General features: G+C 64.5%; 49 protein-coding genes and 2 pseudogenes (1 of these 51 running past the window's edge). 33 read left to right on the top strand and 18 right to left on the bottom strand.

Annotation, left to right across the window (positions count from 1 at the left end):
- Positions 1-166: 166 nt before the first annotated feature.
- Positions 167-434 (top strand): annotated as a pseudogene (locus AB6809_RS07090) (Arm DNA-binding domain-containing protein); the annotation flags it as partial.
- A 155-nt stretch (positions 435-589) separates the two neighbouring features.
- Here AB6809_RS07090 and AB6809_RS07095 read toward each other — a convergent pair.
- Complete coding sequence (locus AB6809_RS07095) at positions 590-967, bottom strand: FAD-dependent monooxygenase (protein WP_308810911.1); 378 nt, start codon at positions 965-967, stop codon at positions 590-592.
- Here AB6809_RS07095 and AB6809_RS07100 point away from each other — a divergent pair.
- The gene (locus tag AB6809_RS07100) at positions 870-1205 is read left to right on the top strand and encodes an AraC family transcriptional regulator (protein ID WP_053858234.1); all 336 of its coding nucleotides are present in this window, start codon (positions 870-872) and stop codon (positions 1203-1205) included. The two genes, AB6809_RS07095 and AB6809_RS07100, sit on opposite strands and share 98 nt — an antisense overlap.
- A gap of 18 nt (positions 1206-1223) precedes the next feature.
- Positions 1224-1334 (top strand): annotated as a pseudogene (locus AB6809_RS07105) (helix-turn-helix domain-containing protein); the annotation flags it as partial.
- Positions 1335-1519: 185 nt separating this feature from the next.
- On the opposite strand, the gene AB6809_RS07110 reads toward AB6809_RS07105, so the two are convergent.
- On the bottom strand, positions 1520-2431 hold the full coding sequence (locus tag AB6809_RS07110; RefSeq protein WP_371026174.1) for a LysR family transcriptional regulator: 912 nt from the start codon (positions 2429-2431) through the stop codon (positions 1520-1522).
- Between the two features lie 165 nt (positions 2432-2596).
- Here AB6809_RS07110 and AB6809_RS07115 point away from each other — a divergent pair, with 165 nt between their 5' ends.
- Genes AB6809_RS07115 through AB6809_RS07125 form a run of 3 tightly spaced genes read left to right on the top strand, consistent with a single transcriptional unit; the run spans position 2597 to position 8481 of the window.
- Complete coding sequence (locus tag AB6809_RS07115) at positions 2597-6043, top strand: molybdopterin-dependent oxidoreductase (protein WP_371026435.1); 3447 nt, start codon at positions 2597-2599, stop codon at positions 6041-6043.
- Positions 6044-6069: 26 nt separating this feature from the next.
- Positions 6070-7005 (top strand): ornithine cyclodeaminase family protein, encoded by a 936-nt coding sequence (locus tag AB6809_RS07120; RefSeq protein WP_371026176.1) that lies wholly within the window; start codon positions 6070-6072, stop codon positions 7003-7005.
- A gap of 24 nt (positions 7006-7029) precedes the next feature.
- Positions 7030-8481, top strand: a complete 1452-nt coding sequence (locus AB6809_RS07125) for a short-chain fatty acid transporter (protein ID WP_029971599.1) — start codon at positions 7030-7032, stop codon at positions 8479-8481.
- Between the two features lie 53 nt (positions 8482-8534).
- Here the strand turns inward: AB6809_RS07125 and AB6809_RS07130 are convergent, their stop codons facing one another.
- From AB6809_RS07130 to AB6809_RS07145, 4 genes are all read right to left on the bottom strand, one after another.
- Entirely contained in the window at positions 8535-10097 is a 1563-nt protein-coding gene (locus AB6809_RS07130; RefSeq protein ID WP_006050945.1) for a DHA2 family efflux MFS transporter permease subunit, read from the bottom strand.
- Positions 10098-10128: 31 nt separating this feature from the next.
- Positions 10129-11391: an EmrA/EmrK family multidrug efflux transporter periplasmic adaptor subunit gene (locus AB6809_RS07135; RefSeq protein WP_029971600.1), complete on the bottom strand. Its 1263-nt coding sequence runs from the start codon at positions 11389-11391 to the stop codon at positions 10129-10131.
- An 88-nt stretch (positions 11392-11479) separates the two neighbouring features.
- Positions 11480-13036 carry an efflux transporter outer membrane subunit gene (locus AB6809_RS07140; RefSeq protein WP_053858232.1) on the bottom strand — a complete coding sequence of 519 codons (1557 nt, stop codon included), beginning with the start codon at positions 13034-13036 and terminating at the stop codon, positions 11480-11482.
- 48 nt (positions 13037-13084) lie between these two features.
- Positions 13085-13600: a MarR family winged helix-turn-helix transcriptional regulator gene (locus AB6809_RS07145; RefSeq protein WP_006050942.1), complete on the bottom strand. Its 516-nt coding sequence runs from the start codon at positions 13598-13600 to the stop codon at positions 13085-13087.
- A 356-nt stretch (positions 13601-13956) separates the two neighbouring features.
- On the opposite strand from AB6809_RS07145, the gene typA reads away from it, so the two are divergent.
- The 6 genes from typA (at position 13957) to AB6809_RS07175 (ending at position 23895) form a co-directional block, all read left to right on the top strand.
- The gene (gene typA / locus AB6809_RS07150) at positions 13957-15783 is read left to right on the top strand and encodes a translational GTPase TypA (protein WP_053858231.1); all 1827 of its coding nucleotides are present in this window, start codon (positions 13957-13959) and stop codon (positions 15781-15783) included.
- Between the two features lie 391 nt (positions 15784-16174).
- Positions 16175-19036: a 2-oxoglutarate dehydrogenase E1 component gene (locus AB6809_RS07155; RefSeq protein ID WP_371026180.1), complete on the top strand. Its 2862-nt coding sequence runs from the start codon at positions 16175-16177 to the stop codon at positions 19034-19036.
- Positions 19037-19179: 143 nt separating this feature from the next.
- Complete coding sequence (gene odhB / locus AB6809_RS07160) at positions 19180-20463, top strand: 2-oxoglutarate dehydrogenase complex dihydrolipoyllysine-residue succinyltransferase (protein ID WP_029971603.1); 1284 nt, start codon at positions 19180-19182, stop codon at positions 20461-20463.
- Positions 20464-20627: 164 nt separating this feature from the next.
- Positions 20628-22058: a dihydrolipoyl dehydrogenase gene (gene lpdA, locus AB6809_RS07165; protein ID WP_371026183.1), complete on the top strand. Its 1431-nt coding sequence runs from the start codon at positions 20628-20630 to the stop codon at positions 22056-22058.
- A gap of 107 nt (positions 22059-22165) precedes the next feature.
- Entirely contained in the window at positions 22166-23263 is a 1098-nt protein-coding gene (gene zapE, locus AB6809_RS07170; RefSeq protein WP_006053265.1) for a cell division protein ZapE, read from the top strand.
- A 176-nt stretch (positions 23264-23439) separates the two neighbouring features.
- A complete protein-coding gene (locus tag AB6809_RS07175) occupies positions 23440-23895 on the top strand; it encodes a transposase (protein ID WP_006053264.1) in 456 nt (151 codons plus the stop codon).
- A gap of 99 nt (positions 23896-23994) precedes the next feature.
- Here the strand turns inward: AB6809_RS07175 and AB6809_RS07180 are convergent, their stop codons facing one another.
- The 3 genes from AB6809_RS07180 to AB6809_RS07190 form a co-directional block, all read right to left on the bottom strand.
- Positions 23995-24480, bottom strand: a complete 486-nt coding sequence (locus tag AB6809_RS07180; protein WP_029971605.1) for a DUF2147 domain-containing protein — start codon at positions 24478-24480, stop codon at positions 23995-23997.
- Between the two features lie 236 nt (positions 24481-24716).
- Positions 24717-26453 carry a ShlB/FhaC/HecB family hemolysin secretion/activation protein gene (locus AB6809_RS07185; RefSeq protein ID WP_371026186.1) on the bottom strand — a complete coding sequence of 579 codons (1737 nt, stop codon included), beginning with the start codon at positions 26451-26453 and terminating at the stop codon, positions 24717-24719.
- Positions 26454-26792: 339 nt separating this feature from the next.
- Entirely contained in the window at positions 26793-28196 is a 1404-nt protein-coding gene (locus tag AB6809_RS07190) for a collagen-like triple helix repeat-containing protein (RefSeq protein WP_371026188.1), read from the bottom strand.
- Between the two features lie 12 nt (positions 28197-28208).
- Here AB6809_RS07190 and AB6809_RS07195 point away from each other — a divergent pair, with 12 nt between their 5' ends.
- Positions 28209-28487 (top strand): hypothetical protein, encoded by a 279-nt coding sequence (locus AB6809_RS07195; RefSeq protein ID WP_307254010.1) that lies wholly within the window; start codon positions 28209-28211, stop codon positions 28485-28487.
- A 93-nt stretch (positions 28488-28580) separates the two neighbouring features.
- Here AB6809_RS07195 and AB6809_RS07200 read toward each other — a convergent pair whose 3' ends face one another.
- Positions 28581-30305: a collagen-like triple helix repeat-containing protein gene (locus tag AB6809_RS07200; RefSeq protein WP_371026190.1), complete on the bottom strand. Its 1725-nt coding sequence runs from the start codon at positions 30303-30305 to the stop codon at positions 28581-28583.
- A 654-nt stretch (positions 30306-30959) separates the two neighbouring features.
- Between AB6809_RS07200 and AB6809_RS07205 the strand changes: the two genes are divergently transcribed.
- From AB6809_RS07205 to AB6809_RS07270, 14 genes are all read left to right on the top strand, one after another.
- Positions 30960-31127, top strand: coding sequence for a Flp family type IVb pilin (locus tag AB6809_RS07205; protein WP_006053275.1), 168 nt, complete (start codon positions 30960-30962; stop codon positions 31125-31127).
- 151 nt (positions 31128-31278) lie between these two features.
- Positions 31279-31779 (top strand): prepilin peptidase, encoded by a 501-nt coding sequence (locus AB6809_RS07210; protein ID WP_371026191.1) that lies wholly within the window; start codon positions 31279-31281, stop codon positions 31777-31779.
- Positions 31776-32336: a TadE/TadG family type IV pilus assembly protein gene (locus tag AB6809_RS07215; protein WP_371026192.1), complete on the top strand. Its 561-nt coding sequence runs from the start codon at positions 31776-31778 to the stop codon at positions 32334-32336. The genes AB6809_RS07210 and AB6809_RS07215 overlap by 4 nt, the downstream gene beginning before the upstream one ends.
- A 91-nt stretch (positions 32337-32427) precedes the next feature.
- Positions 32428-33369, top strand: coding sequence for a Flp pilus assembly protein CpaB (gene cpaB, locus AB6809_RS07220; protein ID WP_371026193.1), 942 nt, complete (start codon positions 32428-32430; stop codon positions 33367-33369).
- 41 nt (positions 33370-33410) lie between these two features.
- Positions 33411-34850 carry a type II and III secretion system protein family protein gene (locus tag AB6809_RS07225; protein ID WP_371026195.1) on the top strand — a complete coding sequence of 480 codons (1440 nt, stop codon included), beginning with the start codon at positions 33411-33413 and terminating at the stop codon, positions 34848-34850.
- Positions 34851-34994: 144 nt separating this feature from the next.
- The gene (locus AB6809_RS07230; RefSeq protein WP_371026196.1) at positions 34995-36236 is read left to right on the top strand and encodes a fimbrial protein; all 1242 of its coding nucleotides are present in this window, start codon (positions 34995-34997) and stop codon (positions 36234-36236) included.
- Positions 36237-36239: 3 nt separating this feature from the next.
- The gene (locus AB6809_RS07235; protein ID WP_371026197.1) at positions 36240-37613 is read left to right on the top strand and encodes a CpaF family protein; all 1374 of its coding nucleotides are present in this window, start codon (positions 36240-36242) and stop codon (positions 37611-37613) included.
- Positions 37606-38730, top strand: coding sequence for a type II secretion system F family protein (locus tag AB6809_RS07240; RefSeq protein ID WP_371026199.1), 1125 nt, complete (start codon positions 37606-37608; stop codon positions 38728-38730). The genes AB6809_RS07235 and AB6809_RS07240 overlap by 8 nt, the downstream gene beginning before the upstream one ends.
- 2 nt (positions 38731-38732) lie before the next feature.
- Complete coding sequence (locus tag AB6809_RS07245) at positions 38733-39770, top strand: type II secretion system F family protein (protein WP_371026200.1); 1038 nt, start codon at positions 38733-38735, stop codon at positions 39768-39770.
- 10 nt (positions 39771-39780) lie between these two features.
- A complete protein-coding gene (locus AB6809_RS07250) occupies positions 39781-40647 on the top strand; it encodes a pilus assembly protein (RefSeq protein ID WP_371026201.1) in 867 nt (288 codons plus the stop codon).
- Between the two features lie 26 nt (positions 40648-40673).
- On the top strand, positions 40674-41045 hold the full coding sequence (locus tag AB6809_RS07255; protein WP_371026203.1) for a DUF3613 domain-containing protein: 372 nt from the start codon (positions 40674-40676) through the stop codon (positions 41043-41045).
- A gap of 1 nt (position 41046) precedes the next feature.
- Entirely contained in the window at positions 41047-42852 is a 1806-nt protein-coding gene (locus AB6809_RS07260) for a TadG family pilus assembly protein (RefSeq protein ID WP_371026205.1), read from the top strand.
- A gap of 10 nt (positions 42853-42862) precedes the next feature.
- On the top strand, positions 42863-44254 hold the full coding sequence (locus AB6809_RS07265; RefSeq protein WP_371026207.1) for a sigma 54-interacting transcriptional regulator: 1392 nt from the start codon (positions 42863-42865) through the stop codon (positions 44252-44254).
- Between the two features lie 49 nt (positions 44255-44303).
- Complete coding sequence (locus AB6809_RS07270; RefSeq protein ID WP_371026208.1) at positions 44304-45053, top strand: DUF2968 domain-containing protein; 750 nt, start codon at positions 44304-44306, stop codon at positions 45051-45053.
- Between the two features lie 254 nt (positions 45054-45307).
- Here AB6809_RS07270 and AB6809_RS07275 read toward each other — a convergent pair whose 3' ends face one another.
- Positions 45308-45526 carry a hypothetical protein gene (locus AB6809_RS07275; protein WP_006051814.1) on the bottom strand — a complete coding sequence of 73 codons (219 nt, stop codon included), beginning with the start codon at positions 45524-45526 and terminating at the stop codon, positions 45308-45310.
- Positions 45527-45825: 299 nt separating this feature from the next.
- On the opposite strand from AB6809_RS07275, the gene AB6809_RS07280 reads away from it, so the two are divergent.
- On the top strand, positions 45826-46050 hold the full coding sequence (locus AB6809_RS07280) for a hypothetical protein (protein WP_053858217.1): 225 nt from the start codon (positions 45826-45828) through the stop codon (positions 46048-46050).
- Between the two features lie 25 nt (positions 46051-46075).
- Here AB6809_RS07280 and hfq read toward each other — a convergent pair whose 3' ends face one another.
- Positions 46076-46579 (bottom strand): RNA chaperone Hfq, encoded by a 504-nt coding sequence (gene hfq, locus AB6809_RS07285; RefSeq protein WP_371026210.1) that lies wholly within the window; start codon positions 46577-46579, stop codon positions 46076-46078.
- Between the two features lie 358 nt (positions 46580-46937).
- Between hfq and AB6809_RS07290 the strand changes: the two genes are divergently transcribed.
- The 5 genes from AB6809_RS07290 to AB6809_RS07310 all read left to right on the top strand — a co-directional run bounded on the left by AB6809_RS07290 (position 46938) and on the right by AB6809_RS07310 (position 50611).
- Positions 46938-47081 (top strand): hypothetical protein, encoded by a 144-nt coding sequence (locus AB6809_RS07290; protein ID WP_165919791.1) that lies wholly within the window; start codon positions 46938-46940, stop codon positions 47079-47081.
- Positions 47082-47095: 14 nt separating this feature from the next.
- Complete coding sequence (locus AB6809_RS07295; RefSeq protein ID WP_053858215.1) at positions 47096-47626, top strand: sigma-70 family RNA polymerase sigma factor; 531 nt, start codon at positions 47096-47098, stop codon at positions 47624-47626.
- Positions 47623-48498 (top strand): anti-sigma factor, encoded by an 876-nt coding sequence (locus AB6809_RS07300; RefSeq protein ID WP_029971627.1) that lies wholly within the window; start codon positions 47623-47625, stop codon positions 48496-48498. The genes AB6809_RS07295 and AB6809_RS07300 overlap by 4 nt, the downstream gene beginning before the upstream one ends.
- A gap of 28 nt (positions 48499-48526) precedes the next feature.
- Positions 48527-50104 (top strand): FAD-binding oxidoreductase, encoded by a 1578-nt coding sequence (locus AB6809_RS07305; protein ID WP_371026211.1) that lies wholly within the window; start codon positions 48527-48529, stop codon positions 50102-50104.
- A gap of 90 nt (positions 50105-50194) precedes the next feature.
- A complete protein-coding gene (locus tag AB6809_RS07310) occupies positions 50195-50611 on the top strand; it encodes a hypothetical protein (protein WP_029971630.1) in 417 nt (138 codons plus the stop codon).
- Positions 50612-50629: 18 nt separating this feature from the next.
- Here the strand turns inward: AB6809_RS07310 and AB6809_RS07315 are convergent, their stop codons facing one another.
- From AB6809_RS07315 to AB6809_RS07340, 6 genes are all read right to left on the bottom strand, one after another.
- Positions 50630-51610: a DUF1571 domain-containing protein gene (locus AB6809_RS07315; RefSeq protein WP_371026436.1), complete on the bottom strand. Its 981-nt coding sequence runs from the start codon at positions 51608-51610 to the stop codon at positions 50630-50632.
- 92 nt (positions 51611-51702) lie between these two features.
- Positions 51703-53481: an AMP-binding protein gene (locus AB6809_RS07320; protein WP_371026212.1), complete on the bottom strand. Its 1779-nt coding sequence runs from the start codon at positions 53479-53481 to the stop codon at positions 51703-51705.
- A gap of 80 nt (positions 53482-53561) precedes the next feature.
- Complete coding sequence (locus AB6809_RS07325; RefSeq protein WP_371026213.1) at positions 53562-54863, bottom strand: acetyl-CoA C-acetyltransferase; 1302 nt, start codon at positions 54861-54863, stop codon at positions 53562-53564.
- 103 nt (positions 54864-54966) lie between these two features.
- Complete coding sequence (locus tag AB6809_RS07330; RefSeq protein WP_053858209.1) at positions 54967-55902, bottom strand: MaoC/PaaZ C-terminal domain-containing protein; 936 nt, start codon at positions 55900-55902, stop codon at positions 54967-54969.
- Positions 55903-55904: 2 nt separating this feature from the next.
- A complete protein-coding gene (locus tag AB6809_RS07335) occupies positions 55905-57347 on the bottom strand; it encodes a 3-oxoacyl-ACP reductase (RefSeq protein ID WP_371026215.1) in 1443 nt (480 codons plus the stop codon).
- A 116-nt stretch (positions 57348-57463) separates the two neighbouring features.
- Positions 57464-57671 carry the 3' portion of an acyl-CoA dehydrogenase gene (locus AB6809_RS07340; protein ID WP_371026216.1) on the bottom strand. The gene runs 2291 nt beyond the window's last position, so the window shows 208 of its 2499 coding nt (coding positions 2292-2499); its start codon lies beyond the right edge, outside the window; its stop codon occupies positions 57464-57466.

Below are 57671 nucleotides of genomic sequence, written 5' to 3' on the forward strand. Positions count from 1 at the left end.
TAACCGTATACGCAGGTGTATCAAATTCAAATTGCGTTTGCGTCCGAAGCTGTATCAACTTGAGATTGCGTTTGACACCCACAAGGGGCCGGCCATTAGGTTGACGATTGAGTGGGAATAAATCAGGATCCTCTGCAGTGGTCTGCAGAGGTCCATCAGCGCCTGGATTTCCCCGACGCTTACGGACCTCGGCTTGCGGGCGCTCAAGCGGACTAGCAGTATCTACAAGGTGGCCGACCACAGTGGCCGACCAACGTGGCCTCTATGTGGCCGTTACGTCGTCTGGGGTAGTTAGTTTCCGGTTCGACTATCGCCTGAATGGGCGTCGCGAGACGTTGGTCATAGGTCGCTACGATCCGCGGCTCCCTGCCCGCGAAACGCGTGATGCCGAGGAACTGAACCTCGGTGTGTCATTGAGTCTCGCAGAGGCGAGGCGTGGACCCAGCGCGCGCCATCCCTCTCGATCTGATAGACATTCGGGGGGGAGCCGTCTCGAGGAGACTGCTCTGCGAAGAAGCGTGCCCGGTGCGCACGAACTCTGCCGCCTGATGCCGCTTGTGCTCCCGGAAAGCAGTGTGTGCGAGCGCCACTACGCGTCGAACCATTCGCCGAAACCGCGCAAACATTCTTCAACGATAGGCGCCGCCCGATCAAGCATGACTTGCTCCTGTGCGCAAACCGCGTCTCGCCAGTTTGCCGCCGCGACGATTGCTTCAGCGAGTTCGGCAGCGTCAAGCATGGCCAGATTGACGCCTGCGCCCATTGGCGGCATTACGTGGGCGGCATCGCCTACGAGCGTCAGTCCCGACTTCGCGGGCCATGTCGTCCCAGCAGGAAGACTGCTACCGCAGGTCCTGGCGGTCGGACCTTTGCTCGGAGCGCTGATACAGCGCGTCGCACCGTGGAACCATCCCGTCGAGCGGACGCCTGAAGAGGCGCGGGTCGTCTCAGTGCTGATAGACGAAATGCGCGCGGCAGAGCATGAACCACTGCACCTTCCCATACCGGACGACAAGCGCCTGCTGAAGATGGTCAGCATCGTGCTGAAGGATTTGAGCCGGGAACACTCTCTGGAAGCACTGTCGTCAATGGCCGGCCTGTCGGCTAGAACCGCTCGGCGCCTGTTTTCCGTATCGCTCGGCATATCGTTGGCCGAGTGGCGACAGCAGGCGTTGCTGCTGCGTGCCGTGTATCTGCTCGCGTAGGGCGAGTGCGTCTCGGCGGTCGCAGACGTCTTGGGCTATGCCAGCCCAAGCAGTTTCATCGCGATGTTCCGCAAGGCTTTTGGCGAGACGCCGGGGAGATATGTCAGGGCTGCGGGGCAGGATGCCTGATATTGACGTTCTGGCGAAAGCGTTTAGTTTTGCCGGCTCGGCAAGTAGCGGCTTTGGCCTGTCGGCCCAGGAGTCTGCCGTTCGCCTTAACCTGGCTCGTAGGTGTGACGTTCGTGTGTCGGCTTCGGATGAATTCCCGGTCGCGCGCATACCGAACGTCCGCTATGTCCGTCAGGAAAGGCCGACTATTGGATTGTCTTCTTCCAGGACCGGAAGAGATCTAGCAGCACTTTCGCGGGCGTCGGCAGGATGCTCTTTCGGTGCCAGACGGCACCGACGTCCATGGTCGGGATCGGAATGCTCAGATCACGCCTCATAATCCGGCTCCCTTCGAGCGACCACGGACGATAGACGAGGTCCGAAAGAATCGTGACGCCCAACCCGAGCGCGACCATGCTTCGCACGGCTTCGATCGACTTGCTCTGGATACGCACGTGCGGTGCGAGGCCATATTTTCCCCAATACTTGCGAACAGTTCGGACATGCTCGTCCATGTCGAGTAAAAGGTAGTCCTCCTGCGCAATGTCCTGCAGCGTGACCTGTTGTGCATCTTGCAACGGGTGATCCGGATGGGTCCAAAGCCGGCGCATGGAGCGCAGAATCGTTTCGTATTTCAGCTCGTCCACGTTGGCCGTATTGGACACAAGCATCAGACCGATATCAAGCTGATTGTCGACGAGACGTTGCTCGATATCCTCGCGCGCGTCTTCGATCACCTCGACAGTGAGGTGCTCGAAGCGCTGCGAGACGGTAGCAAGCATTGACGGCATCAGGTAAGCCGAGACGGTTTCCGTGACGCCCACCCGAACGTGCCCCGAAATCTGTTCAGGTTCCTCCTGGGCCGCGACCACGGCGCGCCCGACGGACACATTCGCGTTCTGCACATGCCGAAGAAATCGCTCGCCTGCTCGGGTCAGGCGGACGCCCCTCGCGTGGCGCTGCAGCAGCGGCACGCCCACGGTGTCTTCGAGATTCTTCAGCGCCATCGTCATCGACGACTGCGAAACGGCGCAGAGATTGGCAGACCTGGAGATCTGCCCGGTATCAGCCACCGAGATGAAGTACTCGATCTGGCGAAGCGTAATGTGTGTGGCCACGTTGACGTACTCCGCTAGGTTGTGGCGCCGTGCAAACCGACGGCGCGAACCGACGACCGAACTGAGGTATTGAAAAATTATATATCGGGAGGCAAGAAATATGAATTAGGCAGGGCAATTTCGGCTGCATAGCATCCCATCATGAAAGGAAACAGTGGAACGATGATGGAGACGCAGGAGAAGAAGGGGTACTGCACGTTATGCCGGTCAAGATGCGGCACGATCAACACGGTCCGCGGCGACTTGTTGCTGAAGGTTCGTCCCGACAACACGCACCCGACCGGCAACGCGATGTGCATGAAAGGCAAGGCCGCACCGGAACTCGTACACAGCCCCAACCGGGTGTTGTATCCCATGCGCCGCACTGCCCCAAAAGGGGCGGCCGATCCGCGCTGGGAACGGATCAGCTGGGACGAGGCGCTTGACGAGATCGCGACCACGCTCGCGCACGTCAAGCGGGAAAACGGCGCTGAATCGGTGGTGTTCGGCGTGACCACCCCGAGCGGTACGCCGATGAGCGACAGCATCGACTGGGTGGAGCGATTCGTGTGGTCTTTCGGGAGTCCGAATATCTGCTACGCGACCGAGATCTGCAACTGGCACAAGGATTTCGCGCACGTGTTTACGTTCGGCTGCGGCATGCCAACGGCCGATTACCGGAATTCCGACGTCATCGTGCTTTGGGGTACGAATCCAGCCAACACGTGGCTGGCCCAGGCGGACAGTATCGCAGCGGGTCGGCGCAACGGTGCAAAGCTGATTGTCGTGGACCCAAGACCCACGGCGCTTGCGCGCGATGCGGATGTATGGCTGCGCGTGCAGCCAGGCACGGACGGCGCGCTTGCTATGGGAATTGCCCGGCAAATGATCGCGATGGGAAATATCGACGATACATTTGTCCGCGAATGGACGAATGGCGCGTTCCTGGTTCGTCGTGATAGCGGATATTTTCTGCGTGAGCGCGACATCGATCCGGAGTCGTCGAACAATCGATATGCGGTCTGGAATGGCGCGCTCAATCGACTCGAACTCGTCGGAGAAGAGGCGCGCACGTCGCCGTCCGATCTTTCGATTTCAGGCTCGTATCAGATTCGCGTATTCGACCTGACGGGCCGGGTGATAGAGGTCACGTGTACGCCCGCTTTCGAGTTGTACCGCGATGCGCTGTCTGATTACACGCCCGAACACGTGAGCAGAATCACCGGTGTCGACGCCTCGGCGATCGAAATCGTGGCGGCGATGCTCGGCCCACGCCAGCGTATTGCCTATCACGCGTGGTCTGGTGTGGGACAACACACGAACGCGACGCAAACGGAGCGGGCGATCGCTACGCTGTATGCACTGACAGGTGCATTCGATACGCAGGGTTCAAACCGCGAGTTGCTGAAGCAGCCAGCAAATCCTCTCAGTAACTACGCCATGCTGAGTCCTCAGCAGCGAACAAAGGCGCTCGGACTTGACGAGCGACCGCTCGGTCCGCCGTCCCAGGGATGGGTGACCGCGCGCGATGTTTATCGTGCGATTCTCGAGTCCAGGCCTTATCGGGTGCGCGCGCTTGTCGCGTTCGGCACCAACATGGTGATGTCGCAAGCCGACAGCGCATTGGCGCGGGACGCGCTGTGCGCACTCGATTTTCATGTCCATTGCGACCTGTTCGAAACGCCATCCGCCCGCTACGCGGATATCCTCCTTCCGGTCAATACGCCTTGGGAACGGGAAGGACTGCGTCTCGGCTTCGAGATCAATGAGCGGGCCGTCGAATTGGTCCAGTTGCGGCAGCGGATGGTGACGCCTCGCGGGGAGAGCCGGGCGGACTACAACATCGTGCTGGATCTGGCGGTCAGGCTCGGGATGGGGGATCAATTCTTCGGTGGCGACGTCGAAAAAGGATGGAACCATGTTCTCGAACCGTTGGGCCTGGACGTCGCGACGCTGCGTTCGCATCCCGAGGGCATTTACCGGCCGCTCGAGCAGCAGGAAAAGCAATACGCTTGCGCCACGCCGAATGGCCCGCGAGGCTTTGCGACCGAAACGCGGCGCGTCGAGTTCTATTCGGAGAAGCTGCATCGGTACGGTTATCCGGCCGTACCTCAGTATGTACCGCCGAGCCGCGGAGAAGGAGCACGCGCAGCTGAGCGTCGACGCTTTCCCTATACGCTCACTTCCTTCAAGAACGGCTACTACTGCCACAGCCAGCATCGTGGCCTGCCAAGCCTTCGTCGCCGTGCCCCTTATCCCGTCGCGGAACTGAGCGCCGATCTGGCGGCCGCGAAGGGCATTGTCGACGGCGACTGGATACGCGTCGCCAGTACCAACGGCACCGCGCGATTCCGTGCGCGGGTGGTCCCCGAGCTCGCGCCGGATGTCGTAGTCGCGGAGTATGGCTGGTGGCAGGCATGCGACGAAATCGGCATGGAATCGTCGGCGGCACTGGGAAGCGCAAACAGTAACTACAACAGCATCGTGTCCGGCGCCATTGTCGATCCGCTGAGCGGTTCATCGCCGCTTCGTGCCGTGCCATGCGACGTCACGCTCGACGCGTCGGTCGATCCCGCGCGACGGGCATGGCGAGGATTCCGGGACTTTGTCGTGTCGGCCGTACATGGAGAAGCCGAAGGCGTTCGCACGGTTACGTTCAGCGCAGCCGACGGTGGACCGCTCCCCGACTATCTGCCCGGACAGCATGTGACGATCCATATTCCGGAGTTGTGCGAAGGAGGAACGACGCGTGCCTATTCGCTCACTGGCCATGCGATTGAAAGCGATCGCCGGACATACTCGATCTCCGTGCGCCATCAGCGAGGCCGAAGTGCCGATGGTGAGCAGTTCGAGGGCGTCATGTCCTCGCATATTCATCGCGAGTTGGCAGTTGGACACAGGGTCTTGCTTCAAGCCCCCAGCGGCACCTTCGTCGTACCGCCGGCTTCGAAGCGACCGGTCGTCATATTCGCGGGTGGGATTGGAATAACGCCCTTCATTTCGTGGCTGGAAACGATCGGGGAACTGGGCACACAAGCGCCTGAATCGCAGCTGTTTTACGCGAATCTCAATAGCTCGACTCATGCGTTCCGGAAACGAATTGCGCAATCGCAGCGTGCTTTGCCAACGCTCAAGGTCGTGAATTGCTATAACCAGCCGCGCGACGAAGTACTCGGACGCGACTTCGAGATGCAGGGCTACCTCACTGCGGAGGTCGTGGACGACGCATTGATACAGCACCGCGCGCGATTTTATTTATGCGGCCCGGAGCCGATGATGAACGCCATCACGGCGGGCCTCGTCGAGCGCGGCGTACCGCCGTTCGATATCTTCAGCGAGGCCTTTCGGTCTCCGTCAAAGCCGGCCCTCGATCCATCACAGCGCTTCGCCGTCGAATTCCGGCGGTCGCGGATCAAGGCGGAATGGGCACCCGAACGGGGAAGCCTGCTCAGCTTCGGCGAGAGCCTCGGCATCAGCATGCCGAGCGGCTGCCGGGTCGGGCAATGCGAGAGCTGTGCCGTCAAGGTCCTGGCGGGCAAGGTGTCGCATATGACGGGGCATGGGCCGGATGAAGCCGATATGTGCCTCGCCTGCCAGGCGATCCCGGCCACTGATATTTCCATTGAAGCGTGAATGACCCACGAGGAGCCAAATCGAGCATGAAATTTTTCGACACGCCAGCGACACGCGAAGCGCTGGACTTCGCCACGCTGATTCCGTCGCTGAAGAAGGCGTTCATCAAGGGGTGTGAGGTTCCACTCCGGCACTCGCACACGATCAATAGCGGCGACGGCAATAGCGGCACCGTATTGATCATGCCGGCGTGGGAGGCGGACCGATATCTCGGCATCAAGACCGTGAACATTTTCCCCGGTAACCAGGGCCGCGGAATGCCCGGCTTGCACTCGACTTACGTGCTGTACGACGCCAGCACGGGTGAGCCACTCGCACAGATGGACGGCAATGAAATCACCTCACGCCGGACCGCCGCCGCCTCGGCACTCGCTGCAACCTTTCTGGCGCGCGACGACTCCTCGCACATGGTGCTGTTGGGCGCCGGACGCGTCGCAAGCCTGGTGCCGTCAGCGTATCGAAGCCAGCTGCCAATCACGCATGTCGAGGTCTGGGACATCTATCCGGAATCGGCCGCGCGACTCGTGCAGCAACTGCGAGGCGAAGGTTTCAATGCGGCCGTTGTCGCCAGTCTGCCGGACAGCGTGGCGCGCGCGGATGTCGTGAGCTGCGCGACGCTCGCCACCGAGTCGATCGTACGCGGCTCGTGGTTGAAGCCGGGAACGCATCTCGATCTTATCGGAAGCTTCACGCCGCAGATGCGCGAGGCTGACGACGATTGTTTCCGCCACGCACGCGTGTTTGTCGATACGGACGAGGCACCGCAGAAGTCCGGCGACCTGATTGGGCCGTTGTCGCGCAACGTGATTTCGCCGGCGGACCTGAACGGTACGCTCGCCGCCCTGTGCCGGGGCGACGTCGGTGGGCGATTCGACGGCAGCGAGCGGACGGTATTCAAAGCGGTGGGGACCGCACTCGAAGACCTGGCTGCGGCAGTGCAGGTTTATGAACAGCATGTTTAATCACTCGAAGCGTCGGAGACCATGATGAAGGAATTGAACCGTCAGCAAGACCTGGCAGCCTCGACAGCCGACGATGCAGTCGGACTCGAGCGTATGGCCGCAGCAGTGACCCGTTGGTCGGAAAAGTGGTTTCCCGACGCATACATATTCGCGGCGATCGCGGTTGTCGTCGTCGCCGTCGGCGCGCTGGCGACGGGCGCACCTGCACAACGTGTGGGCATTGCCTTCGGAGACGGATTCTGGAGCCTGATTCCCTTTACGATGCAGATGGCGATCGTGGCCATTTCAGGCTACGTGGTCGCGGTATCTCCGCCTGCCGCCAAATTGATCGCATGGCTTGCCCGCTTGCCGTCGAACGGCAAGTCTGCGGTGGCATTCGTCGCGCTGGTCAGCATTTCGGCGTCGCTTTTCAACTGGGCGATCAGCCTGATCTTCAGTGGCCTGCTGGTTCGTGCGCTCGCTCGTCGCACCGGGCTCCGTATGGACTATCGAGCGGCGGGTGCCGCCGCCTATCTCGGCATGGGCGCGACCTGGGCGCTGGGATTGAGTTCGTCGGCATCGCAATTGCAGGCGAATCCGGACAGTTTGCCGAAAGCGCTGCTGGCGATCACCGGTGTCATTCCGTTCTCCGAAACGATTTTTCTTCCGCAGTCGTTGCTGATAGTCGCCGCTCTGACCGTCGTATCGCTTTTGATCGCGTATCTCTCTGCGCCGGGCGCCGAACGCGCCAAAACCGCGCAGCATCTGGGCATCTCGCTGAACGAGGCGGAACTCGAAGTAGCAGCGCCTTCACGCCCCGGCGACTGGCTCGAGTACAGCCCGTTGATCACAATCCTGATCGTCGCACTCGGCTCTGTTTGGGCATGGCACGAATTCACCGCGAAAAATCCGGTGCTGGCGATCTCGAATCTCAATACCTACAACTTCGTGTTCCTGTTGGCCGGGATGCTGTTGAACTGGCGCCCCCGCCGCTTCCTGAACGCCGTGGCGAAATCGGTGCCGTCCGTGGCTGGCGTGTTGATCCAGTTTCCTCTCTACGGAGGCATTGCGTACATGCTGACGAAAGCCTCCGCGCCGTCGGGACTACCGTTGGCCGATCATCTTTCGCATTTCTTCGTTGCCGTGTCGTCGCATGCGTCGTTTCCGGCGCTGATGGGCATCTACTCTGCCGTCCTTGGATTCTTCGTGCCGTCCGGTGGCGGGAAATGGATCATCGAGGCACCGTACGTGATCGCGGCAGCCAGGGAACTGCAGGTTCATCTGGGCTGGGCGGTAACCGTCTACAACGCGGCGGAGGCGTTGCCGAATTTGATCAACCCTTTCTGGATGCTACCGTTGCTAGGCGTGCTGGGATTGCGGGCTCGCGACGTGGTGGGCTTCACGTTTACCCAGTTCATCGTGCATCTTCCGCTCGTGATCTTCATGCTGTGGATTCTTGCGGGGACGTTGACCTTCCATCCCCCCGTCATGCCCTGATCAGTCTGTGGCGCCAGCCCGGTGCAGCAGGTTGTCAGTCTGGTCTGCTCGTCTCAATGCGCCGCCGCAGCAGCCGCGCCCGCATCGCCACCGGCTCTTTCCGGCTTCGTGATCCAGATCAGCGCAATCAGCGCGACGAAGATGCCGGCCGAAACGAAGAACAGGTCGTTCACGCCCAATTGCGCGGCCTGTTGCGTCGCCATCGAATTGAAGAGCCCATACGCTTGCGGTTGACTGAAACCGGCCGCGCCCATTTGCCGGATCGACTGATCGAAGACCGGGTTGTAGGCGTTGGCGCGCTCGGTCAGTTGCGCATGATGCATGATCGAGCGATGGTCCCACGCCGTCTGAAAGATCGACGTGCCGATGCCGCCGCACATGATCCGCACGAAGTTCGACAAGCCCGAGGCCGCCGGAATCCGGTTGCCCGGCAAGCCCGACAGCGTGATCGACACGAGCGGAATGAAGAACCCGGCCATGCCGATGCCCTGAATCAGCGTGGGCAGCAAGAGCGAGTACGTATCGACGCCGGTCGTGTAGCGCGAGCGCATCCAGAAGCACAGCGCGAACACGAGGAACGACAGGGTCGCGATGTAGCGCGGATCGGTGCGTGGCAATACCTTGCCCGTGATCGGCGACAGCAGCACGGCAAACAGTCCGACGGGCGCCATCACGAGACCGGCGTCGGTCGCCGTGTAGCCGATGTCGGTTTGCAGCCACAGCGGCAATAGCACGAGATTGCCGAAGTAAAGGCCGTAGCCGATCGACAGCGCGACCGTGCCGCCCGTGAAATTGCGCTTGCTAAAGAGTGAGAGGTCGACCACCGGATGCTCGGCCGTCAATTCCCACACGATAAAAAACGCGAGCGCGATCACGGCGACGAGCGCCAGCACGACGATCGTGGTCGACGAAAACCAGTCGAGGTCCTTGCCCTTGTCGAGCATGACCTGCAACGAGCCGACCCACAAGATCAGCAAGCCGAGGCCGACACCGTCGATCGGCGCCTTTTTCACGACGGAATCGCGGTTGCGGAAGATCATCCACGTCGCAGCCGCGGCGACGGCGCCGACGGGAATGTTGACGTAGAAAATCCACGGCCACGAAATGTTGTCCGAGATCCAGCCGCCGAGAATCGGGCCGGCGACCGGCGCGATCAACGTGGTCATCGCCCACATCGACAGCGCCATCGGCGCCTTCGCGCGCGGATAGCTCGCGAGCAGCAGCGTTTGCGACAGCGGAATCATCGGGCCGGCCACCGCGCCTTGCAGCACGCGCGAGGCGAGCAGGAAGGGCAGCGTCGGCGCGAGGCCGCACATCCATGACGAGATCACGAACAGCACGATCGACGCCATGAAAAGCCGCACTTGCCCGATGCGGTCGGTGAGCCAGCCGGTCAGCGGCACCGAGATCGCGTTGGCGACCGCGAACGACGTGATCACCCACGTGCCCTGATCGGCCGACACGCCGAGGTCGCCGGAAATGGACGGGATGGAGACGTTCGCGATCGACGTATCGAGCACGTTCATGAAAACGGCGAGCGACACCGCGATGGTGCCGATCACCAGTTGCGCCCCCTCGAGCGGCGGATGAGGGGCTTGCGCCTGAGCCTGAGCCATTCAAAAAGCCTTGTAGGAGTCGCCGCGCGGCTTACATCAGTTTTGCGGCCGCAGCCGCGGGCTTGCCGGTTCCCGACTGCGCGGCTTTCTGCGCGCCAGCGTTCGGACCTGCATTTTCCGCGATGATGCGGGCGATTTCGGCGTCGGCTTCGTCGCCGTATTTCGCGAACACGTTCGTCTGATAGACGGTGTTTTGCGCGTTGCCGAGCTGGCCGCCGTTCTCGTCCTTGATGCTGACGTCGGCTTGCATCGACAGGCCGATACGCAGCGGATGCTTTTCAAGCTCCTGCGGATCGAGCGCGATACGCACCGGCAGGCGCTGCACCACCTTGATCCAGTTGCCCGTCGCGTTCTGCGCGGGCAGCAGCGAAAACGCCGAACCCGTGCCCGCCGAGAAGCCGACCACCTTGCCGTGATAGACGACCGACGAACCGTACACGTCGGCGGTCAGTTCGACCGGCTGGCCGATGCGCATGTGCTTGAGCTGCACTTCCTTGAAGTTGGCGTCGACCCAGACGGCGCCGAGCGGCACGATCGCCATGAGCGGCGTGCCCGGCGAGACGCGCTGTCCGACCTGCACCGAGCGTTTCGCGACATAGCCGGTGACCGGTGCCGGCAGCGTGTTGCGCGCATTGTTCAGATACGCGTCGCGGACCTTCGCGGCAGAAGCCTGCACGTTCGGGTGATTCGCGATCGTCGTGTTCGCGGTCAGCGCGCGGTTCGACGCGAGTTGTTGCTGCGCGGCCTCGACGGCGGCCTGGGCGCTCTTCACGGCGTCGCGTGCGTGGGAAATTTCTTCCTGCGACACCGCGCCGGTTTGAGCCACGGTCATGCGGCGCTTCAGGTCGTCCTGAGCACGCGACAGGTCGGACTGGCGCTGGGCGACCTGAGCCTGGTACTGGTTGTCGTCGGCGAAGAGGCCGCGCACCTGGCGCACCGTCTGCGCGAGATTCGCTTCGGCCTGTTCGAGCGCGACGCGGGCGTCGGCCGGATCGAGCACGACGAGCGGGTCGCCGGCCTTGACCGTTTGCGTGTCGTCGGCGTTGACCGCGACGACCGTGCCGGTGACCTGCGGCGTGATCTGCACGACGTTGCCGTTCACGTAGGCGTCGTCGGTGTCTTCGTGAAAGCGCGCCACGAGGAAGTAGTACAGGCCGTAGGCGATGGCGGCGATCAGGATCACGATGACGAGCAGCGTCATCATGCGCTTGCGTTTGCCGTTGTTCGCGGATTGCGCCGGCTTGTTCGGCTGTGCCGGCTGGTTGTTAGCCGCGGGCTGCTGGGGGGTGCTCATTGATGTGCTCCGGGTTCTCTCTAACGTCGTCGTTTATTCGGATGTTCGTGTGTGGTCTGTTGCTGTCGATCCGTTGCGGTCCGCGCTGTTACTTCGCTGCCGCAGCCGTGGTCGTGGCGGTGGCCGCGGTGCCGCTGGCGCCTGTCGCGGCGGCCGGCGCGGCTGCTTGCTGGGGTCCGTCGCCAGGCACCACGAGCCCGGTTTGCGTCGCGTCGAAACCGCCGCCGAGCGCCTTGACGAGACCGATCTGCAGATCGCGGCGGCGCATCTTCAACGTCGTCACGGTCTGTTCGGCGGCGAGGCGGTTCTGGTCCGCGGTCAGCACCTGCAATTGCGGCGACAACCCGGCCTTGTAGCGGATCACGGCAAGCTGATACGCCTTCGTGGATGCGTCGAGCGCGCGCTGTGCGTCACCCGATTGCTGGTCGATCGAACGGATCGACGAGACTTGCGTGGCCACATCCGACAAAGCATTGATCAGCGTCTGGTTGTAATTCGCGACGTCCAGGTCGAAGTCGGCGTAACGGCCCTTCAATTGCGAGCGCAGCGCGCCGGCGTCGAAGATCGGCAGATGAACCGCCGGGCCGAACTGTATCTGCCGGCTGCCGGCCTTCAGGAAGCGGCCCCAGCCGAACGCGTCGAAGCCGAAAGCGGCGGCGAGATTCACATCGGGGAAAAACTCGGCCTTCGCTTCCTTCACGTCGTGCATCGCCGCTTCGACCTGCCAGCGTGCGGCCACGATGTCCGCGCGGCGCGCGACCAGGTCGGCCGGCAGATTGTCGGGCAGGGTCACCGCATTGCCGGCGCCGAGCACCGGTTGGGCGATCTGCAGGCCGCGGTCCGGCCCCTTGCCGAGCAGCGCGCCCAACTGATAGCGCACCACGGTGATCTGGCCGTCGAGGTCGGTCAGGTTCGACTGGCTCGTCGCGATATTGCCGGTCGCGGTCTGACGTTCGACGTTGGTGTCGAGGCCCGCGGCGACGCGGCCATTCGTGATCCGGCCGATTTCCTGGCGGTTCTCGATCTCGCGCGCGGCGATGTCGCGCAGCGCGTAGAGCTGCGCAAGCTGGTTATAGGTGCTCGCCACGGAGGCCGCGAGCGTCACGCGCGCCTGCTGCATGTCCGCCTGAGCCGCCTTTTCCTGCGACACCGCCTGGCCGAGCCGCTGACGGTTCTTGCCCCACAGGTCGAGATCCCACGAGGCGCTCGCCAGCACGTTGTTCTCGCTATACCAGGTGCCACCGTACGGAGGCGGGTAGAGCGCGTTGCCGGAGAAGAGTTCGCGCGTCCACGAATAGCTGCCGTTGACCTTCGGATAGAGCGCCGAGCGCGAACTTTCGATATACGACGACGCCTTCGCGAGACGCGCCTGCGCCTGCGCGATCGACGGATTGCCTTCCAGCGCTTCGTCAATCAGCTTCGGCAACTGGGGATCGCCAAACTGGTTCGCCCACTCGAGCGACGGCCACTGGCCGCCCTGGCCCGTCAGACTCTGCGTGGACTCGTACTGCTCCGGCGACGAGATCTGCTTGTCGCTTTTGACACCGAAGTAGTTCGCGCACCCCGCGAGGGCGAGCGCTGCCACCGCGGCGGCGACAGCGGCCCGGCGCGGAAACGCGGGCGCGGACAGGGAAAGGGATTTCATCGCTCGACTCTTTGAGTGGAATGTAATGATGGACGCTGCAAGTAATTTTTAAGTCTTGTTGCCGGAGCTGCTTGCCGCATCGCGAGCAAATGCCGTGCATTCGCCGGAATTGATCAGGGCTCGCCGCAGCATGCTCTTTAAGAAGCCCACTTCTTCCGGGGTGAAACCGGAGAGCAGACTATCCAGCACGCTGGTGAAAATCTTCGGCATCTTCGCGGCGATTGCGTGGCCTTCGGGCGTCAGCGCGAGCCGCACGGCGCGCCGGTCTTCGCTGCTGCGCACCCGCGTCAGCAGGCCGCGCTTTTCCAGCCGGTCGATCAGCCGCGTGACGGCGCTTGCGTCGATGCCGTATTCGCGGGCCAGTTCGGCCGCCAGCACGCATTTGCCGCTCGCCACCATGAACAGGATGCTGCCCTGCTGACTGGTGATGCCCAGTTCGGCCATGCTGCGCTGGGTGACCATGTTCGACATGGTCGACTTCACTCGCGCGAGCAGGTAGCCGACGCTTTCGCCGAGCTGATACTCGCTGATCTCCGGCGCGGGTGTTGAGGACGGCTCCGTCATGATTCTCGTGCGGATGCAATGGTTGACTATGCACGATTATAGGAGCCGGATGATTGACGCGGCAAGGGTTATTACAGCTTAGGCAAGGAATTTTCCGCACTCAAGAAGGAATCGGCGCGTTTTTGCGTAGGCGCAAATGAGGTGGTCTGTCAGTGTTGCGGGCTGCAAATGGCACGCCGCGGCGTCCGCTATCGGGGAATACCAGAAAGCGTCACCATCGCGTGCTATAATGTTGGGTTCCCAAAAGTGCGCTTTGGGCTTGTCGTAATTTTGTCCTCGTATTGCTCTGATAGAAGGGTAAGCGGCAGGGGTAAGCGGCATGAGCAAGCGGCGCACTCAACTGTCTCCAGGTTCCTATGACCCGCGCCCTACGCAACATCGCCATCATTGCCCACGTCGACCACGGCAAGACCACGCTCGTCGACCAGCTCCTCCGTCAGACCGCCACGTTCCGCGACAACCAGCAGGTTGCCGAGCGCGTGATGGACTCGAACGACATCGAAAAAGAACGTGGCATCACGATTCTTTCCAAGAACTGCGCCGTCGAATACGAAGGCACGCACATCAACATCGTCGACACGCCGGGACACGCCGACTTCGGCGGTGAAGTGGAGCGCGTGCTGTCGATGGTCGACTCCGTGCTGCTGCTCGTCGACGCCGTCGAAGGCCCGATGCCGCAAACGCGCTTCGTGACCAAGAAGGCGCTGGCGCTCGGCCTGAAGCCGATCGTCGTGATCAACAAGGTTGACCGTCCGGGCGCACGCATCGACTGGGTGATCAACCAGACGTTCGACCTGTTCGACAAGCTCGGCGCGACCGACGAGCAGCTCGATTTCCCGATCGTCTACGCGTCGGGCCTGAACGGCTATGCCGGCCTCACGCCGGACGTGCGCGAAGGGGACATGCGCCCGCTGTTCGAAGCCGTGCTCAAGCACGTGCCGGTGCGCGCAGCCGACCCGGAAGGCCCGCTGCAATTGCAGATCACGTCGCTCGACTATTCGTCGTACGTCGGCCGTATCGGCGTGGGCCGCATCACGCGTGGCCGCATCAAGCCGGGCATGGCCGTCGCCGTGCGTTCGGGTCCGGACGGCGCGATTCTGAACCGCAAGATCAACCAGGTGCTGTCGTTCAAGGGTCTGGAGCGCGTGCAGGTCGAGTCGGCGGAAGCGGGCGACATCGTGCTGATCAACGGTATCGAGGAAATCGGCATCGGCGTGACCATCTGCTCGCCGGAACAGCCCGAAGCGCTGCCCATGATCACCGTCGACGAACCGACGCTGACCATGAACTTCCTCGTCAATTCGTCGCCGCTGGCTGGCCGTGAAGGAAAGTTCGTCACGAGCCGTCAGATTCGCGACCGCCTGATGAAGGAACTGAACCACAACGTCGCGCTGCGCGTGAAAGAAACCGGCGACGAAACCACGTTCGAAGTGGCGGGCCGCGGCGAGCTGCACCTGACCATTCTCGTGGAAAACATGCGTCGCGAAGGCTATGAGCTGGCCGTGTCGCGTCCGCGCGTGGTGATGCAGGAAATCGACGGCGTGAAGCACGAGCCGTACGAAAACCTGACCGTCGACATGGAAGACGCCCACCAGGGCGGCGTGATGGAAGAGTTGGGCCGCCGCAAGGGCGAAATGCTCGACATGGCGTCGGACGGCCGTGGCCGCACGCGTCTCGAGTATCGTATTTCGGCGCGTGGCCTGATCGGCTTCCAGTCGGAATTCCTGACGCTCACGCGCGGTACGGGCCTGATGAGCCACACGTTCGACTCGTATCAGCCGGTCAAGGAAGGCGCGGTCGGCGAGCGCCGCAACGGCGTGCTGATTTCGCAGGACGACGGCGCGGCAGTCGCTTACGCGCTGTGGAAGCTGCAGGACCGCGGCCGTATGTTCGTGTCGCCGGGCGAGCCGCTGTATGAAGGCATGATCATCGGCATTCATAGCCGTGACAACGACCTGGTCGTGAACCCGATCAAGGGCAAGCAGCTCACCAACGTGCGTTCGTCGGGTACGGACGAAGCCGTGCGCCTCGTGCCGCCGATTCAGATGTCGCTGGAATACGCGGTCGAGTTTATCGACGACGACGAACTGGTCGAGGTCACGCCGCAATCCATCCGTCTGCGCAAGCGCTACCTGAAGGAACACGAGCGCCGCAGCGCAAGCCGTAAGGGCGCGGTGGACTAAGAGCAGCGCGCGCCGGTTACGGCGCCTTCGCTCTGACTGCTGTTCAAAAGCCACCCGAAGCCGTCTTCGGGTGGCTTTTGTTTTTGCCGCGCCGATAGCGTTATCAGCACTTATCGCCGGTTCGCACTTCGTTTATGCGCGTTTGTCTCCGTTAATCGCAGAAGACTGTTGCGTGCCGCGAAAATCGCCGCGAAGGCCCGTCGTTGCGGGCCCGGGCGGCAATCCGTCTGCTATCTGGACTATCGGTTCTGTGATATGCTCCCCGGGTGCAAGTTTTAGGTCCTTCCAAGCAAGACTTGATTCGCGCAATCCGCTAAACGGTCAGGCCGTGTCGCGGAAGGTTCTGTAACCCGCTATTTCTCGAGAAACTCGAAGAAAGGTGAGCGTAAAAATGATGAAGCAATTCCAGTCGAACTCTTATCTGTTCGGCGGCAATGCTCCGTACGTAGAAGAAATGTACGAAGCATATCTCGACAATCCGGCGTCAGTGCCCGAGAACTGGCGCAGCTATTTCGACGCGTTGCAGAATGTTCCTGCATCGGACGGCAGCAATGCCAACGACGTGGCCCACGGCCCGATCGTCGAATCGTTTGCGCAACGGGCCAAGGCCAATGCCTTCATCCCGCGCACCGCACCCGGCGGCGAAGACCTCGCTACCGCGCGAAAGCAAGTCTATGTGCAGTCCCTCATCGGCGCATATCGCTTCCTCGGCTCGCAATGGGCCAATCTCGATCCCCTGAAGCGCCGCGAACGTCCCGCAATCCCCGAACTCGAACCCGCGTTCTACGACTTCACCGAAGCCGACATGGACCAGGAGTTCAGCGCCACGAATCTGTATTTCGGATTCGAGCGCGCGTCGCTGCGTGAGATCGTCAAGGCACTGCGCGACACGTATTGCGGCACGATCGGCGCCGAGTACATGTACATCAGCGATCCGGAACAGAAGCGCTGGTGGAAGGAAAAGCTCGAGTCGATCCGCTCCACGCCGAACTTCTCGAACGAGAAGAAGAAGCACATCCTGAATCGCCTGACGGCCGCTGAAGGCCTCGAGCGCTTCCTGCACACCAAATACGTCGGCCAGAAGCGCTTTTCGCTGGAGGGCGGCGAGAGCTTCATCGCGTCGATGGACGAAGTCGTGCGTCACGGCGGTGCCCGCGGCGTGCAGGAAATCGTCATCGGCATGGCTCACCGTGGCCGTCTGAACGTGCTGGTCAATACGCTCGGCAAGATGCCGGCTGACCTGTTCGCCGAATTCGAAGGCAAGCACGTCGACGACCTGCCGGCCGGCGACGTCAAGTACCACAAGGGTTTCTCGTCGGACGTCTCGACCGAAGGCGGTCCGGTTCACCTGTCGCTCGCGTTCAACCCGTCGCACCTCGAAATCGTCAACCCGGTGGTCGAAGGTTCGGCGAAGGCGCGTATGGACCGTCGCGGCGACGACAGCGGCCTGCAAGTGCTGCCGGTGCAGATCCACGGCGACGCGGCTTTTGCCGGCCAGGGCGTCGTGATGGAAACGCTGAACCTCGCGCAAACGCGCGGTTACGGCACGCACGGCACGCTGCACATCGTCATTAACAACCAGATCGGTTTCACGACGTCGGACCCGCGCGATTCGCGCTCCACGTTGTACTGCTCGGACGTCGTCAAGATGATCGAGGCGCCGGTGCTGCACGTGAACGGCGACGATCCCGAAGCGGTCGTTCTGGCCACGCAACTGGCTATCGACTTCCGCATGCAGTTCCACAAGGATGTCGTGGTCGACATCGTGTGCTTCCGCAAGCTGGGTCACAACGAGCAGGACACGCCGGCTGTCACGCAGCCGCTGATGTACAAGACCATCGCCAAGCATCCGGGCACCCGCGCGCTGTACGCGGAAAAGCTCGTGCAGCAAGGCGTGATCACGGCAGAAGAAGGCGAGGAATTCGTCAAGGCGTACCGCAAGGCGATGGACGAAGGCCATCACACGGTCGATCCGGTGCTCTCGAACTACAAGAGCAAGTACGCGGTCGACTGGGTGCCGTTCCTGAACCGCAAGTGGACCGACGCAGCCGACACGGCCGTGCCGCTCGCGGAACTGAAGCGCCTCGCCGAGCGCATCACCACGATTCCGGAAAACTTCAAGGTTCACCCGCTGGTCGAGCGCGTCATCAACGACCGTCGCGCGATGGGCCGTGGCGAAGCGAGGCTCGACTGGGGCATGGGCGAGCATCTCGCGTTCGCGTCGCTGGTCGCATCGGGCTACGCTGTGCGTCTGACGGGTCAGGATTCGGGCCGCGGCACGTTCACGCACCGTCACGCGGTGCTGCACGACCAGAACCGCGAGCGCTGGAACGACGGCACGTACGTGCCGCTGCAGAACATCGCCGAAGGTCAGGCGAAGTTCACGGTGATCGACTCCGTGCTGTCGGAAGAAGCGGTGCTCGGCTTCGAATACGGTTACTCGACCGCTGAACCGAACACGTTCGTCGCGTGGGAAGCGCAGTTCGGCGACTTCGTGAACGGCGCGCAAGTCGTGATCGACCAGTTCATCTCGTCGGGCGAAGTGAAGTGGGGCCGCGTGTCGGGTCTCACCATGCTGCTGCCGCACGGCTACGAAGGCCAGGGTCCGGAGCACTCGTCGGCGCGTATCGAGCGTTTCCTGCAACTGTGCGCAGACCACAACATGCAGGTCGTTCAGCCGACCACGCCGGCGCAGATTTTCCACCTGCTGCGCCGTCAGATGATCCGCCTGTTCCGCAAGCCGCTGATCGTCGCCACGCCGAAATCGCTGCTGCGTCACAAGGAAGCGGTGTCGGACCTGTCGGAACTCGCGAAGGGTTCGTTCCAGCCGGTTATCGGCGAAGTGGACGACACCATCGACGCGAAGAAGGTCAAGCGCGTGCTGGCGTGCTCGGGCCGCGTGTACTACGACCTCGTGGCGCATCGCCGCGAAGCGAAGGCGAACGACGTCGCGATCATCCGTATCGAACAGCTCTATCCGTTCGCGCACAAGCAGTTCGAAACGGAAATGAAGAAGTACGACAACGCGACGGAAGTGGTGTGGGTCCAGGACGAGCCGCAGAATCAGGGCCCGTGGTTCTACATCGAGCATCACCTGAAGGAAGGCATGAAGGAAGGACAGAAGCTGGCATACAGCGGCCGTCCGGCTTCGGCTTCGCCGGCAGTGGGCTACTACGCGAAGCACTACGAGCAGCAGAAGGCGCTGGTCGAAGGCGCTTTCGGCCGCCTCAAGAGCGCGTCGATCGCTAAATAAAGAGAACAGACGAACCGGGAAAGCGCAGCGCGCTTTCCCGTGCCGCGTTCTGCAACCCATCAAGGTTGAAGCGCGGCACGCAGGGTTCGCAGGCGGTCGTCGTTCACCGCGCCGTCACCCGATACGTATTCAGGATATTCATAATGGCTATTGTTGAAGTCAAGGTTCCCCAGCTGTCCGAGTCGGTCTCGGAAGCCACCATGCTGCAGTGGAAGAAGAAGCCCGGCGAGGCTGTGGCGCAAGACGAAATTCTCATCGAAATCGAGACCGACAAGGTCGTGCTCGAAGTGCCGGCACCCTCGGCCGGCGTGCTCGCGCAAGTCATCGCGAACGACGGCGACACCGTCACGGCCGATCAGGTCATCGCCAAGATCGACACCGAAGGCAAGGCTGGCGCCGCTGCCGTCGAAGCCGAAGTGAAGCCGGCTCCCGAAGCATCGCCGGCTCCGGCTCCTGCTGCCGCACCGGCCGCGCAAGCCGCATCCGCAACGGGTGCGAACACCGCTGCTTCGCCGGCTGCCGGCAAGCTGATGGCGGAAAAGGGCCTGTCGTCGGGCGACGTCGCCGGCACGGGCCGCGACGGCCGCATCACCAAGGGCGACGTGCTGACGGCCGGCGCACCCGCCGCCAAGGCCGCTGCACCGGCTCCGGCTGCCGCACCGAAGGCTGCCAAGCCGTCGCTGCCGGACGTGAAGGCGCCGGCATCGGCTGATCAATGGCTGAAGGACCGCCCGGAACAACGCGTGCCAATGTCGCGTCTGCGCGCGCGTATCGCCGAGCGTCTGCTCGAGTCGCAGCAAACCAACGCGATCCTGACCACGTTCAACGAAGTGAACATGGCGCCGGTGATGGATCTGCGCAACAAGTACAAGGACAAGTTCGAGAAGGAACATGGCGTGAAGCTCGGCTTCATGTCGTTCTTCGTGAAGGCGGCTGTTCACGCGCTGAAGAAGTTCCCGCTGGTGAACGCGTCCATCGACGGTAACGACATCGTCTATCACGGCTACTTCGACATCGGTATCGCGGTCGGTTCGCCGCGCGGTCTGGTCGTGCCGATCCTGCGCAATGCAGATCAGCTGAGCCTCGCCGACATCGAGAAGAAGATCGCCGAGTTCGGTCAGAAGGCGAAAGACGGCAAGCTGTCCATCGACGAAATGACGGGCGGTACGTTCTCCATCTCGAACGGCGGCGTGTTCGGCTCGATGCTGTCGACGCCGATCATCAACCCGCCGCAGTCCGCGATTCTCGGCGTGCACGCCACGAAGGAACGCGCCGTGGTCGAGAACGGCCAGATCGTGATCCGCCCGATGAACTATCTGGCGCTGTCGTACGACCACCGGATCATCGACGGCCGCGAAGCGGTGCTGTCGCTGGTTGCCATGAAGGACGCGCTCGAAGATCCGGCGCGTCTGCTGCTCGACCTGTAAGCAACGGTCCGACCGGAGCCGGCTTGTAAAACACGCAAGCCGGCTCCAGATGAGCAATACGTCTTTCGCATTCCGCAGTACTGGAACGAGCCGCGCCACCAAGTGTGGCCAATAAGCTTGGCCAATAAGCGTGGCCGCGCCGTTCCGTCATCAAAAGGATTGTCATGTCCAAAGAATTTGACGTCGTCGTGATCGGCGCCGGCCCTGGCGGTTATATCGCCGCGATCCGCGCAGCGCAGCTCGGCAAGACCGTCGCATGTATCGAAAAATGGAAGAACCCGGCCGGCGCGCTGAAGCTCGGCGGCACCTGCCTGAACGTGGGCTGCATTCCATCGAAGGCGCTGCTCGCGTCGTCGGAAGAATTTGAAAACGCCTCGCATCACCTCGCGGACCACGGCATTTCCGTGGAAAACGTGAAGGTCGACATCTCGAAGATGATGGCCCGCAAAGACGGCATCGTCGACAAGATGACGAAGGGCATCGAATTCCTGTTCCGCAAGAACAAGATCACGTGGCTCAAGGGCCACGGCAAGTTCACCGGCAAGACGGACGCCGGCGTGCAGATCGAAGTGAGCGGCGAAGGCGAAACCGAAGTGGTCACGGCGAAGAACGTGATCATTGCGACGGGTTCGAAGGCGCGCCATCTGCCGAACATTCCGGTCGACAACAAGATCGTCGCCGACAACGAAGGCGCGCTCGCTTTCGACTCGGCTCCGAAGAAGCTCGCCGTGATCGGCGCAGGCGTGATCGGCCTGGAACTCGGCTCGGTGTGGCGTCGTCTGGGCGCGGAAGTGACCGTGCTCGAAGCGCTGCCGGAATTCCTCGGCGCGGCTGACCAGGCTTTGGCGAAAGAAGCGGCCAAGCAGTTCAAGAAGCAGGGCCTCGACATTCACGTCGGCGTGAAGGTCGGCGAAGTCACGACCACTGAGAACAGCGTCACGATCAACTACATGGACAAGGACGGCAACGCGCAGAAGCTCGAAGCGGACCGCCTGATCGTGTCGATCGGCCGCGTGCCGAATACGGACAACCTCGGTCTCGAAGCAATCGGTCTGAAGGCGAACGAGCGCGGCTTTATCGACGTGGACGATCATTGCGCGACGGCCGTGCCGAACGTGTACGCGATCGGCGACGTGGTGCGCGGCCCGATGCTCGCGCACAAGGCTGAGGACGAAGGCGTGCTGGTGGCCGAGATCATCGACGGTCAGAAGCCGCATATCGACTACAACTGCATCCCGTGGGTGATCTACACCGAGCCGGAAATCGCGTGGGTCGGCAAGACCGAGCAGCAACTGAAGGCGGAAGGCCGCGAGATCAAGACCGGCCAGTTCCCGTTCATGGCGAACGGCCGCGCGCTCGGCATCAACAAGGCGGATGGCTTCGTCAAGATGATCGCCGACGCAAAGACCGACGAACTGCTCGGCGTGCACATCATCTCGGCGAACGCATCGGATCTGATCGCAGAAGCCGTGGTGGCGATGGAGTTCAAGGCGGCGTCGGAAGACATCGGCCGCATTTGCCATCCGCACCCGTCGCTGTCGGAAGTCATGCGCGAAGCGGCGCTCGCCGTGGACAAGCGCGCGCTGAACATGTAAACGCGCGCGCCTGACTGAACGCAACTTCGGCATTTCTGGCATCACAAGGCGGGCGGGTTCAATCCCTCCCGCCTTTCTTTTTGCAGCAACACTTTTGCAGCAACACAATGAACGTCACCGAATACTACGAGAAAGAACTGCAGACGCGGGGTTATCAATCCGATCCGGCGCAACGCGCGGCGGTGGACCGTCTGCAGCGGTGCTACGAAGAGTGGGTCGAGTACAAGTCGCGCCGCTCGAATGCGTTCAAGAAGCTGATCAATCATCCGGAGCAGCCGCGCGGCGTGTACATGTGGGGCGGCGTAGGGCGCGGCAAGAGCTTTCTGATGGACAGCTTCTACATGATCGTGCCGGTGCAGCGCAAAACGCGGCTGCATTTTCACGAGTTCATGCGCGAGGTGCATCGCGAGCTCGAAGAACTGAAAGGGCAGGCCGACCCGCTCGATGAACTCGCGCGGCGCGTCTCGAAGCGTTATCGGCTGATCTGTTTCGACGAGTTTCATGTGTCCGACATTGCCGACGCGATGATTCTTTATCGCCTGCTCGACAAGCTGTTCGAGAACGGCGTGCAGTTCGTGATGACGTCCAACTACGATCCCGACACGCTGTACCCGGACGGCCTGCATCGCGACCGCATGTTGCCGGCGATTGAGTTAATCAAGCAGAAGCTCGACGTGATCAACGTCGACGCGGGCATCGACTATCGGCAACGCACGCTGGCGCAGGTCGAGGTGTATCACACGCCGCTCGGCGCGGCCGCCGACAAGTCGCTGCGCGACGCGTTCGCGCGCCTCGCCGCGGTGCCCGACGAAAGCCCGATCCTGCACATCGAAAAGCGCGAGTTGAAGGCGCTGCGCAAGGCGGACGGCGTCGTCTGGTTCGACTTCGCGACGTTGTGCGGCGGTCCGCGCTCGCAGAACGACTACCTGGAACTGGCGAGCCGTTTTCACGCGGTGATTCTGTCCGCGGTCCCGCAGATGTCGGCGCGCATGGCGTCCGAAGCGCGCCGCTTTACGTGGCTCATCGACGTGTTCTACGACCACAAGGTGAAGCTGCTGATGTCGGCCGCGGTGCCGCCCGAGCAGCTTTACGTGGATGGCCCGATGGCCAACGAATTCACACGCACGGTGTCGCGCATCGTCGAGATGCAGAGCAAGGAGTATCTCGATGCGCCGCGGCGGATCGTCGATACGTCGCTGACTTGAAGCACCGCGCCGCGGCGAGCGCGTTCGCAAGCTGCCGGGTGTGCTTTTGCGATAGGTCACATCGCCTGCGCCTAGCGGCCTAGGCCTAACGGCGTATTTTCAAGATTCGGATTGCTCCGATGTTTTGCCTTCGGGTGACTGGCTATCTTTGTCGGGTATCTGACAAAGGAGAAACCATGAATCCCTATCGCGACATCAACGACGAAGAATGGCAGCGCATCGCGCCGTTGCTGCCCGAACTGCGTCCGCGCTCCGAATTGCGCGGCCGCCCGCTGGCCAACACCCGGTCGGTGCTCAACGGCGTGCTGTGGGTGATGTACAGCGGTGCTACCTGGTCGGCCATGCCGCGCAAGTACCCGTCGTATCAAACCTGTCATCGCCGCTTCAAGGCGTGGTATCAGTCTGGCGTGCTCAAGCGCGTCATGGAACAGTTGTTCGGCGCCGCCAGCGAAGAACTGTGCGCAATGATGGAAGCACGCATGCGCACGCATCTGAGCGCGGAAAAGAAAAACGTCGCTGCAGCGCAGAAAGCGCCGGCTCCGGTGGCCCCTGCGGTATATACCCCGCCGCCGGTCAATCCGTTGCCGTCGTCTCCATTTGCTTTCACGTCGCCCTTCAAACACGCTGCATGACGATTCAAATCACGCGACATCACGTAGAAAAAACGGCCGAACGATCATCTCGTCGGCCGTTTTCTTTTTTCGCTCGCGCGCCGGGTTAGCGCGTCTTCGCTACTGCTGACGAACCCACGTTTGCGAGCGCCCGAGCAGCGACACGCCGATATACCCGCGCACCACCAGCTTGTTCCCGCCGTCTTCCAGGTGCATCTTGCACTTGTAGAGCTTGCCGTTTTCCGGGTCGAGAATCTGCCCGTGATCCCAGGCATCGCCGTCTTTTTTCATGTCGTCGATGATCGTCATGCCGAGAATCGGCTGATCCTTGCGCGCATCGGTGCAGGCGGTACAACGGCGATCGGGTTGGTCGTTCGGACCGAGTCCTTTAATCACTTTGCCGCTCAGCGTGCCGTTGCCGCTGTCGACGATCTGCACGAGCGCCTTCGGTTGGCCGGTGTGATCGTCGATGGTCTGCCAGGTGCCCACAGGCGTGTCGGCTTGCGCCATCGCGGTGACGGCGCTCGCGAGCAGCACGCCGGCGAGCGCAGCCTGTTTCGCTGTACGAAGCGCGATCGCGCGGGCACGTTGAGTGAACTGCATCATTGTCTTCCTCCTTGATAAAAGACGGCGCGATCGTGGTCGCGCAGCGTTATTGGCATGGCGTGAGGCGCGAGCCGCGTGATGCCCTTCAGGTCTCCCGACGCGCGCCGCACACGGGGTTCGGCTGGCGGCTCTGGGGCGGCCGCTTGATGCGATCGATGCAGAATACGTGATGTGCGCGCGAAAGTGCGCGCACGGTTTGATAGTGGAACCTCTAATCGGAGCAGGGCACTCGCCGCTCAATTGAGCTGATACGAGAACGTCGCATTGATGCGCGGACTGCGCGACGCGCTTTCGACTGGAGCATCGCCGACCGCCTTCGCCACGGAAAGATCGAGGCTGTAATACTTCGCGTCGCTGATGCGAAAGCCGAACGCAATCGACGCAAGCCGCGACGGCGACGGCGTGCCCGCGTGCAGATAGACGCGCGCCATGTCGAACGAAACGTAGGGCGTGAACGTGCGCAGATAAGTGAAGCCCGGCGTGAACGCACGGTTGATCTCGAACATGGCGCCCCAACCCGAATCGCCCGACGCTTCGCCCGGCTGATAGCCCTGCGCAAAACGCTGCGCGCCGAAGGCGATCTGCTCGGACGTGGGCAGCGACACCGCACTGTACTGCCCCGTCAGCGAAATCGCCGTGCCGATCTTGAGCGGCCACTCGTTGGTTTGCGAAAAGCTCGCACCTGTGCGCACGAAATTGATCGAAGCCGGATTGTTGATGCTGGTGCCGGGCACGTTCGAATCGCCGGACTTAGACGCGCCGAGAATGTCGAACGCCTTCGCCACGTTGATGCTCGCGCGGCGCACCTGACCGGTTTCGACGCTCGCGTAATCGGCTTGCATCTGCATTACGCGCACTTGCGAGCGCAGGCCGATCTGCGCGCCGTTCACCTGATTGTGATAGCGGTCCTCGTTGCGCGACGCGTAGACGGAAGCCGTGCCGATCACGCTTTGCGTATTGCTCAGCAGAAGCGGATACGCGAGCGAGCCGCCGATCTTGTCGTTGATGACCGTGCGCTCCACATACGACGGCAAACCCGGATTGTTGACCGGATTGCCGCGATAGTGCGACGCGTCGAGCTTCGAAATAAGGCCGTTGCTGCCGATCGGCACGGTGGCATGCGCGGCCAGATAGGTGACGTTGTCGCGGCCTTTCGGCAGCAGCGCCGACACGCTCAGTTGCTCGCCGAGCGCGGTGAGACCATTCTCGGTCGCGGTCAGCAGACCTTGCACGCCGGGATGATTGAAGTCGATGCCCGTACTGACGTCGAAAGGCTTGCGCTCCACGTTGAGCTCGAGCGTGGTCGCGCCGTCGGTGTTTTGCGGCGGCGGCACGTTGGCGGCGACCTTCACGCCGGGCAACAGTCCGAGCACGTTGATGTAGCGCTCGAAGGTCGCGCGCCGCAGCGGCCGGTCGGCGGTGATGTGATCGGCGATCGCGCGAATCCGGTCTTCCACGGCGCCGGCCTTGCCGGTCACCTTGACCGCGGACACGTAGCCTTCCACGACGGTCACGCGCACGATGCCGTCGTCGAATGTCTGCGCGGGGATGAATGCGAACGAGAGCGCGAAGCCGCGGTCCTGGTAGAGCTTCGTCACGCCATTGGCCACCTGGATCAGATCGCCGATGGTCGTGTCCTTGCCGACGAGCGGCGTGAAGCGCAGCGCGACGTCGTCGAACGGAATGGACTTGACGCCTTCGACCTGCACGCGCGTCGGCGTGAGATGGCGCGCGAGCAGTTCCTGGAGTTGAGGCGCCTGGGGCGCGACCTGCACGGTCACGTTCGGGCCTTTGTCGGGCGCCTTGATCTGGGGTAGGGAGTCGAGCGGATTGCCGCCCAGCGTGCTACCGCCCAGCGTGCTACCGCCTGCCGCCGGTGCCGGGCGAGATTGCGCGTGCGCCGGTGCTTGCCATGCACTCGCGGCGAGCGCCGCGAGCACGAAGGTCCAGGTGCTGCCGTACCCGAGTTTCATCGGATTGTCCTCGTATGCCATCTTGTTTTACGGGCGCCTATCGATGCGCGGCATGGCCTTGCCGCCTGACGGCGCCCGCTTATGTATGGCCGGACGAACTTTGCCGTCCCACCACGTATTACGTCATGCAGTGCGCGAAGCTTGAATGCAGCGCCCGTCGCGCGGAGTGTCGCGGGCATCGACGGCGAGCCTCGCAGCCGTGAAATCGAAGCGTGTTCGTTCCAGCAGGTATCGCGCGATGAGTCTCACTGTCTTTGCGAGCGGCATCGACGGGGACCGTGAAGTGTCCCAGCCGATGCCACGCGCGCCGCATCCGCGCACCAGCACCGCTTATGCGGACTACTTACGATTAACCGGCAGGAGACCGCCGACCAGCGTCGTCAGCCCGCTCGCCGGATTGCCCGACGCGCCGGCGGAACCGCCGGAAGCCGTCGAGCCCGCCGCGCCGCTCAACGTGCCGGTCAGTTGCCCGGCGAGAGCCGTCACGGGCCCGAGCGCCTGAGCGCCGCCGCCGGAACCGCTTGCCGTACCGCCCGCAACGCCGGACAGCGCGCCGCCCAGCGACGACAGCGACGACAGCGAGGACAGCGAGGACAGCGGGCTCGCTGCGCTGCCCGTGCCGCCGAGCGTCGATGTCAGCGAGCCGAGCGGTGCGCCGCTTAGGCCGGAGCCGAGACCGGCGAGAGGCGTGCCGCCGAGCAGCGTTGACACGGAGCCTAGCGGATTGCCGCCCAGCCCGAGACTGGCCAGCACGTTTTGCAGCGGGCTCAACGGGCTGCTGTTCGACGGCGGTCCGTTGGCCACGCTCAGATTCGTGCTGCCGACGAGGCTCGTAATCAGGCCGGGAATCGGCAGTACGCCGTTCGGGCCGTTCGGATTGACGAGGCCGCCGGCGTTCGTCACCGTGTTGCCGAGCGAGGCGACCAGCGCGCCCGCATCCGCGCCGACCGGATTGCCGCTCGCCGCGCCGACCTGCGAGCCGGCGGAGCTGAGCGCGCCGCCCACCTGAGCCAGCAGACCGCCGACCGGCGCGCCCAGGCCCGTCTGCGTGCCGACCGCCTGGGTGACGAGACCCGCAGTCGTGACGATCGGCGTGATCGCGGTGCTGAGCGGCTGCGTGACCTGCTGGACGGGCACGGAGCCAAGCGTATTGCCGAGCGTCGCGCCGCCTGCGTTGAGCGCCGTTGCGGTGGTCGAGAGCGCGCCGGCCAGCGGCGTCGTCACCGGCGACAGCGGCGCGAGATTACCGCTGCCGAGGCCGTCGACGGCGGTGCTCAGTCCTTGCACGACACCGCTCGTCGAGCTCACCACGGAGCCGAGGCCCGCGACGGTCGTGCCGACCGGGTTCGGCGTCGCGCCGATCTGGCCGACGCCGCTCGTCACCGCATTGGCAAGCGAGTTCAGCGTGGTGCTGGTGCCCGAGACGGCGTTGCCGAGGCCTTGCGTGACTTGCGGGCTGAGGCCGGGAATCGTCTGCGCCGCGATCAACGCGCCCAGGTCGTTGGTCGTCTTGGCCGCGCCGGTAACGGCGCCGGAAGTCCCGGTCGTGGTCGTCGTGGTGCCTCCGCCGCCCGTCGATCCGGAGCCGCCGCCGGTGCCGGTGCTCGCTGTCGGCGGCGAGTTGACGGTGCTGCCGCCGCACGCGGCGAGCAGGCCGGCGACGGCCACCGCGATCAACGGAGTGCGCAGCGACAGAAAGGCGCTCGCGGCGGGGCGGCGGTTAAACAGGCGGTGCGTGGACATGTGTGCTCCTCAATGCCTTTTCTGGCGATCGTGTTTGCTGCTGGAACGTGCCGTTTGTGTGGTGGGTGGCGGCGCGTGGTGTTTAATGCCGGGTTCGAAGCCGGGTTGGAAGCCGGGTTGGAAGCTGCATTCGAAGCCGTGTGTCGAGCCCCGTTGGAAGCCGTGCTCAAAGCCATATCTGAAGCCGTGTTCGACGCTGTGCCCAAATCCGTGGAACTGCATTCAAAGCAGGCGCGAAGGCTGCCGTTGAACGGCGCTGTCCGTGCCGCAGGCGAGCTTGTGCGGATGTGAGTCGATTGCAGGTTCATCTCGTGCGTGTCGCCGCCCGGCGCGTGCCGCGCCAGCCGCACTGAGCGCGCGGCGACGCGCGAGCGGTTGCGCTTCTTACTTCTTCGACAATCCGCCGAGCAGACCGCCCACCAGCGACGTCACGGGCGCGAGCGGATTGTTCGTGGCCGCATTACCCGAGGTCGCCGTGAGCGACACGCTCGCGGGCGCGGCGCCCGGCGCGCTCGACGTTGCCGCTGCAGGCGCAGTGGCGCTGCCGATGGCGCCGGTCACGGTCGACAGCAAGCCGGTGACGGGTGCAAGCGGGCTGCTGGTGGCGCCGCCGCCGGCAGCGCCGCTGAGTCCGCCCGTCACACTGGAGAGAATGCCGGTCACGGGCGCAAGCGCGTTGGTGCCGCCCGATGCGCCGCCGACCGCGCCCGTCAGGCCGCCGACCAGGCCGGCAACAGGAGCGAGCGGCCCGCTGCCAGTGCCGCCCGTCAGGCCGCCGAGCACACCGGTAACTGGCGCAAGCGGCCCGCTACCCGTTCCGCCCGTCAGGCCGCCGAGTACGCCGGCAACTGGCGCAAGCGGCCCGCTGCCAGCGCCGCCCGTCAAGCCGCCGAGAACACCGGTAACCGGAGCCAGCGGCCCACTAGCCGTTCCGCCAGTAAGTCCACCAAGTGCACTCGTCAGCGGCGCAAGCGGCCCGCTACCCGTTCCCCCCGTCAAGCCACCCAGCCCACCCAGCGCCCCCGTCAGCGGCGCGAGCGGGTTGCCGCCCGTTCCGCCCGTCAGGAGACCGCCAACCGACGCGACCGTCGCGCCCGTATCCGTCACCGTGCGTCCGAGCGCGGTCGTCACGGGATTGCCGCCGCTCGCGCCGAGCAATACGCCGGCGTGTCCGAGCCCGCCGCCCAGCGTCGACAGCAGTGTGTTGACGGGCGCGCCGAGACAGGTCGTGTTGCCGACGGTCTGTGTCGTCGATGCCACCATCGACGTGATCGGCGTAATCGCCGTGCTCAGCGTCTGCGTGACCTGCTGCACCGGACCGGTCGACAGCGCGGTGCCGAGCACGCTGCCGCCGTTCGTGACCGCGCCGCCCAGCGTGCCGACCGCGCCGCCCAGCGGCGTCGTGAGTGCCGACAACGGAGCGAGCGGGCCGCTGCCGAGGCTCGTCACGAGCTTGCCGGTTTCCGTCACCGCGCCGCCGGCATGTCCGACGACGCCGCCAAGGCTCGACACCGTGGTCCCGACCGCGTTGCCGCCTGTGCCGAGCTGGCCGAGCCCCTGCGTGACGCCGCCGCCGAGCGTGGAGACGGCAGCGCCGACTTCGTTGACGATGCCGCCTGCGGCCTGGGTGGTCTGCGGGCTCACGCCCGGCAGCGTCTGTGAGCCGATTACCGTGCCGACGCCCGAGACCGTCGAGCCGACGTCGCCGATCACGCCGCCCGAGTTGCCGACCACGGTGCCGATCGCATTCGCGACCGGCGTCGTGCTCGGGTCGGTGCCGGGATCGGTGTGCGTGTTCGGATCGGTATTCGTATTCGTGCTGGTGTTCGTATTGGATTGGCCGCCCGAACCGCCGCTACCCGAACCGGCCGAGCCCATCGAGCCGCTGCCGCTCCCGGTCGACAGCGTGCCGCCTGCCGAACCGCTGCCGTTGCTGCCGGTGCCCGAGCTGAGGCTTCCCGAGCCTCCGCACGCGCCGAGCGAAAGCAGCGCCGCCACGCCGGCCGCGATCAGCGTGGTGCGCAACGTGACGACGTTCGCCGCCTTCGTGATCCGGATTGTTCCGTTGAGGTTGGTCGTGTGGTTCGTGCCGATTGTTTGAATGTTCATGTCGCCCTCGCATCGCATGTGTTGTGTGTGGTCCTGCTGCGGGCTCTCTCTGCACGACCCATGCCATTTCGACTGACCAATAGCGAAGATTTTCGAATGGGCGTCGCAATGCCTTATCGAATAAGGCGTTGCCGAATTCGATGGAGCAAGCGCTAAATCAGAAAATGCATGGGAAAAAGGCGCCGCGGCGCATTGGCGATAGCGACGTAACGTAACGGGCCGGGGACGCCGTTACGGAATTCGCCGTAACGCGAGCGCATATCGCGGCGTGTGCCGCTTGAAACATCCTTTCAAATAGTTAATTAGTGCACCGATTCAAAATTATGGTTAATACTATGTGCTGCAACGCACGAACAGCCGTTAACCTATGTGTACGGGAAGAACCAACGGGCAATCATCCGTGCGGGCACACGAGAATTGCTTAAAAAAGATTGTTCAGCTATAAAGCCCAAAAGCCGGACGGATTCACGAGGGAGGTGGGTTATCGAACGGACAGCTCATGCACATCCGTTTTATTGGGGGCGGCCGCAACGCTCAGATGCTGCACGGTAACAACGCGCACCGGAACGAGAGACCAACGGTGCAGTGCGTGCAGGAACTGACTGCAACACGCGGCACACAGAATGACGAATAAATCGAAAATCGAGGGTAACAATGAAAAAGTTCACCGCAAGCTTCCTGAGAGATAACCGGGGCGTAACAGCGCTGGAATATGGCCTGATCGCAGGTCTGATCGTCGTCGTTATCGGTTCGACAGTGCAGGGTCTGGGCACGCAGCTCAATACGGCATTCCAGACGATCGCCGGGCTTTTGCCTCATTAGCAAATAAAGCAATGGGGTCTCGGCAAGCACGGCGTAAGGCATTATTAATTTAACGTTTTACGCTCTTATTTCCTGCCGGGATCTTGCCTGATAGGCGCACCCGGATTGCGATTGCAATCCGGGTGAATTGATGCGTCTGTCGAGTTCTAATATGCAAGTATCCTTCGCGCTTCTCGTATTCATGCTCTGGTGTGCGTGCGTCGCCATTTGCGATTACCGCAGCCGGCATATTTCCAATGTGCTTGTCGTTGTCGGTTTAATAACGGCGGTTTTGTGCGCTCTGTTTAACATTTCTCCGTTCGGTATTTCCGCCGCTCAGGCCGCGGCCGGCGCCGCCGTCGGCCTCATCGCCCTGTTGCCGTTTTTCGCGCTCGGCGTGATGGGCGCCGCGGACGTCAAGGTGTTCGCGGTGCTTGGCGCGTGGTGCGGCGTTCATGCGCTGCTCGGGCTGTGGGCGGTGGCGAGCGTCGCCGCCGGGCTGCATGCGCTGTGGGTGCTCGTCGCGACGCGCACGCGCGTGGCCGCGCTGCTGCAACGCCGGGCGCCTACCTTCGAGCTGGCCGGTCGCCGCTCGACGCCATTTGCCACATGCCTCACCGTGCCGTTGATGGTATGGCTCGCCGCGCAACTCGTTGTAGGAGGCGCCCGATGATCGCCCGCCCGCAACGCGGCAGGCAGGCCGATTCGAGACCCGCCTCGAGACCCGTCAACGGTATCGACGCCGCGCCGCGCGTCCCCGCACGCAACGCACACGCACGCAACACACACCCCCGCCGTTCCCAGCGCGGCGCCACCGCGATCGAATTCGCGCTCGTGTTCCCGCTCTTCTTCTGCGTGTTCTATGCGATCGTGACCTTCAGTCTGATCTTCGTCGCGCAGCAGAGTCTCACGCTGGCAAGCGAGGAGGGCGCGCGCGCCGCGCTGAACTATCAGAAAGCGAACGACGTCCCCGCCGCCATCAACCTGCGCGCCGCGGCCGCGTGCGCGACCGCCACAAACATGGTCGCGCAGATGATCAGCACCGCCGCATGCCAGACCGTGCCCGCCGCATGCAGCTACCAGCCGGCCATGACCTGCATTGCCGTGACCCTGACCTACAACTACGCGGCGCATCCGCTCGTGCCGAACCTGCCTCTGCTCGGGCTCATGCTGCCCGACAACCTGACCAGTACCGCCACGGTGCAACTCAATCCGGTGAACATACTTTGACTGACGCACACGCTCCGATTCCGTCGACTCCGGCTCGCTCGTCCGCGCATGACGGCCACACAGCCTCGCGCGATTCATGGCGCACCCAGCCATGCTGAAGCTGACCCGCATCGTTGCCGGCGCGCTGATTGCCGTCGCGCTGTTGCTCGGCGTATTCGCCGTGATGTTGCTGCGCCGGCCCGCGCCGGCGCCGGTCGCGTCCGTCAAGCAAACGGTGTTTCCGGTGGTGGTGGCGACGCGCGTGCTGCCCGCGGGCAAGCCGATCGGCGCCGATGCGCTGCGTGTTCAGCCGTTGCCGATTAACCCCAACGGCGCGTTCGCCGATCCTTCGCTGGTCGCGGGGCGCGTGCCCGCCGCCGACATCGGCGCGGACTCGCCGGTGCTCGAGGAGCAACTGTCGTCCGGTCTCGCCGAGCGGATCGAGCCGGGCGAGCGCGCGGTCGCGGTGCGCGTCGAGGAATCGAATGCGGTCGGCAACCGCTTGCGGCCCGGCAATTTCGTCGACGTGTTCTTCACGCTCAAGCGCGACGGCAATATGGGGAGCGGCGGCGAAATCGAGCGTACCCAGGCGCGTCTGTTGATGTCGAAGGTGCGCGTGCTCGCGTTCGGCAACGCGACGGCGGCGGGCGACACGTCCGGCGATCCGAACGGCATGGTTAGGACAGCCGTGCTCGCGGTGCCGGTAGCCGACGTGGACCGTCTGACGCTCGCCGAAAGTTCGGGGCGGCTCGTGTTCGCGCTGCGCAATCCGAAGGATGCCGAAGTAATCGACGCCGCCGCCTTCGCGCCGCTGCCCGCGGTGCTGAAGACATCGACGCGAGCGGGCGACGCCGCGCCGTCCGGCGATTCGACGCGCGCGGCCGCCGGCGTCTCGCTCGACGCGCTGTCGGGCGGCGCGGGCAATGCCGCGCCACGCACGCCCGCCGCGCCGCATGCTGCGCCGCCCGTCACGCGCGTCGTGAATCATGCGGGAAGCGCGGGCGGCGTCATCGAAGTGATACGGGGTGGGCGCGCCGAAACGGTCGCCCGATAGCGGTTTCAGGGAGCCGCGCGGCCACGCGCGTCCATAAAAAAATGAACAAACGCATTTTCGGGTACGGATTAACGGCGCTGCTGTGCGGCTCGTCGATGGCGATGTCGTCCGCGAGTTTTGCGGCGGGCGGCGCGGAGCAGCTCGACATCGCCGTCGGCTCGCAGCAGTCGCTTGCGGGCGGCCATACGCTGCGGCGCGTCGCCATCGGCGATCCGAGCGTCGCGGACGTGCTCATCATCAAGGGCGACAAAACGGGCGGCGTGCTGCTGATCGGCAAATCGCCGGGCACGACGAACGTCATGTTGTGGGAGCAGGGCAAGGACGCGCCGTTGTCGTATGTCGTGAACGTGAGCTCGCCGGCCGCGAAAAGCTTGCTCGGGCCCGGCACGCCGTCCGTGAAGGTGCTCGGCGACACCGCGCTGATCACGGGCGCCGCGCCGACGATGGAAGCGCATCACCGCGCCGCCGCCGCCGCCGAGATCGAGGCACATCAGCGCGCGGCGCTGGGCGGCGCGGGCGGCATCGGCACTGCCAATGGAGCAAAAAGCGGTGCAAACGGCGGACCAAACGGCAGCGCAAACAGCGCCGCAAACAGCGCACAAATCTACGACACCTCGACAATCGCGACCCGCTCGGTCGTCCAGGTCGACGTGCGCGTGGTGGAGTTCAGCCGCACGGTCCTCAAGCAGGTCGGCCTGAACATTCTCAAGCAGAACAACGGCTTCACGTTCGGCTCCTTCGCGCCGTCGGCGCTGACCTCGGCGACCTACGGCTCCACGCCGTCGTTCAGTTCGGTCGCGCCGATTTCGTCGGCGTTCAATCTCGTGTTCAACTCGGCCACGCACGGCCTGTTCGCCGACCTGAGCCTGATGGAAAGCAACAACCTCGCGCGGATTCTGGCCGAGCCGACGCTCGTCGCGCTGTCCGGTCAGAGCGCGAGCTTTCTTGCCGGCGGCGAAATTCCGGTGCCGATTCCGCAAGGTCTCGGCACGACGTCGATCGAATATAAGCCGTACGGCGTCGGTCTCACCCTCACGCCGACCGTGTTGAGCCCGCAGCGCATCGCGCTCAAGGTCGCGCCAGAAGCGAGCCAGCTCGACTTCGCGAACGCGGTCACGATCAGCGGCGTATCGGTGCCCGCGATCACCACGCGCCGCACCGACACCACGGTCGAACTCGGCGACGGCGAGAGCTTCGTGATCGGCGGGCTGATCGATCGCGAAACGATTTCGAACGTGGCCAAGGTGCCGCTGCTTGGCGACCTGCCCGTGATCGGCGCGTTCTTCAAGCAGCTCAACTATCAGCAGAACGACAAGGAACTGGTGATCATCGTCACGCCGCATCTGGTGTCGCCGCTCGCGAAAGGCGCGACCTTGCCGGCCACGCCGGGCGAGCAGTCGGAGCAGCGCAACGCGCCGGTGTGGCGCTCGCTGATCGGCGGCGTGGCGGCGCGCGACGCGGCGCCGGGATTTTCGAAATGAACGCGCGCGGCCAGGCGGCAGTTCGCGGCGCGCGCACGGCTTGCCGCTGCAAGATCGGCGCGCGTCTGCCGCAGTTAGGCTGCGGCGGGCAACGAAAGGCAAAGGCACGCGTCGTTGCGCCGATGCCGCAAGAGGATGGGCACGATGAACGCAAGAACGCACTCGTTGACTGACCGGGCCGTCACCGACTATTTCATGTTTGCGTCGCTCGCCGACGAACATGTGCACTGGCTCTCGGAGACCTTGCTTGCCGCGGGCGCGGTCGAGGCGGTCACGCTCGATCCGTCGATCCTCACGCAGCGCATCGCGACGCTCAACCCGTCGCTCATATTCGTCGACTTTTCGGGCGGACGCGGCGCGGCGGCGAGCGCGGCGACGAGCGCGGTGCGCGCGCAGTATCCGGGGCTGCAGATCGTCGCGATCGGTTCGCTCGCGGAACCGGAAAGCGCGCTCGCTGCGTTGCGCGCGGGCGTGCGCGACTTCATCGATCTGACGGCGCCCGCCGCCGACGCGCTGCGCATCACGCAGCAGGTGCTCGACAACCTGGTCGAACCGGTGAGCCGGCATGGCCGCGTGACCGCGCTGCTGGGCGCGCGCGTCGGCATGGGCGTGAGCACGCTCGCGACCAATCTCGCGGTCATGCTGCAACGGCGCGACGCGCAGCAGGGCAGGCAGGCGGCGTTGCTCGATCTCGGCTTGCCCGCCGGCGACGGCCTGCTGATGCTCAACACCCGCAGCGACTTTCATTTCGTCGAAGCCGTGCGCAATCTGCGGCGCTTCGATCAGACCTTCGTGCACACGGCGCTCTCGCATCACACGAGCGGCCTCGCGTTCACCACGCTGCCGCCGAATCTCGCCGACATGCGCGAGATTTCCTATTCGTCGTCGATCAGTCTCCTGAACCGGCTGCGCGCGTTTTTCGACCAGCAGATCATCGACCTCGGCGGCTTCTCGAACATCGAATTCATCGCGCACGTGGTGCGTGCTTCCGACGAAGCGTGGCTCGTCTGCGATCAGGGCGTGGCGTCGATTGTGTCGGCGGTCGGCGTGCTGGAGGCATTGCGCGATGCGGGCACGGACACGACCAACGTCAGGCTGATCGTGAACAAGTTCGACCCGGATCTCGGGCTCGCCGCCGCGCAGATCGCGGAGCGTCTCGAGATTCCGCTCGTCGCGAGCTTGCCCGATCGCCGCGTGGCGCTCGGGCAGACGGCGAACCAGGGCTTGCTGCTCGCCGATGCCGCCGCGCGCGACCCGTACGTGCGCGCGCTCGAACCGCTGATCGAGCGGCTCGCGGGCCCGGCACACACGAGCGCGCCGGCGCGCGGCAAGTCCGCGTTGGGCGCGCTCAAACGCTTCATCCCAACTTCTTCCAGACGGTCATAGACGATGGCAAAAGAAATCGAATTCGCCGACAACGCGCCGTCGTTTGCGCAAAGCCAGCAGTTCCAGGACATCAAGAACGCCGCGCACGAACATCTGCTCACGCGTATCGAGGAACTCGGCTCGGAGTTCGGCCGCTGGTCGCGCAACGCGATCAATCAGTTCGTCGATCTGGAAATGGACAGCTTCGTGCGGCTGCGGCGCGTGCCGATCAACGAGGCCGAGGTGCGCGCGATTGCCGACGCGCTGACCAAGGAGCTCGCGGGTTTCGGACCGATCGAGGATCTGCTCAACGATCCGGCCGTCGAAGACATTCTGATCAACGGTTATAACGACGTGTACGTGTCGCGTCACGGCATCCTCACGAAGATACCGGTGCGCTTCGCCGACAACGCGCATTTGCTGCGCATCGTGCGGCGCATTCTCGCGCCGATCGGCCGGCGTCTGGACGAATCGAATCCGATGGTCGATGCGCGCCTGCCGAACGGCGGACGCGTCAACGTGGTGATCGAGCCGCTGTCGATCGACGGGCCGATCGTGTCGATCCGCAAATTCCGCAAGGACCCGCTGCGTCCCGACGATCTGCTCGGCAACGGCACCTATAGCCCCGAAATCGGCGCGCTGCTCGAAGCCGCGGTCATGGCGCGCTGCAATGTGCTGGTGTCGGGCGGAACGAGTTCGGGCAAGACGTCGCTGCTCAACGCGCTGGCCTTTCACATCCCCGAGCCGGAGCGTGTCGTGACGATCGAGGACACGGCCGAGCTGTCGCTGAACCATCCACATGTGGTGCGGCTCGAAAGCCGTCCGGGCGGCTTCGACGGCGCGGGCGTCGTGACGATCCGCGACCTGCTGCGCAATACGCTGCGCATGCGCCCGGACCGCATCATCGTCGGCGAAGTGCGGGGCGGCGAAGTGCTCGAAATGCTCCAGGCGATGAACACGGGCCACGACGGCTCGATGGGCACCGTTCACGCAAGCTCGCCGCGCGAGTGTCTGTACCGGCTCGAAATGCTGGCGGGCTTCGCGGGCTTCCAGGGCACCGAGTCGAGCCTGCGCCGTCAGATCGCCAACGCGATCGACTTCATCGTGCAGATCGGGCGGCTTTCGAACGGCCGCCGCCGCATTCTGTCGATCACCGAAGTCACGGGCCTGTCGGACAACATCATCGCGACGCAGGAGTTGTACCGCTACGAGCCGGTGCTGTCCGCGGACGGCGAAGAGCTCGATCAATGGGTGTCGCTCGGCATTCATCCGCATTCGCCGAAGCTCGCGCGCTTCCGTCAGCCGCTGGGGGGTGTGGGCTTCGACGGTAGCGGTAGCGGCGGCGGTGGTTTTGGTGGCGGCGGTGGTGGCGGTTTCGGCGGCGGCTTCAATGTCTAGCGCCGCATTGATCTTTGCCGCGCTCGCGCTGCTGTGCGCGGCGCTTGCGCTGCTCGTCCTGCAGCGCGGCGCGCAACGCAAGGAGCAGGCGAGCGCGGAGCGCTTTATCGACAGCCGGATGAGCGTCGCGTCGACTGCCGCGATAAGCGGCGCGGCGATGGCATCGGGCGCAGCGGGTGCAAGCGGTGCTGCAAGCGCGCCGCGTGGCGCATCGTCTTCGGGCGGCGCTTCGTCTTCGTCTTCGTCTTCGTCTTCGGGCGCGGCCGCGGGATCGGCGTCCGCTTCCGCACGCCGCGCCGCGCCCGGCGTCGCGTTCGCGCCGCAAGCGCCGGCCGCCGACGCGGGCTGGGACGCGCATCTGCGTTATCTGGGCGCACGCATGCGCTATGCAATCGGCGCGAGGCTCAACCGCGCCGGACTGCGCAACGCGCGCGCGTCGCTCGCCGCGGTTGCAGCCGTCATCGTGACCTTGTGTCTCGTGGCCGGCAGCCAGGGCGGCCCGCTCGCCGCCGGCGTCACGCTGCTGGGCTGCGCGGTGTTCTTCTACTTCGTGATGTCGATGCGCGCAAGCCGGCGCCGTCAGGCGATCGTGCGGCAACTGCCGTCGTTTCTCGACGGCATCGTGCGTCTGATCACGCTCGGCAACAGCGTGCCCGCCGCGTTCCAGGCCTCGCTACAAACCACCGAGGCGCCGCTGCGCGAATGCCTCGACCATGTTTCGCGGATGCTCAGATCCGGCGTCGAGATCGACCGCGCGCTGTCTCACGTCGCGGTCCTGTACGGCGCGCGCGAACTCGAACTGGTGGGCGCGGTGCTGCGGCTCTCCGTTAAATACGGCGGCCGCGCCGACGTGATGCTCGACCGCATGTCGTCGTTCATGCGCGATCTCGAGCAGGCCGAACGCGAACTCGTCGCGATGTCGTCGGAAACGCGGCTGTCGTCGTGGGTGCTCGGCATGTTGCCCGTCGGCATCGGCGGCTTTCTGATTCTGACGAACCCGCGCTATTTCGGCTCGATGTGGTTCGATCCGGGCGGCCGCCAGATTCTCTATCTCGCGTTCGCGCTGCAATTGACGGGCGCGTATCTGCTGTACCGGCTCGCCCGATTGAGGGCCTGACGATGCAGCCGAACGAACTCTTCGCTCTCGCGCTTGCGTTCGCCGCCGCGGGCTTGCTGCTGCTTGCCGGCTTGCTGGTCGCGCGTCTTGCCGCGGCACGCCGCAGTGCTCGCACGCTCGCGCACGCACTCGACGGACGCGCGCTGCAAAGCGCGGCGGCCGCGGGCGCTCGTGGCGCGCAGGCGGGCAATGCGGCGAATGCCGCGCACGCGCTGAATACATCGTCCTCGCGCGGCACTTCGGCCAACGTCAAGCGCGCACGCGGCATGAAAGGCCTGCTCGAACGATGCGCCGACGCCGGCACGCGCTGGCTCGACACATCGGTTGGCCGGCAGGTCGTCGCGCAGGAGGACCGGCGGCTTCTCGAACAGTGCGGTTTCGTCGATGCCCGCGCGCGCGGACTGTTCCTGATGGCGCGGATCGCGGGCGCGATTGTGCTGCCGCTCGTCGCCGGCCCGATCGCGCACGCGCATGTCGACGGTCCGCGTTATGTGCTCGTCGTGATCGTCGCGTTCATGTGCGGCGTGATGGCGCCGAAGCTGGTGTTGCGCCGGCGCGCGGCGGCGCGTCGCGGCGCGGTCGTCGACGAATTGCCGATGCTCGTCGATCTCTTGCGGCTCTTGCAGGGCGTCGGCCTCTCGCTCGATCAAAGCCTTCAGGTGATGGTCAACGATTTTCGCGGCGTCTTGCCCGTGCTCGCGAGCGAACTCGAAATCGCGCAAGGTCAGTTCGCCGCGGGCCGCACGCGCGAGCAGTCGCTGTCGCGACTTGCGTCCAGCTTCGACAACGAAGACCTGCGCGCCGTGGTGCGCCTGCTGATTCAGGTGGACCGCCACGGCGGCGCAGTGCAGGAACCGCTCAAGCAGTTCGGCGACCGCCTGCGCGAAACGCGCCGCGCGATGCTGCGCGAACGGATCGGCCGAATGGCGGTGAAGATGACCGGCGTGATGATCCTGACACTGCTTCCCGCGCTGATGATCGTCACCGCGGGGCCGGGTGTGATGTCCGTGTCCCATTCGCTGAAGTCGATGCATCGGTAAGGAAACAGCAATGCAATTGATCAAGATACCGAACTATTCCGCGCGTGCGATGCGCTGCGCTTGCAGTGCGTTGGCGCTCGCGTTGCTCGGCGCGTGCGCGTCGCAGCAGTCCGGCTACGGCATCGGTCCGCAGGCCGAGCGGCAGGCCATGCTGCAGCGGACCAATCGCGATCCGGCGCCGGACACGCCGGGCATGTACCTGGGTCTGATCGACCGGATGCAGTCGCAAGGGCTTTACTTCGCGTCGCTCGCGCATATCGACGCGTTCGAGAAGCAGTACGGCGTCACGCCGGATTCGATCCTGTTGCGCGCGGACGCATTGCGCATGACCGATCAGCCCGAGGCGAGCGCGGCCGCTTATGGGCAGTTGCTACAGACGCCGCTGGCGGCGCGCGGGCATCGCGGGCTCGGTTTGATCGCGGGCGGACAGGGCGACTTCGGCCGCGCGGCGAGCGAGTTGCAACAGGCGGCGCAGCTCGCGCCGACCGATGCGACGGTGCTGTCCGACCTCGGTTATGCGCGCCTGCGTGCGGGCGACGTCGCTGGCGCGCGCGTGCCGTTGATGAAGGCGGCGGAACTCGATTCGACGAACCCGAAGGTCGTCAGCAATATCGCGCTTTTTCTGCTGGCGAACGGGCAGGCGGCCTCCGCGCAGGCGCTGATGAACCAGCAGAAGCTCGGGCTCGACGTGCGCGCGGCGATCCGCAGCGACGCGGCGAAAGTCGCCGCCGCGAGCCGCGACGGTGCGCATGCGGGCGCTGCCGCCGCCGGCTTGGCGGTTGCGTCGAGTGCGCGAAACGCGCCGGCGGGCACGGTCGCGAGCATGCAGAACACGATGGAACCGGCGCCGCGTCTCTTGCAACGGTTCGCACAATAACAGGCGGCGCGGCCGCGGAGGGTAGCGTGAAAAATAACGAAAGAAACCGGATGCGGTGGCGCGCGTGGCGCTGGTGGTGCGTTACAGTGCGCGCGTCGGTGTTCGTGCTGGCGGCCGGCGCAGCCGTGCACGCGAGCGCTCAGTCGGCGGCAGCGGGTGAGCCCGCCGTCGTAAGCAGCGAAGTCGGGCATTCGACTTCAGCATGGCTCGAGCTTCAGCGCAGCAACGCGCAAGCCGCAGCCCCTCAGCCGATGCTCGGCGAAGAGGCGGGGCTCGCGTACCGGCGCTACATGCAGTCGTTCAAATCTCGCATTCCCGATCTGTACGGTTCGGCGCTCAACCAGGGCAGCGGCGGCGGGCAGGGCGGCGGGCTCACGGGCCAGTTGCCGCAGAACTGATATGCGATCAGCCGATTCCGTCCACCGCCGTTTGCGATCGCTGCGCACGCATCGTCGCGCAGGCGCTGCCCTTGCGCTCACCCCGCGTCGGCAGCGCGGCGCGATTGCGCTGCTGGCGGCGGTGTTCGTGAGCGTCGCGGTGATCGCGCTCGGCGCCGTGGACATCGGCCACTTCTATTACGCGCGCCGCGATTTGCAGCGAACCGCCGATCTCGCCGCGGCGGCCGGCGCTCAGGTGATCGGCAGCGCGGGCGGCTGCGCCGCGGCCGCCAGCATGGCGCGGCTGAACGCAACCGCAAACGGTCTGCCGGCCGACGGCACGGTCCAGGTCACTTGCGGACGATGGGACCCGTCGGCCAATGCGGGCCAGTCGTACTTCGTTGCGTCGGGCACGCCGCTCAATGCGGTGCAAGTGGTGGCGAGCCGGCCCGTGCCGTTTCTGTTTCTGATCGGCCAGGCGCGCGACCTGAGCGCGAGCGCCGTCGCGCAGGCGACCAACATCAGCTCGTTCTCGCTGAGCACGTCGGTGGCGAGCCTTTCCGGCGGTCTGCTCAACGGATTGCTGAACGGCTTGCTCGGCACCAGCCTGAATCTCGACGTCGGCTCTTATCAGGGGCTCGCCACCGCGCAGGTGAAGCTGGCGGATCTGGCGGCCGCGTTGGGCGTCGCGTCGATGTCGCAGTTGCTGCAAACGCAGGTGACGGTGAGCCAGCTCGCCACCGCGATGGCGACCGTGCTCGGTCAGAGCAACGTGGCGAGCGCGAGCGCGACCAGCGCGCTAGGCGCGATTGCGAGCGCATCGACGGGATCGACGGCGATCCGGCTCGGCGACACGACGAGCGCAAACGGCTTGCTCGCGATCGGTCTGGCGAACCCGGAGGCGGCCGCGTCCGCCACCATCAACGCGCTCGACGCGCTGATGATCGCCGCCGAGATCGCGCACGGCAGCTCGGCGGTGAGCCTGGGCACCGCGCTCAATCTGAGCCCGGTCGCGAACGTCACGGCGCAAGCGCGGGTTCTGAAGCCGCCCGTGATCGCGGTGGGCGAGGCCGGCACCTATCCGGACGGCCGCTATCGGACGAGCGCGCATTCGGCGTCGGTGCAGCTTTATCTGAACGTGCAACTGGTCAACGCCAACCTCGGGCTGGGGGCGGGATTTCCTTCGCTTGTCAACGTGAGCCTTCTCAATCTGCCGATTTACCTCGAAGTCGCGCCCGGCACCGCCGGCTTGCAAAGCACGCAGTGTTCGACGCAGAAGTCGACGAGCTATAGCGGGATCGACGTCAGGCCAGGCGTGCTGTCGATGTGCGTGGGCGGCGACGCGTCCAGCAACCTGACCAATAGCAGCGTGCCGACCACGTGCTCGACGCCCGCGTCGTTGACTTCGGTGAGCGTGCCGCTGCTGAGCCTCGGCGTGATCGACGTGACGGTCGGCACCAGTTCGCCGGCGAACGGCTTCAACCTCCATATACAGCCGCAGTCGAGCGTGCTGCGCTTTAACAACGTGGCCGGCGATGCCGACGACTTTCAGCGCACCAACACCAACGCGCTCGGCTCGGCCACGAGCGGTCTCGTGGGCCAGCTCGCGTCCGGCCTCGCGGGCTCGATGCACGCGAGCGCGCTCGGCCTCGACATCACCGTTCTTGCCGCGCCGCTCGTTGGCGCGCTCGCCGGGCTGCTCACGCCCGTACTGAATTCGCTCGACCTGCTGCTCGTTCCGCTTCTGCAACTCCTCGGCGTGCAGGTCGGCGTCAGCACGGTTCACAGCCTCGGACTTGCCTGCGGTCAGGCACAACTGGTTTATTGATTCGGCGACCATGAGAACCACCACCAAAATCGAGGAACTCGATATTTACGTCTGGGAGGGCAAGGCCGACATCGTCGACCGGGTCGCGCGCTGCATGGCGAGCTTCGACGTCGAAGTGATCCGTGCGGATGACATCGCGATCTCGCCCGAGCGGACCGCGCAGCGGCCGTCGCTCGCGATCATCAGCGTCTCGGTGATCGACAGCGGCGCGCTGATCGTGCGCGACTGGCAGGCCGCTCACGGCATTCCGGTCGTGTGGGTCGGCGCGGCGCCGCGCGACCACGATCCGTCGATGTATCCCGCCGAGTATTCGCACATTCTGCCGCTCGACTTCACGTGCGCCGAGTTGCGCGGCATGGTGACGAAGCTCGTGCTGCAAATGCGCGCACACAGCGCGAAGACGCACGAGTCGGACGCGATCATCGCCAACTCCGAATGCATGCAGGCGCTGCTGCACGAAGTCGATACCTTCGCCGACTGCGACACGAGCGTGCTGGTGCACGGCGAGACCGGCGTCGGCAAGGAGCGCATCGCGCAACTGCTGCACGAAAAACATAGCCGCTACGGCAAGGGCCCGTTCGTCGCGGTGAATTGCGGCGCGATTCCGGATGGCCTGTTCGAGTCGCTGTTTTTCGGGCACTCGAAGGGCTCGTTCACGGGCGCCGTGGTCGCGCACAAAGGCTACTTCGAGCAGGCCGACGGCGGCACGCTGTTTCTCGACGAGATCGGCGATTTGCCGCTTTATCAGCAGGTCAAGCTGTTGCGCGTGCTCGAAGACAGCGCCGTCACGCGCATTGGGTCCGCGACGCCCGTCAAGCTCGACTTCCGGCTCGTCGCGGCGACCAACAAGCATCTGCCGCAGCTCGTGAAGGACGGCACTTTTCGCGCAGACCTGTATTACCGGCTGGCCGTGATCGAGCTGAAGATCCCGTCGCTGGAAGAGCGGGGCGCCGTCGACAAGATCGCGATCTTCAAGGCGTTTATCGCCGAGGTGGTGGGCGCCGAGCGTCTCGCCGGCTTGCCGGATTTGCCGTACTGGCTCGCGGACGCCGTCGCCGATACGTATTTTCCCGGCAACGTGCGCGAACTGCGCAATCTCGCCGAACGGATCGGCGTGACGGTGCGGCAGATCGGCGCATGGGACGCCGCGCGCCTGCAGCGTCTGCTCGCGCTTGCTCGCAGCAGTCAGCCGGTGCCGGCCGAGAGCGCGGCCGAAGTGCTGGTGGACCGCAGCAAATGGGACATGGCGGAGCGCAACCGCGTGATCGCCGCACTCGACGCCAACAGTTGGCGGCGTCAGGACACGGCGCTCTATCTGGGCATCAGCCGCAAGGTGCTGTGGGAGAAAATGCGCAAGTACCAAATTTTCGACGAAGAGCCCGAAACCCGCGAAAGTGAGTAATAATGAGACGATTGGGAACTAAAACAAAAACTGTCGAAGCAGGAATTACATGGACCAAAAGTCGAAACTACGACAGATCGCCGTTGCCGCGATCATGGCGTTGGGGGTAGCACACGGCGCATGCGCACAGGCTCAGTCTTTGCCTCAGTCTCAGTCTCAGTCTCAGTCTGACAACAATGGCGCATCCGGCGTCGTTTCCCAACCGGGTGCGACAGTCGCGCTGCCATCGACGCAGCCTGCGCAGCCTCAGGTTCGGACTTCCGCGCTCACGCCGGACGAAGCGAAGCAATCGGCCGCGGGCAACGTCGCCGAATTGCAGCAGATGATCAAGGGCTCGGACCTCAGCGAACTGCGCACCACGTACAACGGCAGTTACGGCGCGAGCTTGCTGTTCCACGGCAAGGAGATGACGTACTACGTCGCGCTCTTCCAGCAAAAGAACTTCTGGCGTGTCATCAAGACGCAGGACGCGGCGCGCGCTGAAATGATCTACCGCGATTTCGCGCGCCAGACGCTGCAACTGTCGGACGTGGAAATTCGCCGCACGCAACTCGAGGCGCAAAAGGCGTTCACCGAACGCATGATCGCGCTGTCGCAGAACCGTGCGAATCGCCTGCAGGCCGACCTCGATGTTGCGCGCCAGCAGCAGACGATCGTGGCCAACCAGCAGCAACAGACCCGCGCCGAAGCCGTGGCGCTCGCCCAGCAAAAGGCTGCCGCGCAGGAGCAACTGCGTGCGGCGCAGCGTCAGGTGCGCGAACTGCAGCGGCAGCTTGAAAGCGGCTTGCCGGTGCATTGAGGCGGAAGCGGCTGACCGTCTGACGGTCTGATCGCACCAGATAAGCCGGGTGGGCGATGCATCAACGATGCTCAATACGCTCGCTCGGCTTGCTTTCATACGAGGCGTTACTCGACCGGCTTTGTCCTTGGCATAAATCAGCGTATCTGTCGGCTGGCGTCATCACGGCGCGCGTGCCGAAGGCGCTTGCGAATTGCGCACTGTGCCTGTGCGCGCGATGCGTTCGCGGCGCGCGACTGCGTTGCCGTTGCGCGCTAGCGCCGCTTCTTCTCTTCCCCTGGCTTTTGCCCTTGCCCCGGCGAGTGCGGTTGTGCCTCCGACGCACGAGGCGCGTGATTCTCGTGGACGGCAATCGGATCGCTCGCGGGGAAGCTTTCTTCCAGTGCCTCGTCGAGGCGGCTTTCGGTTGAGTCGAGCACCCGCTCCGGCTGGTTTCCGGTGGACGGCGGCGCAGTGTGCTTCTTGCTCGTCATGACGGGCTCCCTTAGACGTAATCGACGATCCAGCATAGCGCAAACACTGCGCCGGCGACATTAGCCGGATGGCATAGGACCGCGATGCGCAACGCCAACGGCGCCCCATCTAGTAAAGAAAAACTTCAAACGTAGGTTCGCCGGCTCGTTTTCCGTGTGTCGCAGGAATGCGGTGCGGAAAACAACCATCATCGGACGGTCGCGTGGACCGGCCCGTCGCACCGCATGCGGCGCAACGACACTGTCCAGCTTCGGGAGGGGCGCAAACTCAAACGACCAACAACAAGGCAGCGAACACCATGAACACGAAACACGTGCGCACAAGGCGTTTCAACGCTTCGCACGTGGTGGAAGCAGAACTGGATCATCTGGATTGGGCAACGAAACAGCCGACGCAACGGATGCTGGACGCCGGCTACTGGCGGCGTCGTCTGTTGGCGGTCAAATGCAGGTTCGAGCTGTCAGAACAACAGGTGGCGAGGGTGGAGAAAATTCTGCAGCGGCTCGGCCCTCTGCAGAAGTAAGCGGCGCTGCTGCGCCGCTCATTGCTTACTCGTGGCCGCCGTTGCCGTTGCCATTACCGTTGCTGCCGCCACCGCCGTGATTGCCGTGGTTGCCGCCGTCGCCGCCCGTGCCGAACAGACGGCGCCGGCGCGTGACGACCACCGGCGTGTCGGACGAACTGCCGCGCTCCGATGCGGGCCGGTCAGACGGTGCGCCGTACGATTCGCGCGGTTCACGCGGTTCACGCGGTTCCCGATGCTCGCGCGGCTCACGCGAGCCATGCGGCCCGCGGGTGGTGTGCTCGCCATGCGACGGGCGGCCCGCGCGCGGAGCCGGACGGGTTCCGGTATCGAGCTGGATCGTCGAGATGGCGCGCTTGTAGATGCCCTGCAGGCCGACGGGCGTGCGCAGCATCACCAGATATTGGTCGAACGACTCGATGCACCCTGTCAGGCGGATGCCGTTGACAAGGTAAATCTCAACGCGCTTTCGTTCTTTGCGCGCGGCGTTCATGAAGTCGTTTTGCGGATGCGATTCTGCGGAAGCCATGGACAATTCAGGTTAGAAAGACGGTTGTTCGCCGCGATTCTACCCTGTGCGGGGCGGAACGCGTCGGCGGGCGAACTGCGTCCACTATAACGGCTTGCGCCCACATAAGCACCTGGTAACTATGGGCTGTAACGTTGAGTTACCAAATCAGCCGATGATTGCCCGGCTTCTTCGGCCACAGCGGGCGCTTCCCGATGCCGATGGCGGAAAAAGCTGGCACGGCGGGATGCATCGTCGGAATAAATCGCCTGGCTGCAGCGTTAAGAGAGGGACGGTGCAGGAAAGATTGAGCACCGAGTTTGATCGACAGCCTCGCATGGGACGGAAGTAAGCGCCCTGCATGACAACGGAGACTCACATGAAACGCACTCGCATCCTCGGCATGATCGTCATGCTTTTCACACTCGCATTGGGCTCGCTCGCCACCACGGCATGCTCTTCGACGGACAGCGGCGCGTCCAGCAGCGGCACGAGCGGCGGCAGCAGCAGCGGCGGCTACTGAGCGCTGCGCTCGGGGTGAGCTTCGAAGCGGAAGTGATTTCGTGGCTCCCGCAGTTGCGCCGCTATGCGCGCGCGCTGACGGGGGACCGCGCGTGGGCCGATGACCTCGTGCAGGACACGGCCGAGCGCGCGCTCGCGCGCTGGGCGGCGTTCCGGCCCAACAGCAATCTGCGTGCGTGGCTCCTGACCATCCTGCGGCATCTTTATATCGATCAGCTGCGCGGGCGCCGCGAAATCGCCGTCGATGAAGAAAGCGCCCCGTGGCGCAATCTCGAGGCGCCGCAACGCGAGGTCGACGGTCTCGTGCTGCGCGATCTGCAGCGCGCGCTGTATCGCCTGCCGCTCGAACAGCGCGAGGTGCTGCTGCTCGTGTGCGTCGAGGAACTGACGTATCAGGAGACGTCGAAGGCGCTCGGTGTGCCCGTCGGCACGGTGATGTCGCGGCTGTCGCGCGGGCGCGAGCATCTGCGCGCGTTGCTGGAGGGGCCCGCGCAAGGGCCGGCGCGCAAGCCGCCGCCGTTGAAAGTAGTGAGAAATCCGCGATGAATAACGACCACGACGACCACGATTCCAGCTTGCCCGACGGGGTGGACCTGCGAGCGCTGTCGGCGTTCGTCGACGGCGAGATGCCGGATCACGAGCGCGAGCGCATCGCGGCGCTGGTGGCCGGGCATCCGCAAGCGGCCGCGCGGGTGGCCGCGTGGCGCGCGCAAAAGGCCGCGCTGCGCGTGTTGTGCGGCGTGTCGCCTGGCGAAGCGGAGCGCGCATCGGCGGATTATGCCGAGCCTGGCGGCCCCGATGAACCTCATGCCGCCGACGACCCCGCCGTCATCGTGCTGCGTCCGCGCACGCCGTGGTGGCGGCGCGTCGGCGTGGCCGCGTGCTGGCTCGCGGCGGGCGCCGGCCTCGCGCTCGCGCTCGGCCCGCTCGCGCCGCGTTTGACGGGCGGCGCGTGGAACGGTCTCGGTGCAAGCGCGCCCAGTTTCGCCGAACGCGCCGACATCGCGTATGCGGTTTATACGCCCGAGCGGCGACATCCGGTGGAAGTGGCGGCGAGCGAGGAAGAGCATCTGATCGCCTGGCTTTCCAAGCGTCTGAACCGGCCGCTTTCGGTGCCGTCGTTGCAGGAATACGGCTACTCGCTCGTGGGCGGCCGCCTGTTGCCCGGCGAGGCGGGACCGGCCGCGCAGTTCATGTACGAGAACCGCGGCGGCGCGCGCCTCACGCTGTACGTGACCGGCACCGCGCGCGACGAGAACGCGTTCCGTCTGCTGCGCGACGGCAACCGGCGCACCTTCTACTGGATCAGCGACGGCATGGGCTACGCGTTGTCCGGACCGATCGCGGAGGGCAAGCTGCGCTCGATTGCCGTCGACGTCTGCAGCGCGCTCGGCGGCAAGCCGGAAGCGTGGCAGTAGCGACGCGCGCGCCACAAACGGAGACCCCTTGAACCGCACCCTGCCGCCGAACCTTTCCGCCGCGCAGTTCGACGCGGCGCTGGCTGCCTGGCGCGCGATCGTCGGCGACCAGCATGTGGTGAATTCGGCGACCGCGCTGTCGACCTATCTCGACCCGTTCGCGCCCGGCGAGCGCGAGGCGTTCGCGGCGAGCGCCGCGCTGCTGCCCGCATCCGTCGATGAAATCCGCGCGGTGCTGCGCATTGCCAATCAATATCGCATTCCGCTGTGGACGGTCTCCACCGGACGCAACTTCGCGTACGGCGGCGCCGCGCCGCGTCTGACCGGCTCGGTCGTGCTCGATCTGCAACGGATGAAGCGCATCGTCGAGGTCAACGAATCGCTCGCGTATGCGCTCGTCGAACCGGGCGTGAGCTACTTCGATCTGCACGCGCACTTGCGCGAGAAAGGCTACCGGCTGTGGGTCGATCCACCGGCGGCGGGTTGGGGCAGTGTGGTCGGCAATACGCTGGAGCGCGGCTTCGGCTACACGTCGTATGGCGATCATGCGGCCACGCAGTGCGGCATGGAAGTGATACTCGCCAACGGCGACGTGCTGCGCACCGGCATGGGCGGCATCGACACGAGCACCGCATGGCAGCTTTATCAGCCGGGTTACGGGCCGTCGTTCGACGCGATGTTCATGCAGTCGAACTACGGCATCGTCACCAAGATCGGCGTGTGGCTGATGCCCGCGCCGCCTGCCTATCTACTCGGCGAAATTCAGTTTCGCCATGAAACGGATCTCGAAGCCATTGTCGAAATATTGCGGCCGTTGCGGCTCGACGAGACGATCCGCAATCATGCGGTGATCGAAGGCGGTTTGCGGCGCGCTGCCGGACTGTCGGCGCGCGCGCAGTGGTACGACGGTCCGGGCGCGATGCCGGAAAGCGCGGTGACGGCGATGCTCGACAAGCTGAACGTCGGCCGCTGGAATCTGCATTTCGCGCTGTACGGCACGCCCGAGTTGGTCGACGCGCGCTACGCGATCGTCGAGCGCGCGTTCGCGCGTGTGCCGCAGGCGCGAATCTTCGCGAAGCGTTATGCGGGCGACGCCGAGCCCACCGCGGGCGGCGATCGCAATCTGGCCGGCATCCCGGCGATGAGCGCGTTTCGCATGCTCGACTGGCGCGGCGGCGCGGGCGCGCATGTGGACTTCGCGCCGGTGTGCCCGGCGACGGGACGCCATGCGCTGCGCCAGTACTTCATGGTGAAGGCGCGCGCGGCCGAATACGGCTTCGATTACTACGGCGGATTCACGGCGGGCGTGCGTCATCTGCATCACATCTTCGCGGCGATTTTCGATCGCGACGACGCGAACCAGGTCGAGCAGGCCGGCGCGTTACTGCGCTCGCTGATGAGCGACGCGCGCGCGGCCGGTTACGGACAATACCGCGCGCATCTCGCGTATATGGATTTCGCCGCCGCGCAGTACAGCTTCAACGACGGCGCCTTGCTGCGGCTCTCGGAAACGATCAAGGACGCGCTCGACCCGAACGGCATTCTTGCGCCGGGCAAGCAGGGTATCTGGCCGGCGGCGTGGCGCGGACGGCGCGGCTATACGTAAGCGCAACGTGAGCGCAAAGTGGAGCGCAACGTAAGCGCAACGTGGCTGCAAGCGGCGAAATGAGCCGCATCGAACAACCGGAGCACGAGCATGGACCGGCGCACTTTCATGATGACGAGCGCATGGCTTTCCACCACGGCAGGCTCCGTGTGGCCCTGGCTCGGCCACGCCGCGGCACGCGGCGACACCTTCGCGATTGCCGATTCGACGCTGCCGTCAAGCGCCGCGTTTGCCCGCTACGCCGCCGCGATGAACCTGCCCACTTTCGAAACCGGCGACGACATCGGCTTGCTATGGCACACCACGCTTTCACCGCTGCTGCACGCATCGGCTGCCAATGCAAACGCGGTGCGCTGGCTGATCGGCGTGACGCGCGCGTCCGATTACTTCGTGTTGAGAGAACTCGCGACTCGCGCGACGCATCGCATCGAGCATAGTCACGAACAGGCCGCGCAGTCCGCCGATGCCAAGCCCGCTCACGTCAGCTTCGTATTCGCGCCGCGTTGAGCCGCGACGACGCTAGGACTAGAACTTATAGGCCTTGTTTTGCGGGTCGAAAGTGGAGTCGTCGAAAGTTTTCGGCGTGATGGTTTCGAACACGATCTTCTCAAAGATGCGGCCGTCGTTGTCATAAGACTCGACGGTGCGGAAATACGGATGCCGCAAATCGAGCCCGAGCGTCTCCTTCTTCGCGTAGAACTGCGGCTGACCGGTCGGCGTCTCGAACGTGAACGCGACCACGCGCACGCCGTCGATGGTCTGCACGTCGATCTGCATCGAGCGCGGCAAGCCGGCCTCGATAAATTTCTTGCCCTCGGCGAGGTACTGCTGCGCGATGTATTCGGTGCCGAGATCGCGCACCTGATGATTCGATTGCGAGCGGGCGAGCGCGCCGTTCAACGACGTCCATAACGGCATCACGTTCATGATGCCGCCGAGGTGCCCATACATTTCGTCGCTGCGCTTCGATTCGTCGTAGATGATTTCCTGGCCCGCGTGCCCGCCGTCGGGCAGCCACTTTGCGTAGATGCGCAGTGGGTCGTGCGCGACGCGCACCAGCATGTGATCGGGCTTGTCGGGCCACTGGCCGCGAACGCGCTCGGAGCGCGACATCGTGAACTCATACGACGCGTAGCCGTTCGGACCTTCCTTGATATAACGCGGCAGCGCGAGCGGATCGAGCGACTTGAATAGCGCGACCAGTTGCGCGTCGTCGAGCGCTTCGAGCGTGCCGCTCTGTTGCGCGGCGCGCAGCCATTTGACCTGCTGATCGAGCGTCAACTTGCCGACTTGCGAAGCGGGCGTCGAAGGTGGCTTGACCGCGCCTGCGGTTTCGAGCGGCGGCGGCTTGTCGTCGTTTTGTGCGAAGGCGGGCGAGACGCCGATGCTTACGATTGCACATGCTACGGCGCACACGACGAGCGCGCCGGACCGCAGCTTGCGAAACGGCAGCTTGTCGCGCTGAGCCGGCGGCGCGCAAACAGCGGCTGTCGCGTTCAAGCGCATCGCGCGAAACAACCGCAAGCGTGCGAACAGGCAAGGCGTCATCAAAACTCTCCCGAAAGGTGGCGCAACGCTTCACGCGAGCGCCTTGGGAGTCAGGCAGACTTTTGCTTCGCGAGTTCCTCGTCCCGCAGCGCGCGGCGCAGAATCTTGCCGACATTTGTTTGCGGCAACTCATCGCGGAACTCGACGACTTTCGGCACCTTGTAGCCCGTCAGGTTCTTGCGGCAATGCGCGATCACCTGTTCGGCGGTCAACGACGGATTGCGCTTCACGACGAACACTTTGACGCGCTCGCCCTGCGCGTCGTCGGGCACACCGATTGCCGCTACTTCGCGCACGTCGGGGTGCGCCGCGATCACGTCCTCGATCTCGTTCGGATAAACGTTGAAGCCCGACACGAGGATCATGTCTTTCTTCCTGTCGATGAGACGAATGAAGCCGCGCGAATCCATCACGCCGATGTCGCCGGTCGCGAGCCAGCCTTCGTCGTCGATCACCTTGGCGGTCTCCTCAGGCCGGTTCCAGTAGCCCTTCATGACCTGCGGGCCCATCACGCACAATTCGCCTGCCTCGCCGATGTCCGCCCAACTGCCGTCGTCTTTTCTGAAGCGCACTTGCGTCGACGGCGCGGGCAAGCCGATCGAGCCTTCGAAGTCGCGCAGGTTCGAGACGTCGACGGGATTCATCGACACGATCGGCGAGCATTCGGTCAAGCCGTAGCCTTCGATAATCGGCTTGCCCGTCACCGCCTTGAAGCGCTCGGCCACCGACCTTTGCGTCGCCATGCCGCCCGCCATCGCGAGCTTGAGGTCGGAGAAATCGCGCTTGCGAAATTCCTCGTTCTCGAGAAACGCGTTGTACAGCGTATTGACCGCGGTCATGCCGGTGAACTTCTCGTGACGGATGATCATCATCACGCGCTTCATGTCGCGCGGATTCGCGATCAGGATGTTGCGCCCGCCGAGTCCCATGAAAATCAGCGCGTTCACCGTCAGCGAATAGATGTGATAAAGCGGCAGCGGCGTGAGCACCGTTTCTATCTCGCCGCTCAATTGACCTTCGGACCACGCCTTCGCCTGCAGCAGATTGGCGATGATGTTGCGATGCGTGAGCATCGCGCCCTTCGCGACGCCCGTGGTTCCGCCGGTGTACTGAAGAAACGCGATGTCGTGATGCGTCGGGCGAACGGGCGTGAGCGGCCGCGCATAGCCGACGGCGAGCGCCTTCAGAAGCGGCACCGCTTGCGGCAACTGATACTCGGGCACCATCTTCTTCACATGACGCAGCATGAAATTGAGCAGACGTCCCTTGATATTCAGGCCGTCGGCGAGCAGGTCGCCGAGTCCAGTCACGATCACGTTCTGTATCTTCGTGCCCGGCAGCGCGTCCTGTACTGTCTTCGCAAAGTTCTCGAACACGATGATGGTTTGCGCGCCGCTGTCCTTCAACTGATGCGCAAGCTCGCGCACTGTGTAGAGCGGATTCACGTTGACCACCACGGCGCCCGCTTTGAGCACGCCGAACAGCGACACCGGATACTGGAACGTATTGGGCAGCATGATCGCGACGCGTTCGCCGGGCTTCACGCCGATGCTCTGCAAATACGCGGCGAAGGCCGTCGCCTTGCGGCCCAGTTCGCCATACGTCATGCTCGCGCCGACGCTCACATACGCGACGCGCTCGCGAAACTGCGCGATGCATTCGTCGAAGAACTGCACGAGCGACTCGTACTTGTTGACGTCGATTTCATGCGGCACGCCGGCCGGGTACGACGCGTACCAGATGCCGTCGGTGTTGGGCGCGCGCCCGGCATGCCCGCTTGCCTGATTCGCAGCGGCGGGCGAGGGCGAGGCTTGAGTGGGCTCGGTCATCGGTCGTCTCCTGAAGCCGGGGCTTCATGTGTTTGTGTGCTGTTTGTGCAGTGCTTTGCTTATGGTTCGCGCGACGCCGGTCAGCGCTCCAGAATAGCCACCACGCCCTGGCCGCCCGCCGCGCAGATCGAGATCAATCCGCGCGCGGTGCCCGCGGGCTTATCGAGTTGCGCGAGCATCTTCGCAAGACCCGCGACGATGCGCCCGCCCGTCGCCGCAAACGGATGACCCGTCGCGAGCGAGCCGCCGTTGACGTTGAGCTTCGCGCGATCGATCGCGCCGAGCGGGCCGTCGAGGCCCAACTGCGTGCGGCAATATTCGTCATCCTGCCATGCCGCGAGCGTGCACAACACTTGCGCGGCGAACGCTTCGTGGATCTCGTAGAAATCGAAGTCCTGCAACGTCAGTCCCGCGCGTGCGAGCATGCGCGGCACCGCATACGCAGGCGCCATCAAGAGGCCCTCTTTCTTGTCGAAGAAGTCGACGGCCGCCGTTTCCGACCAGCTCAGATACGCCAGCACCGGCAACCCGCGGCGCGCGGCCCAGTCCTCGCTCGCGAGCAGTACCGCCGATGCGCCGTCGGTGAGCGGCGTCGAATTGCCGGCGGTCAGCGTACCGGCGTCGCGATCGAACGCGGGCTTGAGCGAAGCGAGCTTTTCGAGCGTGAGGTCGGAGCGCAGATTGTTGTCACGCGCAAGGCCGCGGTACGGCGTCATCAGATCGTTGACGAAGCCGCGCGCGTACGCTTCGGCGAGCTTGCGATGACTGTCGTAGGCGAGCACGTCCTGCGCCTCGCGCGAGATGTTCCAGCGCTTCGCCATCAGTTCGCAATGCTCGCCCATCGAAAGGCCCGTGCGCGGCTCGCCGTTGCGCGGCAACAGCGGCTTGAAGAACATGCCGGGCCGCAGCTTCGCCAGTGCGCCGACGCGCTGACCCGTGCTGCGGCCGCGGTTCGCCTCGAGCAGAATCTTGCGCAGGTTCTCGTTCACGCCGATCGGCGCATCCGAAGTCGTATCCACGCCGCCTGCGATGCCCACGTCGATCTGTCCCAACGCAATTTTATTGGCCACGAGGATCGCGGTTTCGAGCCCCGTGCCGCACGCCTGTTGCACATCGTACGCGGGTGTTTCCTTCGCGAGTGTGGTGGACAGCACGGATTCGCGCGTGAGATTGAAGTCGCGCGAATGCTTGATGACGGCGCCCGCCGCGACTTCGCCGAGACGTTCGCCATGCAGGTTGTAGCGGTCGATCAGTCCTTGCAGCGTGAAGGTCAGCATGTCCTGATTCGACGCGGTCGCGTAGGCCGTATTCGAGCGGGCAAACGGAATCCGGTTGCCGCCGATAATCGCGACGCGGCGCACAGGTGGCAGCGGGTGAGGCATGCTCGGCTCCTTCTTGTGGCGTGTTTAATTGATGTGGCTTGTGTAGAGAGCGGCAAGCGCCGCTATCGTCGTTCCGGCGCAGGTCTCATCGCCGGAAGCACGTTCATTGCAGTCTCCATTGCATGCGGCCGCGCAAATGCGGTTTTTCTCCGGCGATGTCGCGCACCTCGATATCGCGTTCGATCAGCGAGGACGACGCACTCCATAGCGTTGCTTCGCCGGGCAGCAGCATCGGCAGCTTGAATTCGGCGCTGAGCGTGGCTTCGGCAAGCGGCTTCGGCGGCTGCAATGACGATGCCGCGCGCGCGAGCGTCCACATGCCATGCGCGATCGCACGCGGAAAACCGAACGCCTTCGCGGAAAGCGCGCTCATATGGATCGGGTTGTAGTCGCCGGACACGCTCGCATAGTCGCGGCCGAGTTGCGGCGCGAGCTGCCAGCGCGCGATGCGCTGCAACGCGGCGGCATCCACCACGAGCGGATCGAGCGGCGCGCCGCTCGCCGCCACGCCGCGCTTCAGATAAACGCTGTCGCCGTCCCACACCGCTTCGCCGCGCCGGTAAATGCGCGTATGCAGCAGGAACGCCTGGCCCTTGTCGTGACGCAGCAGCGCGCCGAACTCCACCTCGATGCGCAAAACGTCCTTGTACGCGAGGGGCCGGCGCAGACGCACATGATTGGCGAGATGCAGCAGCCCGACCGCGGGCCACGGGAACGCCGGATCGGTGAGCATCAGCAGATGCAAGGGAAACGCGAGCAGATGCGGATACGTGAGCGGCACGCCGTGTTCGGGAATGAAGCCGCACACGCGCGCATAACGCCACGCGGGCCCGGCATCGAGCGCGACGGCGGGGCGCACGAGACGCAACGCCGGCAACTGCGCCGGACGTCCGCGCTTGACGACGCCCGACAACGCGCGCGCATAAAGACGCGCCGGCGTGGGCAAGGTATCGATAACGACGGTCTTCGGCCGGACCGCATCGCGTTGCGCGAGAGTCGACGCGTGCTGGCCGCCGAACGGATCACCGGGTTCTTGCATGGTCAGGCTCCGATCAGGCTTTGTCCGCACACGCGCACCACCTGGCCGCTGATGCCGCCCGAGCCCGGATGCGCGAGCCACGCGATGGTCTGCGCGACGTCGACCGGCTGGCCGCCCTGGGCGAGCGAATTCATGCGGCGGCCGGCTTCTCGAAGCGTGAACGGCATCTTCGCGGTCATCTGCGTTTCGATGAAGCCCGGCGCGACCGCGTTGATCGTGATGCCGCGCGCGCGCAATAACGGCGCCATGCTTTGCACGCGGCCGATCACGCCCGCTTTCGACGTCGCGTAGTTGGTCTGCCCGAGATTGCCCGCAATGCCGCTGATCGACGACACGGCGACGATGCGGCCGCCGTCGCGCAGAATGCCGGCCGCGAGCAACGCGTCGTCGATGCGCTCCTGCGCGCACAGGTTGATGTCGATCACGCTCTGCCACATAGCGGCGGTCATCTTCGCGATGGTTTTGTCCTTCGTGATGCCGGCGTTGTGCACCATGATGTCGATGCCCTGATCGTCGAGCGCGGCGGCGATCTGAGCGGGCGCTTCGGGCGCGGCGATGTCGAAGGCGAGCGCGGTGCCGTTCAACTGGCGCATGGTCGCGTCGAGCGCGTCGCGTGCCGACGGAATGTCGATGCCGATCACATGCGCGCCTTGCGCCGCGAGCACGCTTGCAATGGCCGCGCCGATGCCGCGCGCCGCGCCCGTCACCACCGCGCGCCTGTTCGCGAGCGGCGCTTGCCAGTTCAAGGCCGCTGCTGCGCCGTCGTTCGCAAGAGAGCGCGCGGCGCTTGAGTCGGGGCCGTCGGCGGTTATGTGCACGACCTGACCCGACACGTACGCCGAGCGCGGCGACAGAAAAAAGCGCAGCGTGGCCTCGATCCGCGCTTCAGCGCCTTCGCCGACATAGACCAGGTTCGCGGTGATGCCGCGCCGCGCTTCCTTGCCGAGCGAACGCGTGAGGCCTTCGAGCGCGCGCTGCGCGGTCCATTGCCGCGGATTCGCGCAGTCCTGCGGCGGCCGCCCGAGCACGACGATGCGCCCGCACTTGCCGAGCGAGCGCAGCGTGTCGTGGAAGAACGCATGCAGCGGCTCCATCTGGCTGCTGTCCTCGATACCGCTCCCATCGAAGATCAACGCGGCAAGACGCGTGGCCGAGCCTGCCTCCGCCGCCTGAAAACGCCCCGTCATCAGACCGTGACGATGCGCGAGCGGCATCCACAAGCCGGCGCTTTCATGCGCGACGCTCGTCACGCCGATGCTTGCGACGAGATTCGCGAGCGCATCCAGCAGATGCGGCCCGCGCCCCGCGCCGATCGCAATCAGGCCGTCGAACTCGGGGCGATCCGCGCGATAGCGGCGCAGCACCTCGGGTTTCGGCAGACCCAGTGAACGCGCAAGACGCGCGCCGAACGGCGAATTGACGAAGTTCAGGTAAGAGTCGTTCATGTTGTTGGTTGCTCCGCTGGACACGTCCGCACGTCCGTCAGTGTGCACTGAGTTTCGCGCATCGGCGTGTTTCGCAGCGAGGTTTTTTCATGGCGAGGCCCGAGCCATGCTGCGCGTCACAGCGCGACTTCGAGCGCCGTTTCGAGTGCGTCCTTGCGTCGTTGCAGACTGGCGAGCAGGTCGAAGTCGGCGGGGAAGTCGTCGACCTTCACGACGTGTGCCGCGTAGCGCGCGTACTCGTCGAGCACGCGGCGCTCGTCGGCGTCGATCAGGCCTTGTTGCAGCGCGGCGTCGGCCCATGCGCCCAGTTGCACGACGCTCTGC

The organism is Paraburkholderia sp. RCC_158 (genome assembly GCF_041355255.1).
In the GTDB taxonomy this organism is placed as follows: domain Bacteria; phylum Pseudomonadota; class Gammaproteobacteria; order Burkholderiales; family Burkholderiaceae; genus Paraburkholderia; species Paraburkholderia graminis.

What these genes read in the sequence shown, in the direction of transcription:
- AB6809_RS07310 (WP_029971630.1), top strand. Translation starts at nt 50,195, where the DNA reads ATGGACCGGCGCACTTTCATGATGACGAGCGCATGGCTTTCCACCACG.
- AB6809_RS07330 (WP_053858209.1), bottom strand. Translation starts at nt 55,902, where the DNA reads ATGCAAGAACCCGGTGATCCGTTCGGCGGCCAGCACGCGTCGACTCTC.
- hfq (WP_371026210.1), bottom strand. Translation starts at nt 46,579, where the DNA reads ATGGCTTCCGCAGAATCGCATCCGCAAAACGACTTCATGAACGCCGCG.
- AB6809_RS07300 (WP_029971627.1), top strand. Translation starts at nt 47,623, where the DNA reads ATGAATAACGACCACGACGACCACGATTCCAGCTTGCCCGACGGGGTG.
- AB6809_RS07230 (WP_371026196.1), top strand. Translation starts at nt 34,995, where the DNA reads ATGAACGCAAGAACGCACTCGTTGACTGACCGGGCCGTCACCGACTAT.
- AB6809_RS07225 (WP_371026195.1), top strand. Translation starts at nt 33,411, where the DNA reads ATGAACAAACGCATTTTCGGGTACGGATTAACGGCGCTGCTGTGCGGC.
- AB6809_RS07240 (WP_371026199.1), top strand. Translation starts at nt 37,606, where the DNA reads ATGTCTAGCGCCGCATTGATCTTTGCCGCGCTCGCGCTGCTGTGCGCG.
- AB6809_RS07115 (WP_371026435.1), top strand. Translation starts at nt 2,597, where the DNA reads ATGGAGACGCAGGAGAAGAAGGGGTACTGCACGTTATGCCGGTCAAGA.
- AB6809_RS07175 (WP_006053264.1), top strand. Translation starts at nt 23,440, where the DNA reads ATGAATCCCTATCGCGACATCAACGACGAAGAATGGCAGCGCATCGCG.
- AB6809_RS07135 (WP_029971600.1), bottom strand. Translation starts at nt 11,391, where the DNA reads ATGAGCACCCCCCAGCAGCCCGCGGCTAACAACCAGCCGGCACAGCCG.
- AB6809_RS07140 (WP_053858232.1), bottom strand. Translation starts at nt 13,036, where the DNA reads ATGAAATCCCTTTCCCTGTCCGCGCCCGCGTTTCCGCGCCGGGCCGCT.
- AB6809_RS07155 (WP_371026180.1), top strand. Translation starts at nt 16,175, where the DNA reads ATGATGAAGCAATTCCAGTCGAACTCTTATCTGTTCGGCGGCAATGCT.
- AB6809_RS07205 (WP_006053275.1), top strand. Translation starts at nt 30,960, where the DNA reads ATGAAAAAGTTCACCGCAAGCTTCCTGAGAGATAACCGGGGCGTAACA.
- AB6809_RS07190 (WP_371026188.1), bottom strand. Translation starts at nt 28,196, where the DNA reads ATGTCCACGCACCGCCTGTTTAACCGCCGCCCCGCCGCGAGCGCCTTT.
- zapE (WP_006053265.1), top strand. Translation starts at nt 22,166, where the DNA reads ATGAACGTCACCGAATACTACGAGAAAGAACTGCAGACGCGGGGTTAT.
- AB6809_RS07185 (WP_371026186.1), bottom strand. Translation starts at nt 26,453, where the DNA reads ATGAAACTCGGGTACGGCAGCACCTGGACCTTCGTGCTCGCGGCGCTC.
- AB6809_RS07195 (WP_307254010.1), top strand. Translation starts at nt 28,209, where the DNA reads ATGCCTTTTCTGGCGATCGTGTTTGCTGCTGGAACGTGCCGTTTGTGT.
- lpdA (WP_371026183.1), top strand. Translation starts at nt 20,628, where the DNA reads ATGTCCAAAGAATTTGACGTCGTCGTGATCGGCGCCGGCCCTGGCGGT.
- AB6809_RS07265 (WP_371026207.1), top strand. Translation starts at nt 42,863, where the DNA reads ATGAGAACCACCACCAAAATCGAGGAACTCGATATTTACGTCTGGGAG.
- AB6809_RS07210 (WP_371026191.1), top strand. Translation starts at nt 31,279, where the DNA reads ATGCAAGTATCCTTCGCGCTTCTCGTATTCATGCTCTGGTGTGCGTGC.
- AB6809_RS07200 (WP_371026190.1), bottom strand. Translation starts at nt 30,305, where the DNA reads ATGAACATTCAAACAATCGGCACGAACCACACGACCAACCTCAACGGA.
- AB6809_RS07325 (WP_371026213.1), bottom strand. Translation starts at nt 54,863, where the DNA reads ATGCCTCACCCGCTGCCACCTGTGCGCCGCGTCGCGATTATCGGCGGC.
- AB6809_RS07130 (WP_006050945.1), bottom strand. Translation starts at nt 10,097, where the DNA reads ATGGCTCAGGCTCAGGCGCAAGCCCCTCATCCGCCGCTCGAGGGGGCG.
- AB6809_RS07270 (WP_371026208.1), top strand. Translation starts at nt 44,304, where the DNA reads ATGGACCAAAAGTCGAAACTACGACAGATCGCCGTTGCCGCGATCATG.
- AB6809_RS07180 (WP_029971605.1), bottom strand. Translation starts at nt 24,480, where the DNA reads ATGATGCAGTTCACTCAACGTGCCCGCGCGATCGCGCTTCGTACAGCG.
- cpaB (WP_371026193.1), top strand. Translation starts at nt 32,428, where the DNA reads ATGCTGAAGCTGACCCGCATCGTTGCCGGCGCGCTGATTGCCGTCGCG.
- AB6809_RS07260 (WP_371026205.1), top strand. Translation starts at nt 41,047, where the DNA reads ATGCGATCAGCCGATTCCGTCCACCGCCGTTTGCGATCGCTGCGCACG.
- AB6809_RS07280 (WP_053858217.1), top strand. Translation starts at nt 45,826, where the DNA reads ATGAACACGAAACACGTGCGCACAAGGCGTTTCAACGCTTCGCACGTG.
- AB6809_RS07245 (WP_371026200.1), top strand. Translation starts at nt 38,733, where the DNA reads ATGCAGCCGAACGAACTCTTCGCTCTCGCGCTTGCGTTCGCCGCCGCG.
- AB6809_RS07335 (WP_371026215.1), bottom strand. Translation starts at nt 57,347, where the DNA reads ATGAACGACTCTTACCTGAACTTCGTCAATTCGCCGTTCGGCGCGCGT.
- AB6809_RS07290 (WP_165919791.1), top strand. Translation starts at nt 46,938, where the DNA reads ATGAAACGCACTCGCATCCTCGGCATGATCGTCATGCTTTTCACACTC.
- AB6809_RS07145 (WP_006050942.1), bottom strand. Translation starts at nt 13,600, where the DNA reads ATGACGGAGCCGTCCTCAACACCCGCGCCGGAGATCAGCGAGTATCAG.
- typA (WP_053858231.1), top strand. Translation starts at nt 13,957, where the DNA reads ATGACCCGCGCCCTACGCAACATCGCCATCATTGCCCACGTCGACCAC.
- AB6809_RS07320 (WP_371026212.1), bottom strand. Translation starts at nt 53,481, where the DNA reads ATGACCGAGCCCACTCAAGCCTCGCCCTCGCCCGCCGCTGCGAATCAG.
- AB6809_RS07250 (WP_371026201.1), top strand. Translation starts at nt 39,781, where the DNA reads ATGCAATTGATCAAGATACCGAACTATTCCGCGCGTGCGATGCGCTGC.
- AB6809_RS07120 (WP_371026176.1), top strand. Translation starts at nt 6,070, where the DNA reads ATGAAATTTTTCGACACGCCAGCGACACGCGAAGCGCTGGACTTCGCC.
- odhB (WP_029971603.1), top strand. Translation starts at nt 19,180, where the DNA reads ATGGCTATTGTTGAAGTCAAGGTTCCCCAGCTGTCCGAGTCGGTCTCG.
- AB6809_RS07275 (WP_006051814.1), bottom strand. Translation starts at nt 45,526, where the DNA reads ATGACGAGCAAGAAGCACACTGCGCCGCCGTCCACCGGAAACCAGCCG.
- AB6809_RS07235 (WP_371026197.1), top strand. Translation starts at nt 36,240, where the DNA reads ATGGCAAAAGAAATCGAATTCGCCGACAACGCGCCGTCGTTTGCGCAA.
- AB6809_RS07315 (WP_371026436.1), bottom strand. Translation starts at nt 51,610, where the DNA reads ATGCGCTTGAACGCGACAGCCGCTGTTTGCGCGCCGCCGGCTCAGCGC.
- AB6809_RS07125 (WP_029971599.1), top strand. Translation starts at nt 7,030, where the DNA reads ATGAAGGAATTGAACCGTCAGCAAGACCTGGCAGCCTCGACAGCCGAC.
- AB6809_RS07215 (WP_371026192.1), top strand. Translation starts at nt 31,776, where the DNA reads ATGATCGCCCGCCCGCAACGCGGCAGGCAGGCCGATTCGAGACCCGCC.